General features: G+C 67.7%; 41 protein-coding genes and 2 pseudogenes. 22 read left to right on the forward strand and 21 right to left on the reverse strand.

The genetic code is table 11. The features are described from left to right. Nucleotides 1-561 precede the first annotated feature (561 nt). Complete coding sequence (locus ACNJ7E_RS18120) at nt 562-1,503, forward strand: phytanoyl-CoA dioxygenase family protein (RefSeq protein WP_418340610.1); 942 nt, start codon at nt 562-564, stop codon at nt 1,501-1,503. Continuing rightward, nucleotides 1,500-2,768, forward strand: a complete 1,269-nt coding sequence (gene ectB / locus ACNJ7E_RS18125; protein ID WP_418340611.1) for a diaminobutyrate--2-oxoglutarate transaminase — start codon at nt 1,500-1,502, stop codon at nt 2,766-2,768. Before ACNJ7E_RS18120 ends, ectB begins: the two co-directional genes overlap by 4 nt. Nucleotides 2,769-3,802: 1,034 nt before the next feature. On the opposite strand, the gene ACNJ7E_RS18130 is transcribed toward ectB, so the two are convergent. From ACNJ7E_RS18130 to ACNJ7E_RS18155, 6 genes are all read right to left on the reverse strand, one after another. Next, the gene (locus ACNJ7E_RS18130) at nt 3,803-4,201 is read right to left on the reverse strand and encodes a hypothetical protein (RefSeq protein WP_418340612.1); all 399 of its coding nucleotides are present in this window, start codon (nt 4,199-4,201) and stop codon (nt 3,803-3,805) included. 70 nt (nt 4,202-4,271) lie between these two features. Beyond that, nucleotides 4,272-4,634, reverse strand: a complete 363-nt coding sequence (locus ACNJ7E_RS18135) for a hypothetical protein (protein WP_418340613.1) — start codon at nt 4,632-4,634, stop codon at nt 4,272-4,274. 19 nt (nt 4,635-4,653) lie between these two features. Beyond that, nucleotides 4,654-4,896, reverse strand: coding sequence for a hypothetical protein (locus tag ACNJ7E_RS18140; protein WP_418340614.1), 243 nt, complete (start codon nt 4,894-4,896; stop codon nt 4,654-4,656). 158 nt (nt 4,897-5,054) lie between these two features. Then, complete coding sequence (locus tag ACNJ7E_RS18145; RefSeq protein WP_418340615.1) at nt 5,055-5,471, reverse strand: DUF3052 domain-containing protein; 417 nt, start codon at nt 5,469-5,471, stop codon at nt 5,055-5,057. A gap of 5 nt (nt 5,472-5,476) precedes the next feature. After that, nucleotides 5,477-5,875 (reverse strand): DUF4383 domain-containing protein, encoded by a 399-nt coding sequence (locus ACNJ7E_RS18150; protein ID WP_418340616.1) that lies wholly within the window; start codon nt 5,873-5,875, stop codon nt 5,477-5,479. 108 nt (nt 5,876-5,983) lie between these two features. Then, entirely contained in the window at nt 5,984-6,172 is a 189-nt protein-coding gene (locus ACNJ7E_RS18155; protein WP_418340617.1) for a hypothetical protein, read from the reverse strand. Nucleotides 6,173-6,808: 636 nt separating this feature from the next. Between ACNJ7E_RS18155 and ACNJ7E_RS18160 the strand changes: the two genes are divergently transcribed. The 3 genes and pseudogenes from ACNJ7E_RS18160 to ACNJ7E_RS18170 form a co-directional block, all read left to right on the forward strand. Next, nucleotides 6,809-7,258, forward strand: a complete 450-nt coding sequence (locus ACNJ7E_RS18160; RefSeq protein WP_418340618.1) for a PRC-barrel domain-containing protein — start codon at nt 6,809-6,811, stop codon at nt 7,256-7,258. 291 nt (nt 7,259-7,549) lie between these two features. Next, nucleotides 7,550-8,011 carry an SRPBCC family protein gene (locus tag ACNJ7E_RS18165; protein WP_418340619.1) on the forward strand — a complete coding sequence of 154 codons (462 nt, stop codon included), beginning with the start codon at nt 7,550-7,552 and terminating at the stop codon, nt 8,009-8,011. 244 nt (nt 8,012-8,255) lie between these two features. Then, nucleotides 8,256-8,414: pseudogene (locus tag ACNJ7E_RS18170) on the forward strand (acyl-CoA dehydrogenase family protein); the annotation flags it as partial. A 436-nt stretch (nt 8,415-8,850) separates the two neighbouring features. Here the strand turns inward: ACNJ7E_RS18170 and ACNJ7E_RS18175 are convergent. Both ACNJ7E_RS18175 and ACNJ7E_RS18180 read right to left on the reverse strand, forming a co-directional pair. Beyond that, complete coding sequence (locus ACNJ7E_RS18175) at nt 8,851-9,456, reverse strand: Rv1733c family protein (RefSeq protein WP_418340620.1); 606 nt, start codon at nt 9,454-9,456, stop codon at nt 8,851-8,853. Nucleotides 9,457-9,860: 404 nt separating this feature from the next. After that, nucleotides 9,861-10,079: a hypothetical protein gene (locus tag ACNJ7E_RS18180; RefSeq protein ID WP_368680609.1), complete on the reverse strand. Its 219-nt coding sequence runs from the start codon at nt 10,077-10,079 to the stop codon at nt 9,861-9,863. Between the two features lie 964 nt (nt 10,080-11,043). On the opposite strand from ACNJ7E_RS18180, the gene ACNJ7E_RS18185 reads away from it, so the two are divergent. Together ACNJ7E_RS18185 and ACNJ7E_RS18190 are read left to right on the forward strand one after the other, a co-directional pair. Next, nucleotides 11,044-11,514 (forward strand): hypothetical protein, encoded by a 471-nt coding sequence (locus ACNJ7E_RS18185; protein ID WP_418340621.1) that lies wholly within the window; start codon nt 11,044-11,046, stop codon nt 11,512-11,514. A gap of 257 nt (nt 11,515-11,771) precedes the next feature. After that, nucleotides 11,772-12,233, forward strand: coding sequence for a hypothetical protein (locus tag ACNJ7E_RS18190; protein ID WP_418340622.1), 462 nt, complete (start codon nt 11,772-11,774; stop codon nt 12,231-12,233). A 30-nt stretch (nt 12,234-12,263) separates the two neighbouring features. On the opposite strand, the gene ACNJ7E_RS18195 is transcribed toward ACNJ7E_RS18190, so the two are convergent. The 6 genes from ACNJ7E_RS18195 to ACNJ7E_RS18220 all read right to left on the reverse strand — a co-directional run bounded on the left by ACNJ7E_RS18195 (nt 12,264) and on the right by ACNJ7E_RS18220 (nt 16,166). Continuing rightward, nucleotides 12,264-12,911, reverse strand: coding sequence for a superoxide dismutase family protein (locus ACNJ7E_RS18195; RefSeq protein ID WP_418340623.1), 648 nt, complete (start codon nt 12,909-12,911; stop codon nt 12,264-12,266). Between the two features lie 388 nt (nt 12,912-13,299). Next, nucleotides 13,300-13,746 (reverse strand): SPW repeat protein, encoded by a 447-nt coding sequence (locus ACNJ7E_RS18200; protein WP_418340624.1) that lies wholly within the window; start codon nt 13,744-13,746, stop codon nt 13,300-13,302. Nucleotides 13,747-13,826: 80 nt separating this feature from the next. Next, the gene (locus ACNJ7E_RS18205) at nt 13,827-14,258 is read right to left on the reverse strand and encodes a PRC-barrel domain-containing protein (protein ID WP_418340625.1); all 432 of its coding nucleotides are present in this window, start codon (nt 14,256-14,258) and stop codon (nt 13,827-13,829) included. Continuing rightward, nucleotides 14,258-14,878 (reverse strand): PRC-barrel domain-containing protein, encoded by a 621-nt coding sequence (locus tag ACNJ7E_RS18210; protein WP_418340626.1) that lies wholly within the window; start codon nt 14,876-14,878, stop codon nt 14,258-14,260. The genes ACNJ7E_RS18205 and ACNJ7E_RS18210 overlap by 1 nt, the downstream gene beginning before the upstream one ends. Further along, the gene (locus tag ACNJ7E_RS18215) at nt 14,878-15,042 is read right to left on the reverse strand and encodes a hypothetical protein (protein ID WP_418340627.1); all 165 of its coding nucleotides are present in this window, start codon (nt 15,040-15,042) and stop codon (nt 14,878-14,880) included. Before ACNJ7E_RS18215 ends, ACNJ7E_RS18210 begins: the two co-directional genes overlap by 1 nt. A gap of 551 nt (nt 15,043-15,593) precedes the next feature. Next, the gene (locus tag ACNJ7E_RS18220; RefSeq protein ID WP_418340628.1) at nt 15,594-16,166 is read right to left on the reverse strand and encodes an LGFP repeat-containing protein; all 573 of its coding nucleotides are present in this window, start codon (nt 16,164-16,166) and stop codon (nt 15,594-15,596) included. Between the two features lie 292 nt (nt 16,167-16,458). On the opposite strand from ACNJ7E_RS18220, the gene ACNJ7E_RS18225 reads away from it, so the two are divergent. Then, nucleotides 16,459-18,540, forward strand: coding sequence for an ATP-binding protein (locus ACNJ7E_RS18225; RefSeq protein ID WP_418340629.1), 2,082 nt, complete (start codon nt 16,459-16,461; stop codon nt 18,538-18,540). Between the two features lie 90 nt (nt 18,541-18,630). Beyond that, nucleotides 18,631-20,025, forward strand: a complete 1,395-nt coding sequence (locus ACNJ7E_RS18230; RefSeq protein WP_418340630.1) for an FAD-dependent oxidoreductase — start codon at nt 18,631-18,633, stop codon at nt 20,023-20,025. Nucleotides 20,026-20,288: 263 nt separating this feature from the next. Here ACNJ7E_RS18230 and ACNJ7E_RS18235 read toward each other — a convergent pair whose 3' ends face one another. Beyond that, nucleotides 20,289-20,507: an alpha/beta hydrolase family protein gene (locus ACNJ7E_RS18235; protein WP_418340631.1), complete on the reverse strand. Its 219-nt coding sequence runs from the start codon at nt 20,505-20,507 to the stop codon at nt 20,289-20,291. Then, a pseudogene (locus tag ACNJ7E_RS18240) lies at nt 20,480-21,306 on the reverse strand (alpha/beta hydrolase). The gene ACNJ7E_RS18235 and the pseudogene ACNJ7E_RS18240 overlap by 28 nt, the downstream one beginning before the upstream one ends. Nucleotides 21,307-22,039: 733 nt before the next feature. Here ACNJ7E_RS18240 and nhaA point away from each other — a divergent pair. The 10 genes from nhaA (at nt 22,040) to ACNJ7E_RS18290 (ending at nt 32,987) form a co-directional block, all read left to right on the forward strand. Next, nucleotides 22,040-23,362 (forward strand): Na+/H+ antiporter NhaA, encoded by a 1,323-nt coding sequence (nhaA, locus tag ACNJ7E_RS18245; RefSeq protein WP_418340632.1) that lies wholly within the window; start codon nt 22,040-22,042, stop codon nt 23,360-23,362. 18 nt (nt 23,363-23,380) lie between these two features. Next, nucleotides 23,381-26,341 (forward strand): UPF0182 family protein, encoded by a 2,961-nt coding sequence (locus tag ACNJ7E_RS18250; protein WP_418340633.1) that lies wholly within the window; start codon nt 23,381-23,383, stop codon nt 26,339-26,341. A 16-nt stretch (nt 26,342-26,357) separates the two neighbouring features. Beyond that, the gene (locus ACNJ7E_RS18255) at nt 26,358-26,801 is read left to right on the forward strand and encodes a hypothetical protein (RefSeq protein ID WP_418340634.1); all 444 of its coding nucleotides are present in this window, start codon (nt 26,358-26,360) and stop codon (nt 26,799-26,801) included. Nucleotides 26,802-26,951: 150 nt separating this feature from the next. Next, nucleotides 26,952-27,533 carry a TetR/AcrR family transcriptional regulator gene (locus tag ACNJ7E_RS18260; protein ID WP_418340635.1) on the forward strand — a complete coding sequence of 194 codons (582 nt, stop codon included), beginning with the start codon at nt 26,952-26,954 and terminating at the stop codon, nt 27,531-27,533. Then, nucleotides 27,530-27,784, forward strand: a complete 255-nt coding sequence (locus ACNJ7E_RS18265; protein WP_418340636.1) for an ATP-binding cassette domain-containing protein — start codon at nt 27,530-27,532, stop codon at nt 27,782-27,784. Before ACNJ7E_RS18260 ends, ACNJ7E_RS18265 begins: the two co-directional genes overlap by 4 nt. Before the next feature lie 5 nt (nt 27,785-27,789). Further along, nucleotides 27,790-28,260: an ATP-binding cassette domain-containing protein gene (locus ACNJ7E_RS18270; protein ID WP_418340637.1), complete on the forward strand. Its 471-nt coding sequence runs from the start codon at nt 27,790-27,792 to the stop codon at nt 28,258-28,260. Next, complete coding sequence (locus ACNJ7E_RS18275) at nt 28,257-28,910, forward strand: ABC transporter permease (RefSeq protein ID WP_418340638.1); 654 nt, start codon at nt 28,257-28,259, stop codon at nt 28,908-28,910. Before ACNJ7E_RS18270 ends, ACNJ7E_RS18275 begins: the two co-directional genes overlap by 4 nt. A 251-nt stretch (nt 28,911-29,161) precedes the next feature. Next, a complete protein-coding gene (locus ACNJ7E_RS18280) occupies nt 29,162-30,328 on the forward strand; it encodes an alpha/beta fold hydrolase (protein ID WP_418340639.1) in 1,167 nt (388 codons plus the stop codon). Between the two features lie 735 nt (nt 30,329-31,063). Beyond that, entirely contained in the window at nt 31,064-31,537 is a 474-nt protein-coding gene (locus tag ACNJ7E_RS18285; protein WP_418340640.1) for a hypothetical protein, read from the forward strand. 256 nt (nt 31,538-31,793) lie between these two features. Beyond that, entirely contained in the window at nt 31,794-32,987 is a 1,194-nt protein-coding gene (locus ACNJ7E_RS18290) for an IS110 family RNA-guided transposase (RefSeq protein ID WP_418340641.1), read from the forward strand. 255 nt (nt 32,988-33,242) lie between these two features. On the opposite strand, the gene ACNJ7E_RS18295 is transcribed toward ACNJ7E_RS18290, so the two are convergent. Beyond that, complete coding sequence (locus ACNJ7E_RS18295; protein WP_418340642.1) at nt 33,243-33,662, reverse strand: PRC-barrel domain-containing protein; 420 nt, start codon at nt 33,660-33,662, stop codon at nt 33,243-33,245. A 253-nt stretch (nt 33,663-33,915) separates the two neighbouring features. On the opposite strand from ACNJ7E_RS18295, the gene ACNJ7E_RS18300 reads away from it, so the two are divergent. Next, nucleotides 33,916-34,095, forward strand: coding sequence for a hypothetical protein (locus tag ACNJ7E_RS18300; RefSeq protein ID WP_418340643.1), 180 nt, complete (start codon nt 33,916-33,918; stop codon nt 34,093-34,095). A gap of 107 nt (nt 34,096-34,202) precedes the next feature. Here ACNJ7E_RS18300 and mihF read toward each other — a convergent pair whose 3' ends face one another. Beyond that, nucleotides 34,203-34,547: an integration host factor, actinobacterial type gene (gene mihF, locus ACNJ7E_RS18305; RefSeq protein ID WP_368680591.1), complete on the reverse strand. Its 345-nt coding sequence runs from the start codon at nt 34,545-34,547 to the stop codon at nt 34,203-34,205. A 269-nt stretch (nt 34,548-34,816) separates the two neighbouring features. Between mihF and ACNJ7E_RS18310 the strand changes: the two genes are divergently transcribed. Beyond that, the gene (locus tag ACNJ7E_RS18310) at nt 34,817-35,164 is read left to right on the forward strand and encodes a transposase (protein WP_368680590.1); all 348 of its coding nucleotides are present in this window, start codon (nt 34,817-34,819) and stop codon (nt 35,162-35,164) included. On the opposite strand, the gene ACNJ7E_RS18315 is transcribed toward ACNJ7E_RS18310, so the two are convergent. Together ACNJ7E_RS18315 and ACNJ7E_RS18320 are read right to left on the reverse strand one after the other, a co-directional pair. Then, nucleotides 35,106-35,618: a MarR family transcriptional regulator gene (locus ACNJ7E_RS18315; protein ID WP_368680589.1), complete on the reverse strand. Its 513-nt coding sequence runs from the start codon at nt 35,616-35,618 to the stop codon at nt 35,106-35,108. The genes ACNJ7E_RS18310 and ACNJ7E_RS18315 overlap by 59 nt on opposite strands. A 774-nt stretch (nt 35,619-36,392) precedes the next feature. After that, nucleotides 36,393-37,229, reverse strand: a complete 837-nt coding sequence (locus ACNJ7E_RS18320; RefSeq protein ID WP_418340644.1) for a metallophosphatase — start codon at nt 37,227-37,229, stop codon at nt 36,393-36,395. Between the two features lie 501 nt (nt 37,230-37,730). Between ACNJ7E_RS18320 and ACNJ7E_RS18325 the strand changes: the two genes are divergently transcribed. Beyond that, nucleotides 37,731-39,233, forward strand: a complete 1,503-nt coding sequence (locus tag ACNJ7E_RS18325; protein ID WP_418340645.1) for a SulP family inorganic anion transporter — start codon at nt 37,731-37,733, stop codon at nt 39,231-39,233. A gap of 118 nt (nt 39,234-39,351) precedes the next feature. On the opposite strand, the gene ACNJ7E_RS18330 is transcribed toward ACNJ7E_RS18325, so the two are convergent. Next, the gene (locus ACNJ7E_RS18330; protein ID WP_418340312.1) at nt 39,352-41,070 is read right to left on the reverse strand and encodes an IS1634 family transposase; all 1,719 of its coding nucleotides are present in this window, start codon (nt 41,068-41,070) and stop codon (nt 39,352-39,354) included. Nucleotides 41,071-41,225 lie beyond the last annotated feature (155 nt).

Genomic DNA, 41,225 nt, shown 5'->3' on the forward strand with positions numbered 1-41,225 from the left:
AACCCCCGACGGCGGGGGTGCACCCCGCTCGCATCAGCTCGCGCCCCGGATATCCGGATCGAACTACGACACACGCATCCCCGGTCCAGCCGGATTAGCCTGCATCACCTGAGGTTTCGCGCATTCTCGATGATACGAGGTTGACCGTCAGGGGAATAGATCGCGAGGCCCGTTGGCGGCCGACACCACCCCCGGTCCGATCCCGACCAAGGCAAACTCGGATCGGCAGCTCCGAGCGAAGACGGACATTTGCGACACGGCACTTTTATGGCACTATGCAATAGTTGCTGTGGCCGGGGTATCCGCTCGGTTGCGCCGAGTGGGTGAGAGGAGACTGGACGTAACGACGAAATCGCGTCACTGAGCTGGGTTTTTCGCCCCCGCACCCCCATGGCCCCACCCCGTGTGCAGGTTCCACATGGGTCGGGAAACGCAGCTGTGCAGAATCACGACACCGGATCCGCTATCGCGCCGTGCGGCGAGCTGCCGGTGACCCTGACGAGCCAGGCGGTACGACGACGCACCGCCCGGTCCCGACATCGAAATGCAGGTGCTGCTGGAATGATCACGATGACCGATCCGTACCCGTCCCGCGTATTAGGGATACCGCAGGTGCTCGAACGGCCACACCCCGTCGTGTGGGGTACCTCCCCGACGCCGGACGTGGCGGTGTTCGCCGAACGCGGATATCTCCAGCAGGACCACGCGGTCAGCACCGAGTCCGTCGAGAACTGTCTCGCCGAGATCGACCGGCTGCAGAATGATCCGAAAGTTCGCGGCGATGCACGGATCGTCCGCGAGGAAGGCACCAGCGCGGTACGCTCCATCTTCGACATCGTCGAGTTCAGCGACATCGTGCGGGACGCGGTCGCCGAATCCGGTGCCGAGGACATCGCCCGAGAGATCCTCGGATCCGAGGTCTACATCTACCAGAGCCGACTGAACTACAAACCCGGCTTTCACGGCGGTGCCTTCTACTGGCATTCGGACTTCGAGACCTGGCACGCCGAAGACGGAATGCGGCATCCCCGCGCGGTGAGCGCGTCGATCGCCCTGACCCGCAACGAGACCTACAACGGGCCGTTGATGATCATGCCCGGAACGCATCGCTCGTTCGTGCAGTGCGCCGGCGCCACCCCTGAGGACTACTACCGGGAGTCCCTGGTCACCACCGCACCCCGGATCGGTGCCCCCGCCGAAAACATCATCGCCGACATGGCCGACACCCACGGCATCGACGTGCTGACCGGCGGAGCAGGATCGATGACGGTCTTCGACTGCAACGCCCTGCATGCGTCGGGCGGAAACATCAGCCCGCTGCCGCGCGCGAACATCTTCGTGGTGTTCAACAGTGTCGACAATCCGATCGACCGGCCCTTCTCCGGCTCGGTCCCCCGTCCGCCCTTTCTCGCCAAACGTCCCCCGGCGACCGGGAAGGCAGCTGTCGAGTCGTCGGCGGCCGCGGGAATCTGTGCCGCGGCCGAGGGCCGGGACGACCGATGAGCACCGGTCGACGACTCTCTGTCTTCGACGAACTCGAATCCGAGGTCCGCAGCTACTGCCGGAGTTGGCCGACCACCTTCGCCACGGCGTCGGGCTCGTGGTTGACCGACGAGACCGGGCGCGAATACCTCGACTTCTTCGCCGGAGCTGGGTCGCTGAACTACGGGCACAACAACCCGGTGCTCAAATCCGCGCTCGTCGACTATGTCGCCCGGGACGGAATCACCCACTCGCTCGATACGTACACCGTCGCCAAACGGGAATTCCTCGACACGTTCCATCGTGTGGTCCTGCGGCCGCGCACTCTCGACTACAAGGTGCAGTTCCCCGGGCCGACCGGGACGAACGCCGTCGAGGCCGCACTCAAACTGGCACGAAAATGCACCGGCCGCGAAACCGTCATCAGCTTCACCAACGCCTTCCACGGGATGACACTGGGCGCCCTGGCGGTGACCGGCAACTCGATGAAACGTGCCGGCGCCGGCGTACCCCTCGTCCATACGACCCCGATGCCGTTCGACCACTACCTGGGTGGGACCGTCGACGACTTTCACTGGCTCGAGCACGCCCTCGAGAATTCCGGAAGTGGGCTGGAGAAGCCCGCAGCGGTGATCGTCGAAACGGTGCAAGGCGAAGGCGGTGTCAATGTCGCACGGCCGCACTGGTTGCGGGCGCTCGCCCAACTCTGCCGCGACCGCGACATCCTGTTGATCGTCGACGATGTGCAGATGGGATGCGGACGAACCGGCCCGTTCTTTTCGTTCGAGGACGCCGGAATCGAACCCGACATCGTCACGCTGTCCAAGTCGATCAGCGGATACGGCCTGCCCATGGCACTGACACTGCTCAAACCGCACCTCGACATCTGGGAGCCGGGCGAACACAACGGGACGTTCCGCGGCAACAACCTCGCCTTCGTCACGGCGCGGGCGGCCCTCGAACACTATTGGACCGACGACGCCCTACAGGATGCCACCCGCCGCCGAGGCGAAACGATGCGCGCGGCGTTCACCGATCTCACTGCCACACTCTCGGCCGTGTCCTCCCGTGGACGCGGCATGATTCAGGGACTCGTGTTCGCCGACGCCGCGCAGGCCGCACGGGTGAGCACCCACGCCTTCGAACACGGTCTGCTGGTCGAGACCTCCGGGCCCCGAGACGAGGTCGTCAAATTGCTGCCGCCCCTCACCGCCACCGACGACGAGATCGCACACGGAATGCGGATACTCGCCGACGCGGCAACCGCGGCCACCAACCACCACTGATGCCGCATCGATCCTGGCGATTGTCGTAGTTCTCGTCACGCTCAACGCGTTTCGGTGACCCGACACCGGGAGGCGCGTCTGCACCACCGGTCAGACACCGGTGCGGGCGGGTCTCCGCGCCCGCACCGTGGCCCCTCGGAGGAGATCCTCGGCGGGATCTCGAGCACGCGCACGAATCCGGTGGCGGTGTCGTCGCACCGGCCGCCGCCGATGACCGTGCCTCACCCCGGCTGCACCGCCGAATGTCGGCCGGTGCGGGTGGCGGGGACCGGCCGGGTTCGCGAGCGTGGTGTTGGGTACGGTACGCGACCCTGACCGGGGGGTCGGGCACCGTCGATAACTCCGGTGACAACGTCTCTCAAGATGTCACCGACGACGAGCCCCGACAGAGCCGCAGAATTCCGACACTCCTTGGGAAACAATGTAGGTGGACTCTCCAGAGGAGCAGTACCGCCGAAGCCGGCGCACAAACAGAGTCCGAGCATCAATATCCCCCGACGTCGGGGGATGACGCCGGGGCATGTTCCCGAGATTCTCGAATGGGGGGGAGATCGACGGAACTCACCCCCAGTACACAACTCCCCCGAGATAACTGTCCGGCGGCACCCCGCCGAGGCGGAACCTGTTCGACGGCAAGAGCTCTCCGATCCGCGGGGCTCGCAGGAGGAGCGGTGATCGTGTTCGAGCGGCCCAGTTCAGCGACCAGACACGCCGCACGGCTCCGAAGCCCGCCCCGCACCCACCATCACGACCACCTCGGCACGACCACCTCGGTGACCGCGTCGGGGGTTCACCGCCGCCGCTCCACCCCTACAGCCGCCATCGCATGATCGACATGCGCACCGGACGGACTCGGCGGGGCGGTGATCCATCCGGTTGAGGTGGGGATTTGATCCATTCGGTGCTGGACGGGCTGCGTGCGGGGCTCGGCGGAGGTGTCGGTGGTCGAAAACCCGGGCGATTCCTGGCCACACTCTTCGGTCGATGGTGGTGGCGTCCCAAGATGCCGTCAACGCTGTGGGTACGGGCGTTCGTCACGGACAGATGGGTTCGACCAGGCGGTAGATCTGCTGCGCCTGCTCCGGGGTGGGTAGGGTGCCCCGGTTTTCGGCCTGGTCTGCGATCGTGGTGGTCACGGTCTGCTCGTCGGCGCCGTTGGCGAGATCGATGCACGGTTCGATGGCGATGTGCGCGATCGACTCGTCGTTGCGGTTGCTCGCCAGTTCCGGATAGCGGCTGCGGAAAGCGGCGACGAACGCGGCGAGATCGGCATTGTAGCGGGCCATTTCGGCGGCACGGTCTCTCCCGTCCTGGGCGCCGGCGGTCTCGGCGGGAGCCGCGCTGGTATCGCCGGATTCGGTGCCCGTGCCGGAGCCGCAGGCGACCAGCACCCACAGGGCGGCGGTGACACCGCACGCACGGGCGCACCTCATGAGCGCAGGGTAGCCACGCACCCCGATAGCAACTGCCCGCAACCGCGACCAGTTTCGGTGGCACGGTTGTCTAGGTGCTGGTGAACACACGGGCCGAGATTCCGAGATAGATCAGCATGAACAGCAGCAGCGCCCAACCGGCACCGTGCCAGATCGGCCAGGTGCCCCCGGTCCGCCATGCTCGGTAGGCGCGGACGAAGGCACCGAGTCCTCCGAGGAGCAGGATGCCCGTGGGCACGAACACCAGCAGGTAGCGGCCAGGTGTGGAGCAGACCATCTCCTCGTCCGCGCACTCGTCCGCTTCGCCGACGGCGACCCATACAACGGTGATTACCATGACGGTCAGGGCGGCGCCGATCACCACACCCGCATAGCTCGCGGCCCGGCGGAAGGTGGCCCCGTCGGACCAGCGTTTCTCGACGTCCTCGGTCACGGCAGTACACCCTGGTTGCTCAGCTACCGGCGGCGCGGTCGGCGAGTTCCCCGTGGCCGGCTTCGCGGGCGCAGTGCGCGCAACAGTAGATCGTGTCGGCGATTTCGACGCCGTGGCCGAGGATTCGACAGCCACAGCGCTCGCACTGCGGCGCCATCGCCTGGGCGGCGCACTCGAAGCTATCGAACACCGCGGACCGGTCGCCGCGGGTGATGGTGAATGCTTTGTCGTAGTCGTTGCCACACGTTTCGCAGGTGGGCATTCGTCGCAGTCCTCTCAACGGTGTTCGTTCGGCGTGGTGGACAACTCTCGCGGTCTGCCCCCGGGTACCCGGCTTCTCGAGGGGTAAACGGCGCCTCGCGTGGCCCGCTTCGGGGACGTCGCGCCCCTGGGTGGCGCCGGGTTTCGGCTGCATGACGCTCAGGCCCGACGTCGTGGCGGACTCAGGCGCACTCCCAGCCAGTCCGGTCGGTCCAGGCTGGCGGTGAGGGTCATACCGACGGTCCGGGCGGCCTCGGCGATCACGCTCGGGTCGACGAAGCCATCGTGACCGGTCTTCGGGGTCAGTAGCCACAGGAAGCCGTCCGGGCCGAGGAGGGTATACGCGTCGAGTAGTTCGTCGGTCAGGTCGCCGTCAGGTTGTCGCCACCACAACAGTGCCGCGTCGGCGAGACCGTCCGGATCGTCACCAGTGACGGTGGTGCCGCCGAGATCACGGATATCACCGCGTAGTTCGTGGTCGACGTCGCCGCCGTAGCCGAGTTCGGCGATCACCACGTCGGCGTGCACGCCGAGCGGGTTCGCGGTGGTGGGTGCGGATCGTTGTCGGTCGGTCATCACCGTCAGCGTAGTGCGCTCTGCGGATGTGCGGTGGTGCGCCAGGTCCGCAGCCCGAGCGCAACCATGACGATACCGAGGCACCGGTGCAGCCAGTTGTCGGCGGTGTTGACCGGGACGAAGTTCGCCGCACATCCCTGCTCGATGAGCAGGTAGATCCACAACGCGAGGTAGACGATACCGCCGCCGACGAGGAACGCTCGGGCGGTGCCGATGGAGCCGGCCATCGCGATCCCGGCGATCCCGAAGGCGAGGTGCACGATGTTGTGCAGAATCGAAACCTGAAAGAGCGCGAACAGTAATGCGTCCGAGTGGTGTCCCGCCCATGCGAGGGTGTCGTAGTTCGTGGTGACCGCGGGAATGAAACCCGAGATGCCCACCAGCAGGAACACAATCCCCACCACGAGGGCGATCAGTTGGCTCGCGCACGACCGGTGGTGCGTTCGGTCATGACAATTGTCCCTTCGGTTCGGCTCGCCGGGTCGTGAAATCACAGTGGCGGCATTTCGGAGTCAGAAGATGGTTCCCAGATTTCCCTGCCAGAGCGCAGCCAGCAGGTAGATGGCGATCACCAACGGGTAGTACGGATTCGCGGTCGTTCCTTCGCGTAGTGCAGAACTCGGCACGCGGCGGGCGGGCAGTGGCGATGATGGCGCAACCGTCGTGTGCCGGTCACCGATCCGCACCGGTTCCTGCCTCATGGTTGCCGCCTTCTGGGCGGCACTTACGGCGTACCCGGGCAGCGCAGACCGAAACTGGACATTTGCGACATTCTCCGAGCGCGTGCTGGTCTTCTACGGTGACCACGGGTCTCGGGGCGCGCCCAAGTTGATCGCCCGGTTTGCCGAGTGGAACTCACGGCCGGTGCGGGCCGCGGCTTCGACGGCGTTCCGCGCGTGCTGCAACCCGCCGTTGCCGTAGGGACGACATCGCCCCGCCGACTCCGCACGATTCCCGGGAGCCGTTACGGGTTGGGTTGCAGCCGCGGACACGTCGGACATCTCATCGTGCCGCGGCGCCCGCCCCCGGCCCGATATGCGCTCGCACGGAGCGCACTCTCCCTCCCTCGGGAGGGAGAGTGTGCAGGGGATTCTCGGCGCCGGTCACTGTTGTATCGGCGTATTGATGCATCCACGTATTGATGCACACGCGACGTCCAGACCTTTCCGGGACGCGCGCGGTGGTAGCCGGCCGGTTTGCGGGGTACCCGTACACCGACCGAGAAACCGGACAAATCGGACAGCAGCCTTGATTGGGGCTACGACCCGCCCTTTTACGGATCCCGCGAAGGCGAGGGGCCCAGTGGGACCGTCCGGAACGAGCGAAGGAGGCACATCATGGCCACCGAAAACGAGAAACAGCCCACCCTGATCGATCTCGACGACACCGACCTGGCGTTCACCGACCAGCTCGAGGACCTGCGCGGCCGGAAGGTCTACGACCGCGACGGCGACGAGATCGGACAGGTCGACGGACTCATCGTCGACGAACGCGAGAACACGGTCCGGTTCCTGCGGATCGGCTCCGGTGGCTTCCTCGGGCTCGGCAAGACCGCACGGCTGATTCCCGTCGAGGCGATCACCGGCCGCGACGCCGACAAGGTCCATATCGACCGCACCAAGGAGACCGTCGCCGGCAGCTCCCCGTACGACCCGGAATTGGTCGAGACACCCGAATACTATGGTGGCCTGTACGGCTACTACGGCTACCTGCCGTTCTGGGGAGCACGCTACATCAGTCCCTACCGGGCGCTGCCCCGCGAGGACGACGACCACCACCGCCCGTAACTCAACCTCCCCCCTTATCGGGCTGCCCGCCGCACATCACTGCCCGAAGCGAAAAGGTGAGCGAATGCCGATCCGGGACCGCCCTTTCCGGTCGGAACTCGCACTGGGTCCTCTGCCACACGGCCCTCCGTCACGCCAGGGAGAGCACCGGGCCCCGGCGCGACGATCGGGGCAGGAAGTCACGACACGTCCACCTCAGTGCGCACCGTCGGCCGGAACGGCGCATGTCGATCCATACTCCTTGCTGGGCGGTGTGAGTATGCCGAGGAGATCGCGGGTATCCGGGTTGTCATGAGTACCATCATCGAAACGGTCGATGTCGAGGTCCCCATCCGCGTCGCCTATGACCAGTGGACACAATTCGAATCGTTCCCGCAGTTCATGAAGGGCGTCGACGAGGTCCGGCAAATCGACGACACACACACCCACTGGACGATCGAAGTGTCAGGCCGGACTCGCGAGTTCGACGCCACCATCACCGAACAGCATCCCGACGAGCGGGTGGCCTGGAAATCCGATTCAGGTCCGAACCACGCCGGAGTGATCACCTTCCACCGCATCGACGACACGACAACCCGGGTGACGGCGCAGATGGACATCGACCCCGACGGATTCGTCGAGAACGTCGCCGACAAGCTCGGCGTGCTCGACCGTCGCGTCAAGGACGATATGAAGAGATTCAAGATCTCCATCGAGGATAAGGGCACCCTCACCTCGGGTTGGCGCGAAGACATCGACCGGCCGCAGCCCTGACCCCGTGACCGTGAGTGTTCGACGTAGTCCGCCTGCTTCTATCCTGCTCGCAGCTTGTGTCGCGCGCACCGTGATGCCTATACGAACTCCTCGCGGCGGGGTGCCTCGCCATCAGCCAACAGCGCCGTAGCGGGTCTGGGTGTCCGCGCACACCGATGAAGATGGCGGCAGTGGCGAAACGCCCACTCGCCACTCGTTTCGCTGTCAGTACGCGCCACACAGGTGTTGCGCAAGCGGTGTTGTGAGCACCGAAGCGCCGGTCCGGCTGACCGACAGGTGCCGGCATCTGCACGGCGGCGACGGGTACATGAAGAAGTACCCGATCACCAAGGCGTACATGAATTCTCGTGCCCAAACCATCTATGGCAGTAGCACCGAGATCATGAAGGAAATCATCGGTCGCGATCGGGCCGACCTCGAATCGGGAACGGTAGGCGTCGATGTAGTCGACGATCATCGCAGTCGGCGTGGTGGGGCACTTCCCACCCGCGGGGACGACCTTCGCCGCCACATAGAACGAGGTCTTCAATATCTCATTGGCTCTGCGCAATTCGGAGGCTTCCCAGCGAAGTCGAGGGAGTTCCCGACCCGCGGGGCTTCCGTATGCGGAAGCCCCCGGCGTGGGCGGTTTCGTCTCGCTCGATCCACCGTAGCGTCGCCGACCCTGGCCGAAACAGGGCGACGGCAGCACCTCTCGAACCACCGTACTCGTCGAGCCGGTCCCGGTACATCCAGCCGGCCCGTTCCTGCCGATCGGCGTCGTACTTCGTCGGTGCAGGCACGACCAACATTCTCCTTGCCAGAGCAGTAGCCTTCACCAGTTCCAGGTCGGTTCACGTTCAACTCATCGCCCAGCCCGGAGGTTTGCCGAGTTCATTCCACTCGGCGCCCCAGTGCGCCAACCGGTGTCGTGTGATGACCGCATGCGCACCGCAGAGCGCAACGCCGCCGCCGATGGCACCGGCCACCCAGACCACGATCGCGGTGCTCACCGCGGTGGCGGTGATCTCGGTACTCGACGCCGGTGCGGGGACGAGTTCCCCATTCCCATCGATCCACACGCTGACCGTCTCCCCTGCCCGCGCCCCCGTCGGAGCCGGGACATCGCCGGTGTGCGCCATGCTCTGTACCGACCACTGCGCCTGCGCATGACTACCGGTGTGGTGCGATCGGTTCGCCACTGCCGCGACCCCAGGAAGCGAATCCTCCATCAGCACCGCCGGGATCTGCTGCGAGGCGGCGCGGTCGGCGCGGGCCTGCGCGTCCAGCCGGGTGAAGGTCGCGGTCCCGTACGCCGCCGCGAACGGCACCATCAGCAGCACCACCACGACCACGAACAGCACCAGGACCGATTCGAACCGGTCGCACGGCCGGACCAGCGGATTCCGGCTCCACGGTCCCAGCCGCCACAGCCGGACCGGTGTTGTCGGCGCCCCAATCACCACATACCCCCGCGCGGAGGACCCGAACCGGTGCCGCGGACCCTGCCGTCGGCACGACAGCGCACACGGCGCGACCGAATGCCGACACGGCACCCTTCCCCCACCGCCCACCGCGGTCCGAACCGACCTCCGGCGCACGGAGAACCCACCGTCTCGAGGTGATGTTCCCTAACTGCCACAACCGCCACCCCCTCGAAGATGAAACCGCAGTTCACGGGCATATCAAGAACCCTCTCCGCGGAGAGCATCGCGGGGGTGTGCGTCGCCGCTGGTGTCGACCGCAGTCACCTCCCGATGGGTGTCGGGGCCGGGAGTTCGCGGCTGCGAGTCCATTCGCGTCAGGTGCAGTTTGATCCACGCGGTGCTCACTGCGGCAGGGGTGGGAGGGTAGCGGTTCACGGGCTCACCTACGAGGCGGGTTGGGGGTATTGGCAGTCGACGGTGGGGTTCACGCCGGCGTAGTTCAACGGTCCGGCCACGATGGTCACGGCGATGGTGCCGACGCTGGCGCAGTGGGTCGAGGCGTCGTCGTAGTAGCCGCGTTGCCCGGCAGCGACGGCGCCGATGATCAGCCAGATCAGCACCAGCAGACCGAGCAGGCCGGAGAGCCGGCTTCGGGTTCGCATCGTCTTCTCCTGTCCACGAGGATCAGTTGTGGGCGGGCGTGCTGCGGCGAAGGCCTCGTCGACGGGTCGCAGCACCCCAATGTGGTGGCCAGGCCGGCCAGGTGTGCAGAATGTCGCGCACCTGCGGTTGCACGGCCGTGGTGAGCATGGCGTGCCGGCGGCGCACTCGGCTCGCCGCCGTAGTCGGCGGTCGCACCCTGCAAGGCACGGCATCAGTACCGCCGCGGCCACGATGTTGATCTCGCCGCACGGGGACATCACGCGGCACGGCCCTGTGCGAGTTCGGAAACCGATCTGCAGTGTGCGTTCCGTGCTGGTCATCTCCGATGCCGGGTACGGCCACGCGCGCAGGTGCGGGATGCGCGCTGCGATGGGTTGGGTGTATCACCACGACTCCCGTGCGGTGCGTTCGACTTGTCCGGTGTCGACTACGGAATCCACCGTGGAAGATCCTCATGCCACACGCCGACGCCGGGGGCAGCCCCAGCCCGGTCGGCCAGGGAAACCGAGTATGCAGATCGTGTCTGCCATCCACGCTAGTGAACTGCGGCACGGTGGCCAACGCCGCGCACCTCGACCCGCCACATGGTTATGTAATTGCAATGCCTTAGCAAAGACTAGGTCAAGCGGTGATGGACTGCTGCAGGGCCCGTCCCCTTGGTCGTCGGCCCCGGTTTCCGGGTCGGGTGGTTTCTTCGGTGCGGACGCGGGTACGACGGCACATTGGGTCTCGCGTTGCCCGAGTCGATGCGCGACACGACCGACGCAACACTCTGCTCACCACTGCTCGTACGCATTTTGTTCGGTATGGTCCGAGGACGGGTGCCGGACGCGGTGGAGACGGTCGTCGCGATCACCCGTGCAGGAGGAGCCGGGTCCGCGCTCACAGCGAGTTACGCCCGCGCACAGCTACACCCGACACCCGCTACCCTGGGCCCCGGGGACCGACCCGAGGGGGCTCGACGTGATCGACCGGGACGCACTGTTCGCCCGGATGGCCCGGGACCGGGCCCGTGAGGTGGTCGCGCACATCGGGTTTCTGCGGAGCCTGCGTCAACTCCACGACAGCGGTGTCACCGAGGCGCACCTGGCGGTCCGCAACGGGTGTAGTGCCGCCGAGATCGGTCACCTGCTCGCCCGCGCCCGCGTGGAGGCACCCGACATCGCACCGGGCAGCCGTGGCGGCACCGCCTACGAGATCGCCGCGAGAGGCGCGGCCGGGGAACTCGATCCCGCCACCGTGCGCGCCGAACTCATCTCATGGGTGTATGAGCCGGCCGACGCCCCCACCGACGCCGAAGCGCCGGCCGTGCCCGGCGGGTTCGACCACCAGGTCGGCCGCGCCTATACCGACGGACTGCTCACCGACGACGACTACGACCTGATCCGCACCGCGGTGACCCGCCACGACGACGACCGGCGCCGCCGTCCGTGATGGCGCGCGCGGGACAAGAGCAATGCCGCTCCTCGTCCGCCCAGTCGGTTCAGGCCCCGGGCGCAGCCCGGGGTCTCAGCCTCTGGCATGACGACTACCCGACCGAATCCTGCCGGGGCTGCTATGGCTGTGGAAGGCTGACTGGGGCCACCTGTTTCGGTTTCTCCACACCGAGATGTCGGTGATTCGGGTTCGGTACGGTTCTAAAAGACACCGCCGCTGTCGGGCACCTCGTCGGCCGGAAGAGGAGAACGCCCATGCGCACCTTCGTCCATCTGGTCCTACTCGCGTGCGCGATCGCGGTGGCGGTCGGTGCCTTCCTGCCCGTCGTCGGCGACATCGCGCCGGGCGATGTCGCGCTGGTCGATGTCGCGCTGGTCGATCTGCGCGACGGCTTCCCCACCGGGTTCACCGTCGAGCAGATCGAAAAGCAGGCCGTGGTGTTCTACCGGTCGATGACGGTGTTGCTGCTGGTGGCCGCGGCGCTGCTGCTGGTCGCCGCGCTGGCGGGTTCCCGTGCGGCCGGCTGGCTGGGCGTGCTCGTGGGGATCGGCGCCCTTGCGGTGTTGGGATGGCGGCTCGACGACCGTCTCGGCGATGTCGTCCGCGACAACTACGACACCCTGCTCGGTGGCCGGTGGGGGCTCTACCTCGCCGGCGGCGGCCTGATCATCGCGCTGCTCGTCCTGCTGGTGCCGAAGGAACGACCCACCGTGTGAGCCGACGGGTCAGGCGGGGGTGAACCCGGCTCAGAAGTCCTCGTCGATGCAGGCCAGCCGGTCACCGGCCATCCCGGCCTGACCGGGACCGGTCATCGTGCGCTGCGCGTGCAGCACCACCGAGTGGGCCTCGTCGGGACGGAATTCCCAGTCCACGGTCGTCGACGCCTGCGCTTTCCCGCTTGGGTCGGTGGTGATGTCGAGCCAGATCTCGTTCTGCGGGTTCGCGTAGGCCGGATCCGTCGATGGCGATTCCGGGGTGGCCGCGGGGTCGACAGTGTTCTGGTAGTGCGGTCCCGAATCCGCCGGCGCCGGCCCGCACCGCTGCGTGTGCGCGTGCACCCCGAAGTCGCGGTTCGGGGCCAGACCGGTCGCGGTGAGGGTGACCGTGGTGCGGCCGTCCTGCTCCGAAGAGTCGACGGTCACGGTCGAGCCCACCGGGACGGCTTCCTCGTCGTAGGTGAAGGCGTTGTCGTCCTCGCCGACCTCCCCGGGCAACTGGAAGGCCGCACCCGGCGTGCCCGGCAGCGGAGTCGGGATATCGGTATCCGTCGTCGCTTGCAGCGACGTCGGCGGGGTCTCGACCGTCTCCGTCGATCCGTCATCGTCGCCGCATCCGGCGGCGACCAGGGCGGTCAGGGACAGTCCAGCGATCAGAGTGGCGTGTCGTATGGTCATGCGTCGGCGATTACCCCGCGATGGGTGTCGGCGAATCAGCTGACCTGACACCGCGGCAGCCACCCACTATTGGCAGGAGAGGTAACCGGACATTTCCACGACGACCCCCGAGGAGGTGACAGGTCCATGACCATGTTCCTCAGTGCCGTCCGCGGAATTCTCCTGAGAATGCAGGTTCCCGCAGTACACGATTTCGTCGATGCCACCCACCCGATATCGGGGGTCTCGGCACCCATCACTCGGTTTCGATGAGGGTCTGAGCGAGCGGACACCCGCACGCTCATGGCCTCCGCGGCTTCGGACCGATCTCCTCGAGGTCACCCGCCGTATGGGGCGTTGAGGGCGGCGCGGGCGTCGACGTGGCCGAGGGCGGTGACGGCGAGCACGGTCAGTCCGACCAGGAGGTCGTTGACGGTGGCGGGGGTGGCGTCGGTACCGGGACCGTGCCGAACACGAAGGGTGAGGCGATCAGCCATCCCCCGGCCAGCCCACCGAGCGTGGTGGCGGTCAGCACCCGCACCGGAACGGTGAGCCGGGCCAGGCCGAGGACGGCGAGCGCGGAACCGATCAGGATCTCGTTCCAGCGAGCGGCGGTCCAGAAGTCGGTGCCGGACTCGTGCCACAGGAACGGCGACATCGCGACCCAGACCCCGAACAGCAGGGTAATGGTGCTGACCATGCCGGGGGTCTGCGGGCCGGGGAGCCGTTGGTGCCAGCGGATGTTCTGGTCGGGGCGTTCGGCCGGACCGAGGATCAGGCGCTCGACCAGCCCGCGGTGACCGCGGGCATCGATCACGGGCAGGGGTCCGGTCGGTGGGTGGTGGCTGCTCATCATCTCGGGTTCCTTGCTGGTTCTCCCCCATTCGTTCGCTGGCCGGACATGTGGTTGCGCGGGCCGACCATCGGCGGGACGTCTCAGTGGGTGTCGACGACGACGGCGTAGGAGCCGACCCCGACCAGACGAACCCCGGCCACCTCCCCACACTCGCCGAGCAGGGCGGTGATCGCCCCGGAGCCGGGATCGAAATCGACGTCGGCGACGGTACCCAACTCGTTTCCGGCCACGGTCAGCACGCGTTTGCCGACCAGGGTGTGGTCCTTGCCGGACAGCGCCGCGATCGCCGCGTCCGGTTCGCCGACCGCGTCCGGCCCGCGCACGATGACCGCATCGTCTCCGAACGTGCCGATGCTCGCCCACGGCACGATGGTGCCCGGCCCGGACGTTTTCACCTGCACCGCCACCACCCGGCGCCTGGCCGGATCCACCACGAAACCGGCGACCTGCCCGACCGTGTCCGCGGCGTCGGAACCGACCACCTGCCGGCCCACCGCAGCGGAATAACGCATCAGCGTTCCCCTCTCAGGTGCGCCCGGAACGCCGCGACCGCGGCACCGAACCCCGCCAGGTCATCACGCACGAAACCGGTCGCGCTCGCCGGCACCATCACATGCTCCCCGGACGCGGCGAGGGTGTCCGGCAACGGCAGCAGCACCTTGGTTCCCTTGTGGCCGAACGTTTCCGACATTTCCGACACCTCCGATCTCGACGCCTCCGATGATTCGATTTCGTAGCCGACGACGTCACACCGCCCGTTCGCGCCGTCGACCTCGACGATCACATCGACCACGGCGCCGAGGGCGGTGCCGGTGTCGGTGAGCACCTCCGCGCCGAGGACGTCGCTGCCCGATCCGCGGCGGGACGAGGCGCGCTCGAGGACCCCCGCCAGCGGGGCGAGGGCATCCTCGTCGGCGATCATGACCGCATCGGCGCCGAGCGCGGCCACCGCATCCCACACCAGTCCCCGATCGAGGGGGCCGGAGAACGGCCCCCGCCCGGCGAGGGTGAACCCGGCGACCTCGCCGCCGCCGGCGGCGTAGACGATGTCTTTGACCTGGGCCACGGCCTCACCCGCCATCGTCACCACCGGGCGGGTGGTGATCTCACTGCACCGCATCAGCACACTCATCACCGGCCCCCGCCCCCGCCGTCCCCGGCACCCCCGCCGGGATCGGAGTCGGGATCGGCGATGATGACCCCACCGGACCGGCGGCGGGCCTGCACGGCAAGCAGGACACCGACAATCACCGCGACCACCGCCACGACCAGAATCAGCCAACCCCACCACTGCATCGGGTCACCCCTTTTCCGGGCCGCGGCGCACCGGATGTCCGGTCGGTTCCGCTGCGCGAGGGAGATCTCTCGGATTCTCCCTGAGTTTACTCCCCGCGACGTGCGGTTTCAGGCGCCGTTCCCCGGGTTCGATGGGGATCGCCGCAGGTAGACGCGCCACATCCCGGCTGGAGCCGACACCGCATAACCACAATCCGCGGTGATCTCGGTTGCCTCTCCCGGCCAACCGAGATCACTACACCCACTGCGGGTCGCCAAACCCGTCGCGGGCTGCCGAACCGGGCGCGCAGCGACGGCTACTCCTGGACGGAGCGGCCATCGGATCCGCGAACCAGCCCCGGGCGGAGCAGGGCGGACCATACTCGGGGCATGGCAGGCTGGATGCTCTCGCACGGGACCGAGACCATGCTGCTGTTGTTGCTGGCCGCTGCGATTCTTGCGGCCCTGGCGGTGTGGGTGATCTTGCGCTGACCAGAACTCCGGGGACGAGTGGGCACACACGGTGACTCTCGGTGTGCCGGAGGCCATCCCTCCACCCCGGCGATCGGCGGTCAGGAGGTGAGGACCTGGTCACCGTCGGCGATCCACCGGATCCAGCCGCCCTCGAAATTTGTTTGCCGCCCGCCGGGGATGTCGAACTCGTCGGAGGTGGGGAACCCGAACCGGCCGTTCTCGAAGCCCTGCCGACCCCATTCGGCGAAGATCGCCCCGTACACCGGGTGGGTGCCCGTGGGAGCGAAATAGATGTTGCCCTGCTCGAATCGGTTGAAGCGGCCGACCCCGTTGGGGGTGATCAGCTCCCCGCTGACCGGCCACCCGACCGCCGAGGTGGGCCCGCCGATCTCGGTGTACTTGGCCCCGATCTGACCGTAGACCTCCCAGGCGCCGGTCTCCTCGGTCCAGAACATCGCACCGTTGGCGAAGTCCTGCACCTGCCCGCCGTCACGGCCGGATTCCTGCCCGGTGCACCCGCCCAGCGGACCGTCCTCGCCCCCGATCGCGATGTAACGAGCCCCGATCGCCCCGTGCGGCAGACAACAGGCGCGTTCGTCGGTGGAGTCGCATCCCCCGAGGACCGCCACAACCACGACCAGGAGCACCGGTAGAACCAGTCTCCGCAGCATCCACCGCCACCTCCCCATCCACGATCGCGCCTGAGGTCACGTGTCGGGCCTGAGTAAATTTGTATGTCACAGGCGTACCCGAGCACGGCCGCGACAAACCCCGCCAGGTAGAGGTCCCGCCGTGGCGGAATCTGACTTCTCGTGGCACAGCTGTGACGGATCCGCCGTCGTTGTGAGACAGACCCATTCCGAGTGGGACGACGCGGAGAACATTCAGGAACGATCGACCGCCAGGCCACCAGGATGATGCCGTTGGCGTGTGCTCTGCCGTACTGCTTCTAACATTGGTCGTATGGAGGGCACGGGGCCGTCCTCGATACCGCTCGGAGATCTGCTGAACTCGCGGCGCCGACGAACCTACGTCGGCCGCGAGGGTGAGCGTGAATTGGTCCGGGCCAGGCTGGAGTCGGCCGATCCGCAGTGGTCCGTGCTGTACCTGCACGGTCCCGGAGGGATCGGGAAGACCGCACTGCTCGACATGCTGGCGGAGATCGCCGAGGATCTGGGCGCCACGGTCGTCCGGCTCGACGGCCGCGACCTGTCCCCGTCCCCCTCCGCCGTCCTCGCGGCGTTGAGCGACTCCGTCGAGGTGCCCGACACCGGCGCGATCACGTCCGCGCAGGAGCGGCTCTGCGTCCTCGTCGACAGCTATGAGGTGCTGGGGCCGATCGACGAGTGGATGCGTACTCGGTTGCTGCCGCGGCTACCTGCGACGGCGCTCACCGTGATCGCGGCCCGGACACCGCCCAGCCCCCAATGGCGGGCCGACGCGGTGTGGAGTGAACTGTTGCGGGTCGTGTCCCTGCGAAACCTCACCCCGACGGAGTGCCGGGAGTTTCTTCGCGCGGTGGCGGTGCCGACGCAGTTGCACGAGCGGATCTGCCAGGTCACGCATGGGCATCCGCTGGCGCTGTCGTTGCTGGCCGACGTGGCATCCCGGGGCGGCGAGGTCGCCGCCGATCCGTTGACCCCCGACCTGATCGGGGTGCTCATGCAACGGTTCATCGAGGTGGTGCCGAGTCCCGTGCACCGCCGGGCGCTCGAGGTGTGCGCCCTCGCCCGGGTGACCACCGAGTCCCTGTTGCGGGACGTCCTCGAACTCGACGACGCGCACCAGGTGTTCGCGTGGCTGCGGCAGTTGTCGTTCGTCGAGGCTGGCCCGGAGGGACTGTTCCCGCACGATCTGGCTCGCGACGTCGTCGACGCGGATCTGCGGTGGCGCGACCTCGACTCCTACACGGAGGTGTTCCACCGCGTGTGGCGGCACCTCCGTCGCCGGTTGACCTCGCGTAGCGGGCGCGAACAGCAGCGCGTGATCTTCGACCTGAAGTTCGTGTTCCGGAATCTTCCCGGGGTCCTGTCCCCGGTGGACTGGGAGTCGTGGGGCCACCACTACCCGGAGCCCGCACGCGCGGAGGATCGCGACACGATCGTCGAGTTGGTTCGCTCCCACGAGGGGGCGGAGTCGGCGGAGATAGCCGCCGCGTGGTTTCGGCGCCAACCGGAGGGGTTCTACATCGTGCGCCGTCCCGACGGCACGGCCCGTGGGTTCTTCGGTCTGCTCGATCTGAGCCGCGCGTCCGCCGACGACATCGCCGCGGATCCCGGTGCCGCGGCTGCCTGGGACTTCGCCCGCGCCCAGTCGCCGCCCAGAGAAGGGGAGACGGTCACCCAGACCCGGTTCGTCATCGACGCCACCGCCTATCAAGACCCGTCGCCCACGTTGAACGCGATCCCGATCATGACCATGCAGCGGTACCTGTGCACCCCGAGGCTGTCCTGGGACTTCCTCACCCTGGCCGAGCCGGACCGGTGGAACGAATATTTCGCGGTCGCCGACCTTCCGCGGGCCGGGGGCGCCGATTTCGAGGTCGGTGCGCGCAGGTATGGGCTGTTCTCACACGACTTCCGTCGCGTCCCGGTGGATGCCTGGTTCGAGCAGGTCGCCGTCCGCGCATTGTCCGAGAATCCCGCTGCACCCAAGCGGTCGGGGCCGCAACTGCTGGTGCTGTCCCAACCCGAGTTCGAGCAGGCGGTCCGGCAGGCGCTGCACGACTGGCGCCGCCCCGACCTGCTCCGGCGGAATCCGTTGATGCGCACCCGGGTCGTGTGCGACCGCGGCGGCGCCGAGCCGGATGTCGCCGAACTGGACACCGTGCTCCGCGACGCGGTGGACGCCCTGGCCGACGATCCCCGCGACGACAAAATGGTACGTGCGGTCGACCGGACGTATCTGCGCCCGGCCGCCACCCAGGAGGCCGCCGCCCAGATCCTCGGGTTGCCGTTCAGCACGTATCGGCGCCACCTCACACAGGGGGTTGCGCAGATCGTCTCGTGGTTGTGGGATCGCGAAATCTACGGACGTCAGGAGTGAACACCATCGAGCAGTAACCGGACTGGTGAATGAGCACCGAATTGTCGCACCCTTCTCGTAGTTGTCGTCATTTGCATCGAGGAGGCTCCCATGACAACTTGGATCGGTCACCGAGCAGTGGTGCTCGGCGCCAGCATCGCCGGCCTACTCGCGGCCCGGGTGCTGTCCGAGGCGTATGTGCAGGTGGTCGTGGTGGATCACGATCATCTCCCGGGTACGGCGACCCCGCGCCGCTGCGTGCCCCAAGCCCGGCACACCCACGTGCTGATCGAACGCGGTCAGCAGGTCCTCGAGGAGCTGTTCCCGGGCTTCACCGACGACCTGGTCGCACGTGGGGTGCCGACACTGGACAACCTGCGCGACGTGCGATGGTGCCTGAGCGGGCACCGGTTTCCGCAGCCGGAGAGCGGGATGACCGTCGTCAGCGCCAGCCGACCGTATCTGGAGGGCTACGTGCGTGCCAGGGTGAGCGAACTGCCCGGTGTCACCCTCGTGGACCGCTGCGACGCCGCCGGCCTGACCATGACGCCCGACCGTCGCCGCATCACCGGGGTCCGTGTGCTTCGACGGGCCGACGGCAGCGCCGAGGAGGTCCTCGACGCCGACCTGGTCGTCGACGCGACCGGGCGGGGTTCACGCTCGCCAACGTGGTTGGCGGAGATGGGTTTTGAATCGCCAGAGGAGGAGAAGGTCCAGGTGGGTCTCGGCTACACGACCCAGATCTACCGAGCCCCGGCCCCGGGTCTGGGTAATGACCTCGGGGTCGTGATCGGTCCGGCGCCCGATGCTCCGCGGGGCGGCGCCGTGCAACTGCTCGAGGGGAATCGCTTTCTGGTGACGCTGATGGGAATGCTCGGCGACTATCCGCCCACCGATCCGGACGGCTTTCTCGACTTCGCCCGTACCCTACCGATCCCGGATCTCTGCGACGTGATCCGGGACGCCGAGCCGCTCGAGCGGCCCCGGTCGTTCCGGTTTCCGGCGAGCGTCCGCCGGCGGTATGAACGCCTGTCACGATTCCCCGCCGGACTCCTCGTGACCGGAGACGCCCTGTGCAGCCTCAACCCGATCTACGCGCAGGGCATGACTGCCGCGGCCCTCGAGGCGATTACGCTGCGACGTCACCTGCAACGAGGCACCGAACCCCACCCACGTACGTTCTTTCGCGACGTCGCGAAGGTGATCGACGTGCCGTGGGACATGTCGGTCGGCGTGGACCTGGCCTTCCCGGACGTGATCGGAGCCCGCAGCCCGAAGATGCGAATCGCCAACGCCTATATTCCGCGTCTGCATGCGGCCGCCGCCCACGATCCCGTGCTCGCCACGACCTTCATCCGCGTCGCCGCCCTGGTCGATCGCCCGCAGCGGCTGCTGAGACCGGGCACCGTGGTCCGCGTTCTGCGGCAGAACCTGCGATCCAGCCGCCACGGCAGCCGCCCTGCCTCCGATCGGGCCACAACGACGTGCAGCCCAAACACCTGCTGACCGGAACGAAAGTCATCGGATGCGTGTACGCACCCACCGACTACGACGGCCCGCCCACCGTGCTCGGAGCGTTCGGCAACCACGCCGGTCCGCGCCGACACCGACGGCTTGCGCACCGAGCGCGGCTGCTACCTGATCGGCGCCGCCGACGCACCACGACGACCGGCTCAGGCTCCCGCGGCCACTGGACACCAACACCTGTCGAACCGATCTTCGGCCACCCGTCTCAGAGGCGCCGATCATGTTCACGCTCGGAGGGACTCTCACCGAGAGAGGAACACCTCTACCGCATCGACCACACTCACGAAGCGGGGAGAGCGAAAAAGGTCGAAGCTGTGCTGCGCCCCAGGAAGTTCGGCATAGACCACCGAACTGTTCGACGCCTCGCGCAGCTGACGCGCGAAGGGGCGCGCCCCTGCGACAGGCACATATGTGTCGTGCTCACCGTGGACGATCAGGAACGGCGGGGCATCCGGATGCACGAGGTCGCCCGGGCAGGACGCGGTGTCGCTGTCCGGGCCGAGACCGTAGTAGTAACCGTAGTACCCGTAGAAACAGCGTCCACAGTCAACGGGGCCCGCCCGACACGGTTCGGCAGATGCCGAGACCCAGCCAGCGCCGCGACCGAAATCAGGTGTGCCCCCGCGGAACTTCCTGCCAAGGCTACCCGGCCGGCGTCGCCGTCGTACTCGGCCGCGTGGTCGGCGGTCCAGGCCAACACCTTCTCGAATCCGTCAGGTGATCGCCGAAGGACGCTGTCGGTCGCAGCCGGTAGTTGGCGCTCACACACACCCACCCCTGGCGTGCCAGCCGATACAGCAGCAGGCGGGCTTCCTTGTCCTTGCGCCCGGAGAAATACCCTCCGCCGTGGAAGTACACGAGCACCGGCGCCCCCGGGTGCGGTGCCACCGGACTGTAGACATCGAGAAGGTTCCGGCGGCCGTACTCGCCGTAGCGGATGTTGCGTCGGTGCCTGACGCCCCAGGCACGCACGGCGAAGGGCACCAACACCGACCCCAGCACTCTCGCGGGACGCCCGCAATAACGAACGCGGTCCGCCCCGTCGGAAAAACCTGCCTCGCGAAGCGCCTCGGCGAGTACGCCGCGGGCGGCGAGACCGCGGGCGAGGATGACCATCAGCGCCGCGACCACCCCGCCTGCCACGGGCAGTGCCATCCTTCCCTCGCTGGTCACCAGTGTTGCGTCCCAGCGTGCCAGGGCAGTGGCCGCGATCATCCACATCATCGGATACAGCGGAAGCTCGTTGAGGGCGATTCCCATCCAGAAACTCGCCCGCGCCAACGGCGGTGTGCGGTGAGGGGCCACCAACGCGAAAAAGGTCGGGACGGCCAGCAGAAGCACCGTGATCAGATACCCCACGACGGCGCCCCGCGATCGGGTGAGTTCACTGTCCGCTCCTCCCCGTGGCCGTCGAGGCTGTCACTCCCGGCCACTCGTCATGCCAAGCCGAGCTCCGAATACAGGCGTGTCGCCCACGATAGGCAGCCAAGTCTCAGCATCTCTGCCGAACTCTCACCGCTGCCACCCTTTTCGCAGGTGGTTTCAACAGGTCTCGGGGCAGAGACCCCTCCCTCTTGGATGGGCAATCCCGACAGGGCCTTGGTCAGGCCGGCGTTGCGCGGGGCGGCAGCGTGCGGGTTGGTGGCGCCTCGAGCGGGAGTCCCGATGCGGTGAGGTCCAAGGCCGCCCGAGGCGCTCGAAAATGCCGGCGAAACACCCTCCCGCTGGCTTCGATGATGTGAAGTTGCGGGGTTCGCTGCTTCGTTCCGGACGGGAAAGGGTCCGGATGTCGGCACCGACCGGGCGAGGACTTCGCCGACGGACCGACAGTGAGAGTGACGCCGAAGAACAACGGCGAGCACGTAGATGAGCGCGTCCTCACACCGATTCGCTGTGCGACGTTTCGCGGCAGCACTGCGTTTCACGCTAGGGTGAAACCGGTGAGCCGGGAAGTCTGGTCGGCGGTCGTTGCAACCCGACCGGAAGGCACCGTATGAGTAGCACTCGATCGGCCCGGGCCCCGCTGTTTCCCCGCGGATCGTGGGCGGAAGCCTCGCGCATCGCGATCATCCTGCGGAAGGAAACCGTGGGTGGCGGCCTGCTGCTCGCGGCGACGGTGGTCGCGCTGGTGTGGGCGAATTCGCCCTGGTCCGGCGGTTACGACGCGTTGCGGGATTTCGCGGTCGGTCCGGCAGCGCTGCACCTGCATCTTCCGCTGGGCACGTGGGCGTCGGATGGGCTGCTGGCGATCTTCTTCTTCGTCGTCGGGTTGGAACTCAAACGCGAATTCGTCGCCGGTGATCTGCGCGACCCGGCCCGGGCAGCGTTGCCGATCGCCGCGGCGGTCGGCGGGATGGCGCTCCCGGCGGTGGTGTTCGTGCTGGTGAACCTGCGCACCGGGGAGGGTGCCCTGCGCGGCTGGGCGATCCCGACGGCCACCGACATCGCGTTCGCGCTGGCGGTGCTGGCGGTGATCAGTACCCATCTGCCGTCGACGTTGCGGATTTTCCTGCTGACGTTGGCGGTGGTCGACGACCTGCTGGCGATCACCATCATCGCCGTGTTCTACACCGACCATCTTTCCGTGCCGGCGCTGGTCGCCGCGGTGGTGCCGTTGGCCGCCTTCGGGTTCGCGGTCCAACGGCGGAACCGGTCCTGGTGGCTGCTGATCCCGCTGGCGGTGCTGACCTGGGGGCTGGTGCATGCCTCCGGGGTGCACGCCACGGTCGCGGGGGTGTTGCTCGGCTTCACGGTGCCGGTGATCCGCAGCCGGGCCGCCGGGGGGCCGGAGGCCGGTCCCGGGTTGGCCGAGCATTTCGAGCGCCGGATCCGGCCGATCTCCGCCGGGTTCGCGGTGCCGGTGTTCGCGTTCTTCGCCGCCGGTGTCACCATCGGCGGGGTTTCGGGGCTGCGCAGCGCGGTCGAGGATCCGATCACCCTCGGCATCGTCGCCGGCCTGGTCCTGGGGAAAACGGCCGGGATCTTCGGGACCACGTTCGTGCTGTCCAAGTTCACCAGGGCCACCCTCGACTCCGGGTTGCGGTGGATCGACGTCCTCGGTCTGGCGATGCTCGCCGGGATCGGGTTCACCGTGTCGCTGCTGATCGGGGAACTCGCCTACGGCGGGGCGAGCCTGCGCGACGATCACGTCAAGATCGGGGTGCTGGTCGGGTCGGTGATCGCGGCGCTGCTCGCCGCGATCGTGTTGCGGATCCGCAACCGGGTCTACCGGCTGATCGCCGAGGAGGAAGCGGTCGATCTGAATCGGGACGGAGTTCCGGACGTGTACGAGTCCGGCGGAGGTGACCGGCCGTGACCGGAGACGGTGAGTGCGGTGAAGACCTCTGATCCGGCCCGGCCGGTGCTCCCGCGCCGCGTCGCCGTCGCCCTGTGGACGTTCCTCGGATGCATGGCGCTGCTGGTGGTCGGGCCGAGCCTGGTCGCGGTGTACACCGATGCGTTGTGGTTCGGTGCGGTCGGCTACCGCAGTGTCTGGGGCACGATCGTCGTGACCCGGCTGGTGCTGTTCGCCGGGGTCACGGTGGTGGTGGCGGCGATGCTGTGGGGGGTGCTGTGGTGGGCGTTTCGCGCCCGGCCGTTGTTCACCCCGGAACCGTCGGGCGACGACTGGCGGCGCGGGTCCCGGGCCGCGGTCCTGTCCCATCCGCGGCTGTTCGCGATCGGGGTGCCGGTGCTGCTGGCGTTGCCGTTCGGCGCGCATGCGCAGGCGAATTGGGAGACGGTGCAGCTGTTCCTGCACGGCTGCAGCTTCGGCACCACAGATGCCGAGTTCGGTCACGACATCGGCTTCTGCGTCTTCGATCTGCCGTTCTACCGGCTGATCCTGACCTGGTTGTTCGTCGCCGTCTTCCTGGCGTGGGTGGGGAGCGGTTGCGTGCACTACCTGTTCGGCGGGATCCAGGTCTCTCTTGATGCCGGCAAGACTAAAATCTCCCGGCCGGCCCGGATCCAGTTGTCGGTGCTCGGCGGCAGTTTCATCACCCTCAAGGCCGTCAGCTACTGGTTCGACCGGTACACGCTGTTGTGGAGTGACCGCAAGGAACCGACATTCGCCGGCGCCGGATTCACCGACATCAACGCGGTGCTGCCGGCACGGATGATCCTCGTCGCGATCGCGGTGGTGTGCGCGGCCGCGTTCTTCGCGGTCCTGGTGACCGACGATCTGCGGATTCCGGCGATGGCGACGGCCCTGCTGGTGCTGTCGTCGATCCTGGTCGGGGGCATCTTCCCCGCCGTGGTCGAGCAGTTCTCGGTCCGCCCGAACGCCGCCGACCGGGAGAGCCCCTACATCGAACGCAACATCGCCGCGACCCGGCAGGCGATGGGCATCGGCGCCGACCGGGTCGACTACCTGGATTACCCCGGAGTCGGCACCCGGTCGCCCGACAGCGTTCCCGCCGACCTCACCACCATCGCCACCATGCGGCTGCTGGACCCGAACGTCCTCTCCCGCACCTTCACCCAGCAACAGCAGCTGAAGAACTTCTACGGCTTCACCGATACCCTCGACCTCGACCGCTACACCGTCGACGGCCGGGTCGGTGACTACGTCGTCGCCGCCCGCGAGTTGTCCCCGACCAGCCTGAGCGGCAACCAGACCCAGTGGATCAACCAGCACACCGTCTACACCCACGGCAACGGCTTCGTCGCGGCGCCGGCGAACCGGGTCAACGCCCCCGTCCGCGACGCCGCCGGGCAGGCCGCGAGCAGCGACAGCGGCTACCCGATCTACCTGGTCAGCGACATCGCCTCCCAGGCCGCCGGCGACCAGGTCATCCCGGTCGACCAACCCCGCATCTACTACGGGGAGAAGATCGGCGCCGCCGAACCCGACTACGCCATCGTCGGCGGCGCGGACACCACCGCGCCGCGCGAATACGACACCGACACCTCCCGTTACACCTACACCGGTGCCGGCGGCGTCCCGATCGGGAGCTGGTCCCACCGGCTCGCCTACGCGGTCACCTACGCCGAACGCAACATCGTCTTCTCCGGCGTCATCGGCGACGACTCCAAGATCCTCTACCGCCGCGATCCGGCCACCCGCGTGCACTACGTCGCCCCGTGGCTGACCACCGACACCAACCCCTACCCCGCCGTCGTCGACGGGCGGATCGTGTGGATCGTCGACGCCTACACCACCGCCGACCACTACCCCTACGCCCAACCCGGGGCGCTGCGCGAACCGGGCACCACCGGCACCGGCCTGATCCAGCAACCGCCGCAGGTGTCCTACGCCCGCAACGCGGTCAAGGCCACCGTCGACGCCTACGACGGCACCGTCACCCTCTACCAGGTCGACACGACCGACCCGATCCTGGCCGCGTGGATGAGCGTGTTCCCCGGCACCGTGCAGCCCCCGGAGGCGATCCCCGACGAGCTGCGCGCCCACTTCCGGTACCCGGAGGACCTGTTCCGCCTCCAGCGCGGGCTCCTCGCCAAATACCAGGTCGACGACCCCCGGGAATTCTTCACCACCAACGCCTTCTGGTCGGTGCCCACCAACCCCACCGCCGACACCAGCGGACCGCAACCGCCGTACTACGTCCTGACCGGCGACCGGGACACCGCGCAGCCCTCGTTCCGCCTGACCAGCGCCATGGTCGGCTTCAACCGCGAATTCCTCTCTGCCTACCTGTCGGTGCGCTCGGACCCCGAGAATTACGGCCGATTCGAGATCCTCCGGCTGCCGACCGACACCCAGACCCAGGGCCCGCAGCAAACCCAGAACTCGATGATCTCCGACACCCGGGTCGCCTCCGAACGCACCCTGCTCGAGCGCTCCAACAAGATCCATTACGGCAACCTGCTCACGCTGCCGATCGCCGACGGCGGCATCCTCTACGTCGAACCGCTGTTCACCGAACGATTGACCAGTTCCGCGGAAGGATCGACGTTCCCGCAACTGGCCCGGCTGCTGGTCAGCTACCGCGAACCCGGCACCGGCGGCGTCCGCATCGGCTACGCCCCCACCCTGGCTGAGGCCCTCGACCAGGTCTTCGGCCCCGGCACCGGGGAGGCGGCACTCGCACCCGCCCGCGCGGGCGCACCCGCGCCGCCGCCCCCGTCCGTCGCACCCGCGCCCTCGCCGGGGCAGCCCGCCGCCCCACCGAGCATCGATGCGCTGACCGCCGCGGTCACCGAACTCGACGACGCCCTCGCCGCCCTGCGGCAGGCCCAGCGCACCGGTGACTTCACCGCCTACGGGACCGCCCTCGACCGCCTCCACACCGCGGTCGATCACTACCGCACAGCCGGCGGCAGCCCCCGCTGAGAAAGGAGCAACCATCATGCCGCGCCTGGTCCGAACCGTGCTCGTCCTGCTCATCGTGGCCGGACTCGGCTTCGCCGTGTTCCAGGTTTTGCGCCACGATCCGGAGCACCCGGAACCCCACCCGCTCGCCGACGCGGTGTTCGTCATTAGTGGCCGACCCACCACCTGCGCCGACCTGCTCACCCACCCCTGCGACTACACCCTGCAAACCCAGTACAACCAATGGGGAGCACGCCTCGAGCAGTTCCTCACCACCAGCCCCCTCGGCCCCTACGCCGACCGGATCGGGTTCGCCGCCTCCGCGAAACTGAGCCTGCAGGCATGCGCACTGTCCCGAACGGTGGGCAAGACGTTCCTGGAATTTGTTGCCGTCGCGCACGTGGACCATCCCGACGCCACCAGCCCGGAACTGTTCCCGTTCTGGAACCGCACCCGGCAGAGCCTGTGCCCATCGGTGTGACGTACGCACGATGACGGAACCCACTTCTGGTTGTGCGCGGTGTGGAGCCGGGCCGGCCGCCTTCGCGGCATCGCCCACGCCGCCGTCAACGGCGGGACCGCGAGACGGCGGGTCTTGAACCCCCATAATGTTAGCGACTAACATTATGGGGTGTCGAAGTCCGCCCGCACACGGTCTCGGATCCAATCGACCGCGATCGCCCTGTTCACCGCGCAGGGCTACGACGCCACCACCGTCGACCAGATCGCGGCGACCGCGGGTGTCTCCCAAATGACGTTCTTTCGTCACTTCCCGACGAAAGATGCTGTGCTGCTCGATGACCCGTACGATCCGGTGATCGCGGCGTGCGTGGCCCGCCAACCCTGCTCGCACAGCGCGCTCGAGCGGGCGTGTGACGGGCTGGCGCAGGCCTGGCGCACGGTGCCCGAAGCAGACCTGGGGGACGTGCGGACCCGCATGCGGATCGTGACCTCCCACCCCCGGCTGCGGGCGCGGATGTGGGAGACCAACCTTGTCACCCAGCGGGCCATCACCGATGCCCTGCGGGCGTCCGGGGCGGGCCGGCTCGAGGCCGAGGTCGCCGCCGGGGCGTGCATGGGTGCACTGTCGGCGGCATTGACGGATTGGGCCGAGAGCGGCACCGGCACTCTCGGCGAGCGGATCACGTTCGCCTTGACCGCGCTGGTGCCCGGCGCCGGGCGCATCACCGCGCACGCTTCGGTGACGCCATGACAGTCTCCGGCGCGGTGGTGCTGCAGTGCACCCGGGCCAGCAAGCGTTACGGCGGGCGCCGCGCCCTCCACGAGGTCACCGTCGATCTGCGCGCGGGCGAGGTCCATGCCCTCGTCGGCCTCAATGGTGCCGGGAAGACGACGCTGATGCGGTTGATGCTGGGCACGATCCGGGCCGACGAAGGCACGGTCACCGTGCACGGACACGATCCCTTCACCATGTCGGCGCGGCACTGGACGGCGGGCACCTGATCGAGATGCCGCTGGCCTACCCCGAACTGACCGTCGTGGAGAACCTGCGCATCGCCGGGCGCCTCGCCGGACTCTCGCCCACGGCGGCGCGGACCGCCGCCGACCGATACACCACCGAACTCGTACTCGCCCCGTGGGCCCACACCCGGGCCCGCAAGCTCTCCCTCGGCAACCGGCAGCGTCTCGGCCTCGCTGCCGCCCTGATCGCGGAGCCTGACCTGCTCATCCTCGACGAACCGACCAACGCCCTCGACCCCGCCGGAATCATGCTGGTCCGCGAGCTGCTGCGCCGCACCCGCAGCGCGGGCGCGGCCACCTTCGTCTCGAGCCACCACCTCGACGAGGTGGCGCGGGTCGCCGATCGCATCACCGTGATCAACGAGGGGCGGCTCATCGGCACCCTCGCGCCGACGGGCATCGACCTCGAGCGGCGGTTCTTCGAACTGGTCTACGCCGACACCGAGGCCACGCCGTGACCGGGCGGGCCGAGCTCCGCGCCGCGCTGTCGGTGGAGTGGCTCAAGTTCCGCCGCGCCCGCCCCGCCCAGGTCACCACCGTCTTCCTGGTGGCCGGTGTCACCGCGCTGTGTGTGCTGACGGTGCACCCGCCGGCCGGCGGCTCCTCGCTGACCGCCGCCAAGGCCCAGTCGATCGGCGGTGAGGGCGGCTGGGCCGGTCTGTTCACCGCGGCCGACACCATCATCGCGGTGGCCGGACTGCTGGGTTTCGGGGTGATCATCGGCTGGGTCTTCGGCCGGGAGTTCACCGACGGCAGCGTCAACGGGATCTGCGCCGCACCGGTCTCCCGGGCCGCGGTCGCCTCGGCGAAACTGGTGATCCTGACGGCCTGGGCGGTGGCCACCGCCGTCGGCCTCGCCGCCGCCCTGGTCGGCGCGGGCCTGATCCTCGACGAAAGCGGTGAACCCGACCTCCGCACGCGGGTTGGGAAATTTCTGCTCGTCGCCGCCTCGACGGCCGCGCTCGCCCTTCCGTGCGCCTGCGTCGCCACCCTCGCCCGCGGCTACCTGCCGGCCGTCGCGGCGGTCATCGCCGTCGTCGTCCTCGCCCAGATGGCGGTGCTGACAGGAATCGGCGGATGGTTCCCGTTCTCCCTCCCCGGCCTGTGAGCGGCGGACACCGGCACCGTCCCCGCCGCCCGACTGCTGCTGGTCCTTCCGATCCCCGTGATCGGCGCCGCACTGACCCTGGTCACCTGGCAGCGGCTCGCCCTGTCCCGCTAGGGTGCAACCTCAACGCTCGGGTACGCCCGGTTCGGGACCGCCTCCCGCGGCCGCAGCGGCAACGGCCCTACAGTGAGAGAAAGCCCCTCAACCGAACCGACCCACGCGCCCGACACCGTTCACCTCGCACCGATCCCATGCCGCCCCTGCGCCCCCGTCACCGCACCACCGTCGCCGACTTCAGCGACGAGCGGCGCCGCGCGCGGTTGCGGCAGACCCGGACCGGCCACCGGTGGGTCCGGTTCGGCCGGACCCGGCGGACGCTGGTGTGGCTGGCGATGTGGATCCTGGTACCGGCGCTGTGCGCGGGCAGTGTGTATTTCATGCACGACGTGCTGCCCGAACAGGCACGACTGGCAACCACCCAACCGCAGATCCACTCGGTCTACGACGCCCAACACCCCACCCAACAGAGCACCGCGGTCGTCGAACTGGTCGGACTCGGCAATCTCGATGCGACCCGCACCGCATCCTCGCTGCCCGCCCTCTCCCACATCGGGCAGGTCTGGGCGGTGCGCTACGACAACAGCGGTATCGACACCAAGGTGATCAGCACCCTGATCCGCGCACAGGCCCACGCCCAGGGCGTCGACGCCGTCGTGCTGTCCGGGCACAGCATGGGCGGCGTCATCGCCCTCGAAATCGCCGACCACCTCTACCGCGACACCGATCTGACCGTCGACGCGGTGATCCTCGACTGCACCCCACTCGATCTGCACGCGGTACGCGCGCGGAGCCGGGACGCCGGCGAAAACCTACTGCGGTGGATCGGCTGGATCCCCGGCGCCCGCGAAAGCCGAGTGCTGCGCCTGCTCGTCGAAACCGCCGCCCGCCAAGACCGATTCGTCGATCACTCGACCTGGTACCCCCGTATCGACCCGGCCGAACTGCGCGAGGTCCTGCGCGAGGTATTGCGCGACAAGATCCTCTCCCGCCGGGCCGCGAGCAACGGACTGGTCGAGTCCCAGTTCACCGTCATCGTCGCCTCCGGCGCCATCGACAACCTGAACGCACTCGCCCACCCGCGCGAGGGGAAACCACGGCCCGCGATCGTATTCCTGCGCCCCCGCGTCGCCGCCGCCGACCAGGTCGTCGACGTCGACTACAGCCAGCACATCCTCATCGACCACTCCGGCGGACCGGACGGCACCCTCCTGGTGGTCAAACTCGACGGCACCGGCCACGCCAACCCCAACCAGCACCCGGGCACCTACAACGACGCGATCGCCAACCGCATCCTTCCGTTCCTCCGATCCACCCTCGACACCCCCACCCCATCACCGACCGCCGTCGGCGAACCCTGACCCCTCATGGCCCCTGCCGACCTGCGGAAGCGCTGGTAGACCGGGCGGCCTCCACGTGGCGGGGCGCGACGAACACCTCCGGAACCCACCGCCCCGCCCGTTCTCTCGCTACCAGGGATTGCCGATAGACCTGAACATGCATTTGTCTGTTGCCAGGGCGCGCATTGCTCCCCGCCAACCCCACACTGGACGACGTCGCCCAAGTGCGACTGACGAATGGTAAGGAACGCCTGGCTTCCACCGTCCGCTCCGCCCTGCATCCGTGGGTTCCCGTCGCCGCCGAACACACCCGAGAATGCTCATCTCCGGCGAGTCGAGCATCCCCGCCGCATCCACCCTGATCGAGCCACGTCTACCGGCTCGTGGCCGGACTCCGCCCCGCCGCACCACTTCCCCGCACATCCTCCTCGTCTCTCCTCTCCTCACCTCTGAAGAAGCGTCGAACAGCCGTTTTCCGCAGGGTTTCCCTTTGCTCCCACCACCCGCACCCCACCATCGAGCGAAGAACCCCCAGCAAAGATTGCTCGACACAATAGTTGTAGGAGGTTTCCCCTGTCGGGGGTCGATCCGAGCACGGGTCTGCCGGAAAACGGGTAGTTCGATCGCACCCCGGTTCCGGACAGAAGAACTCCCGCGCAGATCGTCGTGGCTTCCGTCGGCCGCGCGGACGTGAAAACAGGCGGTTCGGCAGGATTCTCGCGTCGAGACGCTTACTCCGGTGAGAGCATGACGGGTATGCGACGACGTTGGCCGGCCGCACCCCCACCGCCCGAATCCGGTGCGTCCGTACACAGGCGGGCAGTTCTGGCCGCCGATCTCGGAATCACCGTCGAACTCACCGCCCTGCTCCTCTACCCGGACGGTGTGGAACTGTGTCTGGCGCTCACGGCCTACGGTCACGCCGCCCGACAGGCACGCTTCGAAACGCGGCACCTGACCGATCCGCACGACCCGTGCGCGCAGTGGTCGTTCCTCCGGACCGAGGTGCGCTACGGCACCCTGCACGGCGAAGCCGACCCCTACCAGGCCCCGATCCTGTCGTTCGGAACAACTCGACTGACCGACTTCCGCACCACGCCGAGGTATTGGATCGGCGGCGGAGCACCGACACCCGCATCGCTCACCGTGACCGTGGACTGGACCCGGATCGGCCTGGCTCCGACCACCTCGACCGTCGACGTCGGATCGGTATCCCATGTCCCGCCATGACAGTCCGCCAACACGTTGCCCCGTTACCTTATTCACGGTCCTTCACAGAAGGGCTACGGTCGCCAGACCCGGTATGACTCCTTGCCCCTGTCTCTCGCATGATCCGGGGGGTGGTGTCGCCGGGTGTGGTGGCGTCGACGGACCGCTGATAGGGACACGGCCAACCGAAATTGGGTAGGTCTCTTTGTAACGTGGGTGCCGGGCGTCGATGCCGGATCGGCGACCGGCCGACCGAGACACAAGGGACGACCCCTGAATGGACTCGAACTATGCGGTGTACTGCGGCATCGACGTCGGCAAAGGCGAACACCACGCCGTCGGACTGACCGCCGCCGGAAAGAAGATCTACGACAAGGCGTTGCCGAACGACGAAGCGAAGCTGCGGGCGGTCTTCGACCGCCTGGCCAGCCACGGATCGGTGCTGGTGGTCGTCGACCAACCCAATACGATCGGCGCCCTGCCGGTCACCGTGGCCCGCGTAGGCGGCCACGAGGTCGGCTACCTGCCCGGACTGGCGATGCGCCGCATCGCCGACCTGTACCCCGGACAGGCGAAAACCGACGCCCGAGACGCGTTCATCATCGCCGATACCGCCCGCACCATGCCGCACACCCTGCGCCGGGTCGATACCGGCGACGAGGCCCTCGCCGAGCTTGAGGTCCTCGTCGGATTCGACGACGACCTTGCCGGTGAGGCCACCCGGGTCAGCAACCGCATCCGAGGCCTGCTCACCTCCATCCACCCGGCCCTCGAGCGGGTCCTCGGCCCCCGCATCACCCATCCGGCGGTGCTCGAGATCCTCTCCCGCTGCGGCGGGCCGGCCGGAATCCGGCAGGCCGGCAAGCGCAAGCTCACCGCGATCGCGGTCAAGCACGCACCCCGCATGGGCGCCAGGTTGGCCACCGACATCCTTGCCGCCCTCGACGAGCAGGCCGTGGTGGTGCCCGGCACCGCGGCCGCCGAAACCGTTCTCCCCAAACTCGCGGATTCACTGAAAGAGACCCTGTTACAACGCAAAGCGGTCGCCGCGGACGTGGAGAGGGCCCTCGATGACCACCCTCTTTCCCCAGTCCTGACCTCGATGCCCGGCATCGGCGTCAGGACAGCAGCTCGGATCCTGATCGAGGTCGGCGACGGCTCCGCCTTCCCCTCCGCCGCGCACCTGGCGGCCTATGCCGGCATCGCACCGGTCACCCGAAAATCGGGATCCTCCATCCGTGGCGAGCACCCCGCCCGCTCCGGCAACAAGAAACTCAAACGCGCCCTGTTCCTGTCCGCCTTCGCCACCCTCCACGACCCCACCAGTCGCGCCTACTACAACAAGAAACGGGACGAGAAGAAGAAACACAACGCGGCCCTGATCTGCCTCGCCCGACGCCGCTGCGACGTCCTCTACGCCATGCTTAAGAACAAGGAACTCTACCGGAATCCAACCCCCTCAGCGGCTTGACGAAAACCATAGGGACACCCCCCGAGAACAGCCGCGGACGCGACGCCCGAGACCTCCTGCCGCTCCCCCGGGGTTTCCGCGGCACCACCACGACAAAGGTGTCACTCTGGTGCGCCGACTGTCGGTGCCGCGTTCACGACCATCAAGATCGGCGATCCGCCCAGTGGCGGGCCACACCGACCACCCTGAACGACTACCGCCGAAACCCCGCTGGCACCCCCACCTGCCGACCCGCACACGAACTCGACGGACCGGCTACGCCGGTGGCGGATACGGGTACACGTAGCCGGGCGCCCAGTACGGCACATACCCGTAGTGCTCGTAAAGGCGCTGGTAGAAGTCGGCCACCGGCACCACCTCCGGGTCGTAGGGGTCGCTGCCGGCGACGTGTCCCTTGGTCCGGTCCAGGTGTACTGTGCCGTCCTCGATGCGGGTGATCGCGTCCACCGGCACCAGCCGTTTCGTCTTCCCGAGCCCGAGAAATCCTCCGGATCCGATCCGGAGGAACCGCACCTTGCTCTCGGCTTCGTCGATGATCAACCCGTCGATGGCCCCGAGTTCCCGTCCCGCACGGTCGTAGACGCGGCGGCCGCGAATATCTTCGGCGGGATGCTCGAGCATCATCGCGGCGTCATCCAGATCGATCAGCGTGCGCTGGTTCTCGTTCTCTGCCATCTGTCTCACTCCCATACCGTCTGTCCTACTACCGCTTGTCGACGAGCCCACCTCTGCGGCGGCGCAATTCACGCCGCACCGGATTCCCGAATCACCGTGCCACCAATCCCGGACACTGTGGTGAGAACGCCACAGCAACTGTTGGTGTGGCACAGTGGTTGTTCTACACACTCCGGTCACCGGGGGCAGCAAGCCGGTAACCGAATGTCAGGACTGCGTCGTCAGTCACGAAAAGCACGCGAGGAGGGAGAACATGAGCCAACCGCCTCGCCCCGACTCCTACTGGCAACAGCGCATCGACAACGAGACCCGGTCCGGCCAGCAGGAACACTCTCCCGCCGCCGCGGTCGAGCACAATTTGTCTCTGCTCGACTACTACCGGTCCATCCGAGACCTCTTCGTACGCGACCCCGACGACCGAGGCGGCACGTAGACCCGGCCCGATCGCCAAGGCCCTGTCATCCCAAGCCATCACACCCCAGCGGCAGAGAACGGTGTTCACACGGGTCACGACTATGCGACCTGCGGGCGACGTCGCCGCTACCCGGTCGAGTACGACCGCCATCGGATCGGATACTCGGTGATGTCGGCGAGTGTCGAGCGCTGGCGGGCGGTCAGTGCACCCACACGCCGGTTTTCGGCGATCTTCGCCCGCTCGAGCAGCACCCGCGCACCCACGGGCCCTACCCCGGGCAGCGCCCGCAACACCGCGTCCACCTTGGTCCGCGCCAACGCGCGCTCGGACTGCGCGGCAGCGAGCAACCGCGCCACCGACAACCGGCCCGCAGCGATCTCGGCGAGCGCTCGCGCACGCACCGCCCTCGCCTCGAGCGCGATCCGGCGCGCGTCGGCGCGTTGTTCGGCGGACAGATCAGGCACAGTCATACCCTCACCCTTCCGTGCAGCCGTCCCGGGCCCATAGACGAACGCACATGAGCGCTGTGACCGAGACGGACATTTACGACATCTCGACACTATGGCACTATGCAACAGTTGCATAATCACGGTAGCCGATGCCGGTGCCTCGGTTCGGCGGGAGAGGAATGCATCGGGCGGTGGCCCAAGAGGTTTAAGCCATTCGGGCAACTACGTCCCAGGTCGCCAGCACGGGCGCCGTCGGCGCCAGTTGGTAGTACTCGAGTGGAAGGACAAAGATGGTGGAAAACCTCGGGCAGGAGCCACTACTCACCGACGCGCAATGGACAGCACTCGAGCCACTGCTCCCCAGCTCTCACGGTACGGCGGGTCGCAACTTCACAAATAATCGAGTGGTGGTCGAGGGGATGCTGTACCGGCTACGCACCGGGGTGCCCTGGCGCGGCCTGCCCGCCCGGTTCGGCCTGTGGAAAACGGTGTGGAAACGGCACCGCCGCTACATCGAGGACGGCACCTGGGAGCGCATTCTCGCAGTCGTGGGGACCCCGGCGCCGCCCGGCGCCGGTGTCACACCCAATACGAATCCAGTACCGACGCCGCATCCGGTTCCGCACCGGCCGCAGTGAACGCTTTCAGCGCCCGCACCAGACCGACCCGGGTGGTCGGCGGCATCTTCTCCACCACCGCCGCGATCTCCCGGCGCCGCCGCGCCGTCACCTCCTGCACCACCGCCTCCCCCCGAGCGGTCAACCCCACCGTCAACTCGCGGCGCGACCGCGCACTCGCCTCCCGCGAGATCAGGTCGGCGACAACCAGCCGATCGACCATCCGCGTCACCGTCGACGGCTGCACATCCAGACTCTGAGCCAGCGACGCCAGATTCATCGGGCCACGGGTCTCGAGAACCACCAGAACCCGGAACTGCGGAATCGTGATCGAATCATCGACCGACGCAATAGAGCGGGCCGACAACGACACCAACAGCCGCGACGCCGTCAACATCGCATCCGTAATCGCGTCGACGGTCTCCACCGCGCCCGCTGCCGCCGTCGGCCTGTGCTGAGCCACCCTCCGTGCCATGTCCATACCATGCACCCTCACAGCAACAATTGCATAACGCACCACACCGATATCCTCCAGTTCGCGAGAAGATCCCGGGGACCCGTCGGCCGGTTTCGCATGCACCGAACGTGAATCCGGCTACCGTGGACCGTGGGCGTCGCAGGCTGATGACGAGGGGTCGTCACATCGGTCGCGGCGCCGCACCATACCCGGGGACCGGGGAGTCCCGAATCCGCTCGCGTACCCGATTCGCGTGCACCACGGATATTAACGGCCCCGCCACGAACACGCTCGACCAGCAGAACCCCCTGCGTCAGGGGCGCGCACGGCAGCCCTTGCACCAGGATTCGGCAGCGCTGTCCCCAGTGCGAGCCGCATCGGCAGGAAATGACATCACACTGGCACGCTCTCGCACCGGCAGCACCGGATCCCGGTGCGGCACCAGACACCCAATATTTCGGGTATTCCAGGGCGGTGGGAACCGCACCAACACCGCGATGGGGAGCGATACCGTCCCACACATGATTCCACGGTACGGGGCTCGCACACGTCTAACGCACCCGGAGACGTCCCGGGGTACCCGTCATCGATGTCTCGATTCGAGAGCAGCACGCCACCACGGTGGGGTTGCTCGTGGGCTCAACCACATTCACCCAGAGCTGAGTTCCCTCGCACCTGCCGTTCGCTAGTGACCGAGATCCTAAGGTCCCGTTACAGCACAAGGGCGCATCGCGTTCGCGCCCGATGTCTGTGCCCGGCGGTATCACCGGTCGTAGCGGATCGTGCCGGTACTCATCGCTGTTCGAGACTTGCGGGGTGCGTGATGGCTGACCGCTCGGGGCCGCGGGATGGTCGCGATCCCAGTGCGGTCAGGTTCGCGACGACCAGGTTGTTGTCGATGGGTTGCTTGTCGCGTCCGAGGCCGTCGATCACGGTCCGGTATCCGGCGCCGTCGAGGACGGACTGGTATCGGTAGTGGAAGTGACCATGCCACAGCCTGGTCGGCTGCACGATATCGACGATGCCGCGCAGAGTCCGCCGGCCGCGCTCGGACGCTTCGACCGCCTCGGGCGGAAAGCCGAAGCGCTCCCGCTCGAGGCCGGGGACGGTGACCCCGGCGGGGCAATCGTGGCAGAACATGGCATCGGCGTGCCCACCGGCACGGATGGACTGTGCCTGGTCGGTCGTTATTTCCTCCTGCGACCACCAGGTGCGGTTGGGTGTGCGCAGGAAACTGTCGATGGAGTGCGCGCCGCCGACCGCCAGGCACCGGGTGCGGTCCCATTGCCAGCGAAATCCCCGCGGCAGGTGCACGACCCGGTCTCGGAGGTAGCGTAGGCCGTCGGCGGCGACTGGTTGGGTCAGAAGCCAATCGAAGTTCTCGTGATTGCCGTCGACGAATCCGAGGATCAGATCGTGTGTGGCGAGTGCATGGTCGAGTGCGTCGAGATAATCATCGGTGAAATTGAACCCGAAGTCGCCGAGGTGGGTGATGACGTCGGCGTTGCGTTTGCGGGCGTGTGCAATTGCCATAACACCGTAGTCGGTGTTGGCATGCCAATCCCCGGCTAGTGCCACTCGATGGGGCGTGTCGAGGAAACTGCTGCGATTGGAGCGCCGACAATTCATGACCGGCACCTACCTTCCCGTCCGGCGAAAGGTAGGGACCGTTGGCGGATCGCCCCGCATTCCGTGGCGGGCCCCTCCACCAGTAGTTGCTGGTTGCGATGGTACGCGTACCGGGCGGTGGTCCGACAGCGGCTGTGCGACTGCGCCCACCCAGACGATGAGGGGTTTGATCGCAGGGAGCGACATGCCAGGCTGTTTCGTCGAGCCGAGTTGGTTCCAGCCGGCGGCGCGATAGCCGATCTCGACCAAGGTCGGGTCGGGTCGAGGCGGGCGAGCACCATCGCACGGAACGATGGGCAGCACCCGATTCGCACTCTAACTCTCCCGTCAGGGTAGAGTTCCGGTTTGTCGGTGATGCCGACGCCGGCCCCTGCTGCGTATGCCTCGGTCCTGAGCAGTGCTGCTCCGGCCGCGATCACCGCCCGATCCCCTGTGACGCCCGTCCCGCGTCGTCTACGTCTAGGGCACCCGGCTGTGCGTCGGGTGCGAACGGAGCTTTTGATGGCAGTACAACTCGATACGCCCGCGGAGACCATGTCCGTGCGGGCGGCGCTGCGGTCCCCGCGCCGCCTCAAGACCGAGGTCCTGGCGGGCATGGTGGTTGCGCTCGCACTGATCCCGGAGGCGATCTCGTTCTCGATCATCGCCGGGGTCGATCCCCGGGTGGGATTGTTCGCGTCGTTCACCATGGCGGTGACCATCGCCATCGTCGGTGGCCGTCCGGCGATGATCTCCGCGGCCACCGGCGCGATCGCCCTGGTCGTGGCCCCGCTCTCGCGTGAATACGGGTTGGACTACCTGATCGCCGCCGTCCTGTTGGCCGGGGTGCTGCAGATCGTCCTGAGCCTGCTCGGGGTGGCGAAACTGATGCGGTTCATTCCGCGCAGTGTGATGGTCGGATTCGTCAACGCCCTGGCGATCTTGATCTTCACCGCCCAGTTGCCGCACCTGATCGACGTCCCCGCCCTGGTGTATCCGATGGTCGCCGTCGGACTACTGATCATGGTGCTGCTGCCCAAGGTCACCACCGTGGTGCCGGCGCCGCTGGTGGCGATCGTGCTGCTCACCGCGGCGACCGTGATCTTCGCGCTGAACGTCCCGAACGTCGGCGACGAGGGCGAACTCCCGTCGTCCCTGCCGTCCTGGCTGATCCCAGACGTGCCGTTCACCATGGACACCCTCTCGATCATCGCCCCCTACGCGTTCGCGATGGCCCTGGTCGGGCTCCTCGAATCGTTGATGACCGCCAAGCTGGTCGACGACATCACCGACACCCACTCGGACAAGACCCGCGAGGGCTGGGGACAGGGCATCGCGAACCTGGTCACCGGCCTGTTCGGCGGCATGGGCGGCTGCGCGATGATCGGCCAGACCATGATCAACGTCAAGGTCTCCGGCGCCCGCACCCGCATCTCCACCTTCCTGGCCGGGGTGTTCCTGCTGATCCTCGTCGTCGGCCTCGGCGACGTGGTCGCGCTGATCCCGATGGCCGCCCTGGTCGCGGTGATGATCATGGTCTCGGTCGGCACCATGGACTGGCACTCCATCGCCCCGAAGACGTTGCGGCGCATGCCCCGCAGCGAAACCACCGTCATGCTCGCGACCGTCGCGGTCACCGTCGCCACCCACAACCTCGCCTACGGCGTGATCGTCGGCGTGATCACCGCGATGGTGCTCTTCGCCCGCCGGGTCGCGCACCTGACCGAGGTCGTCGACATCGCCCACCCCGACGACGAGAACACCCGCGTCTACGCCGTCCACGGCGAACTGTTCTTCGCCTCCAGCAACGACCTGATCTACCAGTTCGACTACGTCGGAGACCCGGAAAACGTCGTCATCGACCTGTCCGACTCCCACATCTGGGACGCCTCCACCGTCGCGACCCTCGACGCGATCACCACCAAATACGCGGCCAAGGGCAAGACCGTCACCATCGTCGGCCTCAACGCGGCCTCGTCCGAGCGGCACGTGCGCCTGAGCGGGCAGATGGGCGCCGGACACTGACCGGACTTCCGCAGCTGATGGGCACACGATTCCGCGAAAAGGCGTGTTGACGTGCGGGGACGCCGCGCGGCCGCGTTGGGGTCGTGTTACTACAGGCCTTGCTTTGGCGGGATCTCGCTTACGCGTCGGTGGGGGCGAAGTCGAAGAACCGGGGCGGTTCGGGCAGCTCGAGCGCGGTAAGGATCTTTCGCTGCCCGGCGGTGACGGCGGAGCGTTGCGCCACCTGGCCGTGGTCGGTGGCGAGGGTGACCAGGTGCATCCGGTCGAGCTCGTGACGGATGCTGCGCCAGGTGTCACCGGTGGCGGTCTCGGCGACCCGGATCAGCAGCAGCGCCAGCCAGCACAACTGGACGTGGGCGCGGATGCGGTCCTCGCGGTGGTGGAAGACCGGCCGCAGCCCGAGCGAGCCCTTCATGTCGCGCCACCCGGCTTCGACGGCGAGCAGCTGCTTGTAGGCGGCGGCCAGGTCCTCCGGGGTGAGGGTGGTGTCGGACGTGCGTAGCAGCCACTTGCCGTCCAGGCCGGCCTCGGTCTTGATCGCCGTGTGGTCGATGCGCAGCAGCCCGGTGTTGGTGCGCCGCAGATACCGTCGCAGTCCCGGCTTGGATTTGAGCGAGCCGACCAGCTCGTCGCGGCGGCGCGATGTCCAGGTGTCGGAACCGTCGATCAGCTCTTCGAGGTGCGCGACGAGGTTCTCCCGTACGGCCGCGTCGCGGTCCGCCTGGTCCGGGTTGTGGCAGACGACGAATCGCCTGGTCCGGGCGCCGCCGTCGCCGTCCCCGTCACCGCCGGGCGCGACGTGCACCTCCTTGACCCGCAGGTTGCCGGCCACGGTGTGGTAGCGGCCCGGCCTGGCGAGCGCGGCGGCGGCCTCGGTGTTGGTGTGGCGCAGCTTCTCGGCGTGGATGTAATGCCCGCCGCCGCGGGTCAAATACGCTCGGTTCGCGGCGGAGGCGAAACCACGGTCGGCGACCCAGACCAACCGGCGCAGGTTCCACCCGTCCAGGTCGTCTTTGACGGTGCGGATGATCGCGGTGTCGGCGGTGTTGCCGGGGAAGGTCCAGCAGCGCACCGGGATCCCGTCGCGGGTGACGGCCATCGCGATCACCACCTGCGGCAGGTCGGTGCGGAAGTCCTTGGAGTGGCCGAACTCCCGCGCCCCGGACTCGGCCGGGTTACCGGCCCCGTCGTCGCTGGGCGGATCGGCCCGCTCCGGGCCCTCGGTCTCGAAGTAGGTGCTCGTCGTATCGACGAAAACGATGTCCAAATCCAGGTTTAACAGGTGCGCAACGGAATTGAACACATCGGCGGCGATCTCCTCGAGGGCGTCGAGGAGGAAGTCCATGCCCCGGTAGGCCTGATCGTCGGACAACGCGGTCATGTGCTCGATGGCGACGCGTTCGGTCACCCAGCCGGTCGCCGCGAGCTTCGAGCCGGGTTCGAGCGCGCGCTGGGCGACGAGGGTGAAGATCACCCGCTCCACCGCGTCGGCGGCGAGCCGCCGCCCCTCGGCGGCGCGGCGGATCGCCGCCGAGATCCCCAGCCGGTCCCAGAGCCGGTCCAGCGTCCACGCCCCGCCGAGGCGCCGGCAGTCGAGGATCTCCACCTCCCCGCCCGCGGTCGACGCCGCGGCGGACTGGTCGGGGGCGAGGAACCGCGAGATCGACGACACCAGCCGGGCCAACCCGTCCCGGTCCACGGTCTCGGCGCGGCCGAAGTTGTGGATCACCTTCGCGGTCGGCGAGCCGGTGTCCGGGTGCCGCTCGTTGTGCGCGAGCTGCAGATACGACACCACCGAGCCGTCCTTGTTCTTCCGCCGCGTCTCCCGCAGGTACATACCTACACAACACCACATCGCATGCGGCTTCACCAGCCGACACGCCGCAAGTCGTGTGCCTACAGATTTTCGCGTTCCAGACACCCTGCACCGCTCTGACCTGCGCCTTCATTCCGCGGCAGGCACGAAAATGCCTACGAACTGCGGAAGTCCGG

Origin of the sequence: Rhodococcus mengyinensis (assembly GCF_048381435.1) — a bacterium.
In the GTDB taxonomy this organism is placed as follows: Bacteria; Actinomycetota; Actinomycetes; order Mycobacteriales; family Mycobacteriaceae; genus Rhodococcus_F; species Rhodococcus_F opacus_D.

Excerpts from the sequence above, each read along its gene's own strand:
- ACNJ7E_RS18120 (WP_418340610.1), top strand. The coding sequence starts at position 562 with ATGATCACGATGACCGATCCGTACCCGTCCCGCGTATTAGGGATACCG.
- ectB (WP_418340611.1), top strand. The coding sequence starts at position 1,500 with ATGAGCACCGGTCGACGACTCTCTGTCTTCGACGAACTCGAATCCGAG.
- ACNJ7E_RS18130 (WP_418340612.1), bottom strand. The coding sequence starts at position 4,201 with ATGAGGTGCGCCCGTGCGTGCGGTGTCACCGCCGCCCTGTGGGTGCTG.
- ACNJ7E_RS18140 (WP_418340614.1), bottom strand. The coding sequence starts at position 4,896 with ATGCCCACCTGCGAAACGTGTGGCAACGACTACGACAAAGCATTCACC.
- ACNJ7E_RS18145 (WP_418340615.1), bottom strand. The coding sequence starts at position 5,471 with ATGACCGACCGACAACGATCCGCACCCACCACCGCGAACCCGCTCGGC.
- ACNJ7E_RS18155 (WP_418340617.1), bottom strand. The coding sequence starts at position 6,172 with ATGAGGCAGGAACCGGTGCGGATCGGTGACCGGCACACGACGGTTGCG.
- ACNJ7E_RS18160 (WP_418340618.1), top strand. The coding sequence starts at position 6,809 with ATGGCCACCGAAAACGAGAAACAGCCCACCCTGATCGATCTCGACGAC.
- ACNJ7E_RS18165 (WP_418340619.1), top strand. The coding sequence starts at position 7,550 with ATGAGTACCATCATCGAAACGGTCGATGTCGAGGTCCCCATCCGCGTC.
- ACNJ7E_RS18180 (WP_368680609.1), bottom strand. The coding sequence starts at position 10,079 with ATGCGAACCCGAAGCCGGCTCTCCGGCCTGCTCGGTCTGCTGGTGCTG.
- ACNJ7E_RS18190 (WP_418340622.1), top strand. The coding sequence starts at position 11,772 with ATGCGCACCTTCGTCCATCTGGTCCTACTCGCGTGCGCGATCGCGGTG.
- ACNJ7E_RS18195 (WP_418340623.1), bottom strand. The coding sequence starts at position 12,911 with ATGACCATACGACACGCCACTCTGATCGCTGGACTGTCCCTGACCGCC.
- ACNJ7E_RS18200 (WP_418340624.1), bottom strand. The coding sequence starts at position 13,746 with ATGATGAGCAGCCACCACCCACCGACCGGACCCCTGCCCGTGATCGAT.
- ACNJ7E_RS18205 (WP_418340625.1), bottom strand. The coding sequence starts at position 14,258 with ATGCGTTATTCCGCTGCGGTGGGCCGGCAGGTGGTCGGTTCCGACGCC.
- ACNJ7E_RS18210 (WP_418340626.1), bottom strand. The coding sequence starts at position 14,878 with ATGAGTGTGCTGATGCGGTGCAGTGAGATCACCACCCGCCCGGTGGTG.
- ACNJ7E_RS18215 (WP_418340627.1), bottom strand. The coding sequence starts at position 15,042 with ATGCAGTGGTGGGGTTGGCTGATTCTGGTCGTGGCGGTGGTCGCGGTG.
- ACNJ7E_RS18220 (WP_418340628.1), bottom strand. The coding sequence starts at position 16,166 with ATGCTGCGGAGACTGGTTCTACCGGTGCTCCTGGTCGTGGTTGTGGCG.
- ACNJ7E_RS18225 (WP_418340629.1), top strand. The coding sequence starts at position 16,459 with ATGGAGGGCACGGGGCCGTCCTCGATACCGCTCGGAGATCTGCTGAAC.
- ACNJ7E_RS18230 (WP_418340630.1), top strand. The coding sequence starts at position 18,631 with ATGACAACTTGGATCGGTCACCGAGCAGTGGTGCTCGGCGCCAGCATC.
- nhaA (WP_418340632.1), top strand. The coding sequence starts at position 22,040 with ATGAGTAGCACTCGATCGGCCCGGGCCCCGCTGTTTCCCCGCGGATCG.
- ACNJ7E_RS18255 (WP_418340634.1), top strand. The coding sequence starts at position 26,358 with ATGCCGCGCCTGGTCCGAACCGTGCTCGTCCTGCTCATCGTGGCCGGA.
- ACNJ7E_RS18265 (WP_418340636.1), top strand. The coding sequence starts at position 27,530 with ATGACAGTCTCCGGCGCGGTGGTGCTGCAGTGCACCCGGGCCAGCAAG.
- ACNJ7E_RS18270 (WP_418340637.1), top strand. The coding sequence starts at position 27,790 with ATGCCGCTGGCCTACCCCGAACTGACCGTCGTGGAGAACCTGCGCATC.
- ACNJ7E_RS18280 (WP_418340639.1), top strand. The coding sequence starts at position 29,162 with ATGCCGCCCCTGCGCCCCCGTCACCGCACCACCGTCGCCGACTTCAGC.
- ACNJ7E_RS18285 (WP_418340640.1), top strand. The coding sequence starts at position 31,064 with ATGCGACGACGTTGGCCGGCCGCACCCCCACCGCCCGAATCCGGTGCG.
- ACNJ7E_RS18290 (WP_418340641.1), top strand. The coding sequence starts at position 31,794 with ATGGACTCGAACTATGCGGTGTACTGCGGCATCGACGTCGGCAAAGGC.
- ACNJ7E_RS18295 (WP_418340642.1), bottom strand. The coding sequence starts at position 33,662 with ATGGCAGAGAACGAGAACCAGCGCACGCTGATCGATCTGGATGACGCC.
- ACNJ7E_RS18300 (WP_418340643.1), top strand. The coding sequence starts at position 33,916 with ATGAGCCAACCGCCTCGCCCCGACTCCTACTGGCAACAGCGCATCGAC.
- mihF (WP_368680591.1), bottom strand. The coding sequence starts at position 34,547 with ATGACTGTGCCTGATCTGTCCGCCGAACAACGCGCCGACGCGCGCCGG.
- ACNJ7E_RS18310 (WP_368680590.1), top strand. The coding sequence starts at position 34,817 with ATGGTGGAAAACCTCGGGCAGGAGCCACTACTCACCGACGCGCAATGG.
- ACNJ7E_RS18315 (WP_368680589.1), bottom strand. The coding sequence starts at position 35,618 with ATGGCACGGAGGGTGGCTCAGCACAGGCCGACGGCGGCAGCGGGCGCG.
- ACNJ7E_RS18320 (WP_418340644.1), bottom strand. The coding sequence starts at position 37,229 with ATGAATTGTCGGCGCTCCAATCGCAGCAGTTTCCTCGACACGCCCCAT.
- ACNJ7E_RS18325 (WP_418340645.1), top strand. The coding sequence starts at position 37,731 with ATGGCAGTACAACTCGATACGCCCGCGGAGACCATGTCCGTGCGGGCG.
- ACNJ7E_RS18330 (WP_418340312.1), bottom strand. The coding sequence starts at position 41,070 with ATGTACCTGCGGGAGACGCGGCGGAAGAACAAGGACGGCTCGGTGGTG.